The sequence below is a fragment of the Mumia spirodelae genome (assembly GCF_050632745.1).
Lineage (GTDB): Bacteria > Actinomycetota > Actinomycetes > Propionibacteriales > Nocardioidaceae > Mumia.
The window spans coordinates 331,578-385,155 of the sequence record NZ_JBODSD010000005.1 but is presented as its reverse complement, the minus strand read 5'-3'; the positions used below and the strand labels follow the sequence as shown (position 1 = coordinate 385,155).

General features: G+C 72.1%; 54 protein-coding genes and 1 pseudogene (1 of these 55 running past the window's edge). 27 read left to right on the top strand and 28 right to left on the bottom strand.

All coding sequences use genetic code 11. From position 1 onward, the window contains the following. Positions 1-557, bottom strand: the 5' end (the start) of a protein-coding gene (locus ACQSSQ_RS21990) for an endonuclease/exonuclease/phosphatase family protein (RefSeq protein ID WP_431329283.1). Its footprint begins 568 nt before the window's first position; only the first 557 of its 1,125 coding nucleotides appear in the window; its start codon is at positions 555-557; its stop codon lies beyond the left edge, outside the window. Between the two features lie 64 nt (positions 558-621). Continuing rightward, a complete protein-coding gene (locus ACQSSQ_RS21985; RefSeq protein ID WP_431329282.1) occupies positions 622-1,695 on the bottom strand; it encodes a LacI family DNA-binding transcriptional regulator in 1,074 nt (357 codons plus the stop codon). A gap of 201 nt (positions 1,696-1,896) precedes the next feature. On the opposite strand from ACQSSQ_RS21985, the gene ACQSSQ_RS21980 reads away from it, so the two are divergent. The 6 genes from ACQSSQ_RS21980 (at position 1,897) to ACQSSQ_RS21955 (ending at position 8,727) form a co-directional block, all read left to right on the top strand. Beyond that, the gene (locus ACQSSQ_RS21980) at positions 1,897-3,111 is read left to right on the top strand and encodes a CaiB/BaiF CoA transferase family protein (RefSeq protein ID WP_431329281.1); all 1,215 of its coding nucleotides are present in this window, start codon (positions 1,897-1,899) and stop codon (positions 3,109-3,111) included. 64 nt (positions 3,112-3,175) lie between these two features. After that, positions 3,176-4,537: an MFS transporter gene (locus ACQSSQ_RS21975; protein WP_431329280.1), complete on the top strand. Its 1,362-nt coding sequence runs from the start codon at positions 3,176-3,178 to the stop codon at positions 4,535-4,537. Continuing rightward, a complete protein-coding gene (locus tag ACQSSQ_RS21970) occupies positions 4,534-4,977 on the top strand; it encodes a MaoC family dehydratase (RefSeq protein WP_431329279.1) in 444 nt (147 codons plus the stop codon). The genes ACQSSQ_RS21975 and ACQSSQ_RS21970 overlap by 4 nt, the downstream gene beginning before the upstream one ends. Continuing rightward, positions 4,974-6,392 (top strand): aldehyde dehydrogenase (NADP(+)), encoded by a 1,419-nt coding sequence (locus tag ACQSSQ_RS21965; protein WP_431329278.1) that lies wholly within the window; start codon positions 4,974-4,976, stop codon positions 6,390-6,392. The genes ACQSSQ_RS21970 and ACQSSQ_RS21965 overlap by 4 nt, the downstream gene beginning before the upstream one ends. After that, on the top strand, positions 6,389-7,540 hold the full coding sequence (locus ACQSSQ_RS21960; protein WP_431329277.1) for an extracellular solute-binding protein: 1,152 nt from the start codon (positions 6,389-6,391) through the stop codon (positions 7,538-7,540). Before ACQSSQ_RS21965 ends, ACQSSQ_RS21960 begins: the two co-directional genes overlap by 4 nt. Continuing rightward, positions 7,537-8,727: a fumarylacetoacetate hydrolase family protein gene (locus ACQSSQ_RS21955; RefSeq protein ID WP_431329276.1), complete on the top strand. Its 1,191-nt coding sequence runs from the start codon at positions 7,537-7,539 to the stop codon at positions 8,725-8,727. Before ACQSSQ_RS21960 ends, ACQSSQ_RS21955 begins: the two co-directional genes overlap by 4 nt. Before the next feature lie 24 nt (positions 8,728-8,751). On the opposite strand, the gene ACQSSQ_RS21950 is transcribed toward ACQSSQ_RS21955, so the two are convergent. Further along, positions 8,752-9,129: a winged helix-turn-helix transcriptional regulator gene (locus ACQSSQ_RS21950; RefSeq protein WP_431329275.1), complete on the bottom strand. Its 378-nt coding sequence runs from the start codon at positions 9,127-9,129 to the stop codon at positions 8,752-8,754. Positions 9,130-9,244: 115 nt separating this feature from the next. Between ACQSSQ_RS21950 and ACQSSQ_RS21945 the strand changes: the two genes are divergently transcribed. Continuing rightward, positions 9,245-10,117 carry an SDR family oxidoreductase gene (locus tag ACQSSQ_RS21945; RefSeq protein WP_431329274.1) on the top strand — a complete coding sequence of 291 codons (873 nt, stop codon included), beginning with the start codon at positions 9,245-9,247 and terminating at the stop codon, positions 10,115-10,117. Between the two features lie 76 nt (positions 10,118-10,193). Here ACQSSQ_RS21945 and gdhA read toward each other — a convergent pair whose 3' ends face one another. The 6 genes from gdhA to ACQSSQ_RS21915 form a co-directional block, all read right to left on the bottom strand. Continuing rightward, entirely contained in the window at positions 10,194-11,543 is a 1,350-nt protein-coding gene (gene gdhA / locus ACQSSQ_RS21940) for an NADP-specific glutamate dehydrogenase (protein ID WP_431329273.1), read from the bottom strand. Positions 11,544-11,611: 68 nt separating this feature from the next. Beyond that, on the bottom strand, positions 11,612-12,601 hold the full coding sequence (locus tag ACQSSQ_RS21935; protein ID WP_431329272.1) for an endonuclease/exonuclease/phosphatase family protein: 990 nt from the start codon (positions 12,599-12,601) through the stop codon (positions 11,612-11,614). Between the two features lie 79 nt (positions 12,602-12,680). Further along, complete coding sequence (locus ACQSSQ_RS21930; RefSeq protein ID WP_431329271.1) at positions 12,681-14,189, bottom strand: acyl-CoA synthetase; 1,509 nt, start codon at positions 14,187-14,189, stop codon at positions 12,681-12,683. A gap of 20 nt (positions 14,190-14,209) precedes the next feature. After that, positions 14,210-14,665, bottom strand: a complete 456-nt coding sequence (locus ACQSSQ_RS21925) for a MaoC family dehydratase (protein WP_431329270.1) — start codon at positions 14,663-14,665, stop codon at positions 14,210-14,212. Next, entirely contained in the window at positions 14,662-15,579 is a 918-nt protein-coding gene (locus ACQSSQ_RS21920; RefSeq protein ID WP_431329269.1) for an amidohydrolase family protein, read from the bottom strand. The genes ACQSSQ_RS21925 and ACQSSQ_RS21920 overlap by 4 nt, the downstream gene beginning before the upstream one ends. Continuing rightward, a complete protein-coding gene (locus ACQSSQ_RS21915) occupies positions 15,576-16,511 on the bottom strand; it encodes an SDR family oxidoreductase (RefSeq protein ID WP_431329268.1) in 936 nt (311 codons plus the stop codon). The genes ACQSSQ_RS21920 and ACQSSQ_RS21915 overlap by 4 nt, the downstream gene beginning before the upstream one ends. A 79-nt stretch (positions 16,512-16,590) precedes the next feature. On the opposite strand from ACQSSQ_RS21915, the gene ACQSSQ_RS21910 reads away from it, so the two are divergent. Then, positions 16,591-17,436: a PaaX family transcriptional regulator gene (locus tag ACQSSQ_RS21910; protein WP_431329267.1), complete on the top strand. Its 846-nt coding sequence runs from the start codon at positions 16,591-16,593 to the stop codon at positions 17,434-17,436. Between the two features lie 3 nt (positions 17,437-17,439). On the opposite strand, the gene ACQSSQ_RS21905 is transcribed toward ACQSSQ_RS21910, so the two are convergent. After that, positions 17,440-17,901, bottom strand: coding sequence for a MarR family winged helix-turn-helix transcriptional regulator (locus ACQSSQ_RS21905; RefSeq protein WP_431329266.1), 462 nt, complete (start codon positions 17,899-17,901; stop codon positions 17,440-17,442). Between the two features lie 96 nt (positions 17,902-17,997). Here ACQSSQ_RS21905 and ACQSSQ_RS21900 point away from each other — a divergent pair, with 96 nt between their 5' ends. Together ACQSSQ_RS21900 and ACQSSQ_RS21895 are read left to right on the top strand one after the other, a co-directional pair. Beyond that, positions 17,998-18,963, top strand: a complete 966-nt coding sequence (locus tag ACQSSQ_RS21900) for an ABC transporter substrate-binding protein (RefSeq protein WP_431329265.1) — start codon at positions 17,998-18,000, stop codon at positions 18,961-18,963. Next, positions 18,963-20,726, top strand: coding sequence for a tannase/feruloyl esterase family alpha/beta hydrolase (locus ACQSSQ_RS21895; RefSeq protein WP_431329264.1), 1,764 nt, complete (start codon positions 18,963-18,965; stop codon positions 20,724-20,726). Before ACQSSQ_RS21900 ends, ACQSSQ_RS21895 begins: the two co-directional genes overlap by 1 nt. Here the strand turns inward: ACQSSQ_RS21895 and mug are convergent. Continuing rightward, positions 20,720-21,295 carry a G/U mismatch-specific DNA glycosylase gene (gene mug / locus ACQSSQ_RS21890; RefSeq protein ID WP_431329263.1) on the bottom strand — a complete coding sequence of 192 codons (576 nt, stop codon included), beginning with the start codon at positions 21,293-21,295 and terminating at the stop codon, positions 20,720-20,722. The genes ACQSSQ_RS21895 and mug overlap by 7 nt on opposite strands. Positions 21,296-21,339: 44 nt before the next feature. Between mug and ACQSSQ_RS21885 the strand changes: the two genes are divergently transcribed. Next, a complete protein-coding gene (locus ACQSSQ_RS21885; RefSeq protein ID WP_431329262.1) occupies positions 21,340-21,696 on the top strand; it encodes a hypothetical protein in 357 nt (118 codons plus the stop codon). A gap of 19 nt (positions 21,697-21,715) precedes the next feature. On the opposite strand, the gene ACQSSQ_RS21880 is transcribed toward ACQSSQ_RS21885, so the two are convergent. Then, entirely contained in the window at positions 21,716-22,459 is a 744-nt protein-coding gene (locus ACQSSQ_RS21880) for a maleate cis-trans isomerase family protein (RefSeq protein WP_431329261.1), read from the bottom strand. A 46-nt stretch (positions 22,460-22,505) separates the two neighbouring features. Here ACQSSQ_RS21880 and lhgO point away from each other — a divergent pair, with 46 nt between their 5' ends. Continuing rightward, positions 22,506-23,705 (top strand): L-2-hydroxyglutarate oxidase, encoded by a 1,200-nt coding sequence (lhgO, locus tag ACQSSQ_RS21875; protein WP_431329260.1) that lies wholly within the window; start codon positions 22,506-22,508, stop codon positions 23,703-23,705. Positions 23,706-23,720: 15 nt separating this feature from the next. Here the strand turns inward: lhgO and ACQSSQ_RS21870 are convergent, their stop codons facing one another. After that, entirely contained in the window at positions 23,721-24,365 is a 645-nt protein-coding gene (locus ACQSSQ_RS21870; RefSeq protein ID WP_431329259.1) for a TetR/AcrR family transcriptional regulator, read from the bottom strand. 105 nt (positions 24,366-24,470) lie between these two features. Between ACQSSQ_RS21870 and ACQSSQ_RS21865 the strand changes: the two genes are divergently transcribed. After that, positions 24,471-25,913, top strand: coding sequence for an MFS transporter (locus ACQSSQ_RS21865; RefSeq protein ID WP_431329258.1), 1,443 nt, complete (start codon positions 24,471-24,473; stop codon positions 25,911-25,913). Then, a pseudogene (locus tag ACQSSQ_RS21860) lies at positions 25,891-26,607 on the top strand (phosphatase PAP2 family protein); the annotation flags it as partial. The gene ACQSSQ_RS21865 and the pseudogene ACQSSQ_RS21860, both read left to right, overlap by 23 nt. Positions 26,608-26,641: 34 nt before the next feature. On the opposite strand, the gene ACQSSQ_RS21855 reads toward ACQSSQ_RS21860, so the two are convergent. Both ACQSSQ_RS21855 and ACQSSQ_RS21850 read right to left on the bottom strand, forming a co-directional pair. Next, positions 26,642-27,853 carry an oxygenase MpaB family protein gene (locus tag ACQSSQ_RS21855; RefSeq protein ID WP_431329257.1) on the bottom strand — a complete coding sequence of 404 codons (1,212 nt, stop codon included), beginning with the start codon at positions 27,851-27,853 and terminating at the stop codon, positions 26,642-26,644. 51 nt (positions 27,854-27,904) lie between these two features. Beyond that, positions 27,905-29,275, bottom strand: coding sequence for a pyridoxal phosphate-dependent decarboxylase family protein (locus ACQSSQ_RS21850; protein ID WP_431329256.1), 1,371 nt, complete (start codon positions 29,273-29,275; stop codon positions 27,905-27,907). Between the two features lie 109 nt (positions 29,276-29,384). Here ACQSSQ_RS21850 and ACQSSQ_RS21845 point away from each other — a divergent pair, with 109 nt between their 5' ends. From ACQSSQ_RS21845 to ACQSSQ_RS21835, 3 genes are read left to right on the top strand one after another with little or no spacing between them, the layout of a single operon-like run. Beyond that, a complete protein-coding gene (locus ACQSSQ_RS21845) occupies positions 29,385-30,044 on the top strand; it encodes a TetR/AcrR family transcriptional regulator (RefSeq protein ID WP_431329255.1) in 660 nt (219 codons plus the stop codon). 10 nt (positions 30,045-30,054) lie between these two features. Next, on the top strand, positions 30,055-30,714 hold the full coding sequence (locus tag ACQSSQ_RS21840; protein ID WP_431329254.1) for a nitroreductase: 660 nt from the start codon (positions 30,055-30,057) through the stop codon (positions 30,712-30,714). Between the two features lie 20 nt (positions 30,715-30,734). Then, positions 30,735-32,336: an FAD-dependent monooxygenase gene (locus tag ACQSSQ_RS21835; RefSeq protein WP_431329253.1), complete on the top strand. Its 1,602-nt coding sequence runs from the start codon at positions 30,735-30,737 to the stop codon at positions 32,334-32,336. On the opposite strand, the gene ACQSSQ_RS21830 is transcribed toward ACQSSQ_RS21835, so the two are convergent. Next, positions 32,296-32,601, bottom strand: a complete 306-nt coding sequence (locus tag ACQSSQ_RS21830) for a putative quinol monooxygenase (RefSeq protein WP_431329252.1) — start codon at positions 32,599-32,601, stop codon at positions 32,296-32,298. The two genes, ACQSSQ_RS21835 and ACQSSQ_RS21830, sit on opposite strands and share 41 nt — an antisense overlap. Before the next feature lie 186 nt (positions 32,602-32,787). Between ACQSSQ_RS21830 and ACQSSQ_RS21825 the strand changes: the two genes are divergently transcribed. From ACQSSQ_RS21825 to ACQSSQ_RS21815, 3 genes are all read left to right on the top strand, one after another. Then, a complete protein-coding gene (locus ACQSSQ_RS21825) occupies positions 32,788-33,249 on the top strand; it encodes a GNAT family N-acetyltransferase (RefSeq protein WP_431329251.1) in 462 nt (153 codons plus the stop codon). A gap of 72 nt (positions 33,250-33,321) precedes the next feature. Then, positions 33,322-33,819: a VOC family protein gene (locus ACQSSQ_RS21820; RefSeq protein WP_431329250.1), complete on the top strand. Its 498-nt coding sequence runs from the start codon at positions 33,322-33,324 to the stop codon at positions 33,817-33,819. Positions 33,820-33,963: 144 nt separating this feature from the next. After that, positions 33,964-34,947: a hypothetical protein gene (locus ACQSSQ_RS21815; protein WP_431329249.1), complete on the top strand. Its 984-nt coding sequence runs from the start codon at positions 33,964-33,966 to the stop codon at positions 34,945-34,947. A 40-nt stretch (positions 34,948-34,987) separates the two neighbouring features. Here ACQSSQ_RS21815 and ACQSSQ_RS21810 read toward each other — a convergent pair whose 3' ends face one another. Genes ACQSSQ_RS21810 through ACQSSQ_RS21790 form a run of 5 tightly spaced genes read right to left on the bottom strand, consistent with a single transcriptional unit; the run spans position 34,988 to position 39,794 of the window. Further along, the gene (locus ACQSSQ_RS21810) at positions 34,988-35,971 is read right to left on the bottom strand and encodes a phosphotriesterase family protein (protein WP_431329248.1); all 984 of its coding nucleotides are present in this window, start codon (positions 35,969-35,971) and stop codon (positions 34,988-34,990) included. Further along, a complete protein-coding gene (locus tag ACQSSQ_RS21805) occupies positions 35,968-36,990 on the bottom strand; it encodes a DctP family TRAP transporter solute-binding subunit (protein WP_431329247.1) in 1,023 nt (340 codons plus the stop codon). The genes ACQSSQ_RS21810 and ACQSSQ_RS21805 overlap by 4 nt, the downstream gene beginning before the upstream one ends. A 1-nt stretch (position 36,991) precedes the next feature. Further along, on the bottom strand, positions 36,992-37,945 hold the full coding sequence (locus ACQSSQ_RS21800) for a shikimate dehydrogenase (protein ID WP_431329246.1): 954 nt from the start codon (positions 37,943-37,945) through the stop codon (positions 36,992-36,994). Beyond that, positions 37,942-39,216 carry a TRAP transporter large permease gene (locus ACQSSQ_RS21795; protein WP_431329245.1) on the bottom strand — a complete coding sequence of 425 codons (1,275 nt, stop codon included), beginning with the start codon at positions 39,214-39,216 and terminating at the stop codon, positions 37,942-37,944. The genes ACQSSQ_RS21800 and ACQSSQ_RS21795 overlap by 4 nt, the downstream gene beginning before the upstream one ends. After that, the gene (locus tag ACQSSQ_RS21790; RefSeq protein WP_431329244.1) at positions 39,213-39,794 is read right to left on the bottom strand and encodes a TRAP transporter small permease; all 582 of its coding nucleotides are present in this window, start codon (positions 39,792-39,794) and stop codon (positions 39,213-39,215) included. The genes ACQSSQ_RS21795 and ACQSSQ_RS21790 overlap by 4 nt, the downstream gene beginning before the upstream one ends. A gap of 79 nt (positions 39,795-39,873) precedes the next feature. On the opposite strand from ACQSSQ_RS21790, the gene ACQSSQ_RS21785 reads away from it, so the two are divergent. Then, the gene (locus tag ACQSSQ_RS21785; protein ID WP_431329243.1) at positions 39,874-40,869 is read left to right on the top strand and encodes a LacI family DNA-binding transcriptional regulator; all 996 of its coding nucleotides are present in this window, start codon (positions 39,874-39,876) and stop codon (positions 40,867-40,869) included. A gap of 4 nt (positions 40,870-40,873) precedes the next feature. Here the strand turns inward: ACQSSQ_RS21785 and ACQSSQ_RS21780 are convergent, their stop codons facing one another. Both ACQSSQ_RS21780 and ACQSSQ_RS21775 read right to left on the bottom strand, forming a co-directional pair. Next, positions 40,874-41,071 carry a substrate-binding domain-containing protein gene (locus tag ACQSSQ_RS21780; protein ID WP_431329242.1) on the bottom strand — a complete coding sequence of 66 codons (198 nt, stop codon included), beginning with the start codon at positions 41,069-41,071 and terminating at the stop codon, positions 40,874-40,876. After that, positions 41,020-41,853 carry a LacI family DNA-binding transcriptional regulator gene (locus ACQSSQ_RS21775; RefSeq protein WP_431329241.1) on the bottom strand — a complete coding sequence of 278 codons (834 nt, stop codon included), beginning with the start codon at positions 41,851-41,853 and terminating at the stop codon, positions 41,020-41,022. Before ACQSSQ_RS21775 ends, ACQSSQ_RS21780 begins: the two co-directional genes overlap by 52 nt. Before the next feature lie 165 nt (positions 41,854-42,018). Between ACQSSQ_RS21775 and ACQSSQ_RS21770 the strand changes: the two genes are divergently transcribed. Further along, positions 42,019-43,962, top strand: a complete 1,944-nt coding sequence (locus ACQSSQ_RS21770) for an alpha/beta hydrolase family protein (protein WP_431329240.1) — start codon at positions 42,019-42,021, stop codon at positions 43,960-43,962. A 28-nt stretch (positions 43,963-43,990) separates the two neighbouring features. On the opposite strand, the gene ACQSSQ_RS21765 is transcribed toward ACQSSQ_RS21770, so the two are convergent. Next, positions 43,991-45,796 (bottom strand): sugar phosphate isomerase/epimerase and 4-hydroxyphenylpyruvate domain-containing protein, encoded by a 1,806-nt coding sequence (locus ACQSSQ_RS21765; RefSeq protein WP_431329239.1) that lies wholly within the window; start codon positions 45,794-45,796, stop codon positions 43,991-43,993. 85 nt (positions 45,797-45,881) lie between these two features. On the opposite strand from ACQSSQ_RS21765, the gene ACQSSQ_RS21760 reads away from it, so the two are divergent. The 3 genes from ACQSSQ_RS21760 (at position 45,882) to ACQSSQ_RS21750 (ending at position 48,863) form a co-directional block, all read left to right on the top strand. Continuing rightward, positions 45,882-46,523 carry a TetR family transcriptional regulator gene (locus ACQSSQ_RS21760; protein WP_431329238.1) on the top strand — a complete coding sequence of 214 codons (642 nt, stop codon included), beginning with the start codon at positions 45,882-45,884 and terminating at the stop codon, positions 46,521-46,523. 115 nt (positions 46,524-46,638) lie between these two features. Next, a complete protein-coding gene (locus ACQSSQ_RS21755) occupies positions 46,639-47,496 on the top strand; it encodes a shikimate dehydrogenase (RefSeq protein ID WP_431329237.1) in 858 nt (285 codons plus the stop codon). A gap of 32 nt (positions 47,497-47,528) precedes the next feature. Further along, a complete protein-coding gene (locus ACQSSQ_RS21750; protein WP_431329236.1) occupies positions 47,529-48,863 on the top strand; it encodes an MFS transporter in 1,335 nt (444 codons plus the stop codon). A 52-nt stretch (positions 48,864-48,915) separates the two neighbouring features. Here the strand turns inward: ACQSSQ_RS21750 and ACQSSQ_RS21745 are convergent, their stop codons facing one another. Together ACQSSQ_RS21745 and ACQSSQ_RS21740 are read right to left on the bottom strand one after the other, a co-directional pair. After that, the gene (locus ACQSSQ_RS21745) at positions 48,916-49,491 is read right to left on the bottom strand and encodes a hypothetical protein (RefSeq protein WP_431329235.1); all 576 of its coding nucleotides are present in this window, start codon (positions 49,489-49,491) and stop codon (positions 48,916-48,918) included. A 9-nt stretch (positions 49,492-49,500) separates the two neighbouring features. Continuing rightward, the gene (locus ACQSSQ_RS21740) at positions 49,501-49,926 is read right to left on the bottom strand and encodes a GNAT family N-acetyltransferase (protein WP_431329234.1); all 426 of its coding nucleotides are present in this window, start codon (positions 49,924-49,926) and stop codon (positions 49,501-49,503) included. A gap of 60 nt (positions 49,927-49,986) precedes the next feature. Here ACQSSQ_RS21740 and ACQSSQ_RS21735 point away from each other — a divergent pair, with 60 nt between their 5' ends. After that, entirely contained in the window at positions 49,987-50,631 is a 645-nt protein-coding gene (locus tag ACQSSQ_RS21735; protein WP_431329233.1) for an RsmD family RNA methyltransferase, read from the top strand. Here ACQSSQ_RS21735 and ACQSSQ_RS21730 read toward each other — a convergent pair. Continuing rightward, positions 50,628-51,038 carry a MerR family transcriptional regulator gene (locus tag ACQSSQ_RS21730; protein WP_431329232.1) on the bottom strand — a complete coding sequence of 137 codons (411 nt, stop codon included), beginning with the start codon at positions 51,036-51,038 and terminating at the stop codon, positions 50,628-50,630. The genes ACQSSQ_RS21735 and ACQSSQ_RS21730 overlap by 4 nt on opposite strands. A 206-nt stretch (positions 51,039-51,244) precedes the next feature. Here ACQSSQ_RS21730 and ACQSSQ_RS21725 point away from each other — a divergent pair, with 206 nt between their 5' ends. Beyond that, the gene (locus ACQSSQ_RS21725; RefSeq protein WP_431329231.1) at positions 51,245-52,066 is read left to right on the top strand and encodes an MBL fold metallo-hydrolase; all 822 of its coding nucleotides are present in this window, start codon (positions 51,245-51,247) and stop codon (positions 52,064-52,066) included. Between the two features lie 2 nt (positions 52,067-52,068). On the opposite strand, the gene ACQSSQ_RS21720 is transcribed toward ACQSSQ_RS21725, so the two are convergent. Then, entirely contained in the window at positions 52,069-53,556 is a 1,488-nt protein-coding gene (locus ACQSSQ_RS21720) for an MFS transporter (protein WP_431329230.1), read from the bottom strand. Positions 53,557-53,578 lie beyond the last annotated feature (22 nt).

The following is a 53,578-nucleotide window of genomic DNA, read 5'->3' as shown; positions in this document are numbered from 1 at the left end:
TGGACGAGACGGTAGTCGGCGTGCGCCATCAGTCCGACGTCGATGCCGCGCTCGTCGTTGCCCTCGACCACCATCACCTGCTCGTACGGCGTGCCGCCGACCGCAGGCAGCAGCGACTCGGAGAACAGGTGGAGTCCCGGACGGTCGTCGGCCTCGACGACGGTGACGACGTCGGCGTCCAGTGCGTCGAGGACGCGCGCGGTGTTCTCCGTCGCGCGCGCGTTCACCGGGACCGTCTTGAGCTCGACCCAGCCGACCCAGTCGGAGCGGCCCTTCGCGACCAGCTCGACGGGTCCGTTGCGAGGCCGGCGCAGCAGCTGGCCGCGCAGCTTGCGCAGCCGGACGTACGTCGCGTCGTCCGACCGCAGCAGACCGAGCGTGTCGAGTGCTTCGAGGATGTCGTCCTCGACCCCGGCGTAGCTGTCCCGGTCGAGCAGCGCCGCGAGCCGGGCGTGCGTCGCCAGGACCTTCTTGCGCGTGGCGGCGTCGCCCTGCTCCTCGGCCATGGCCTTCGGCCGGGCGAACAGGTTCTCCACGTTGAACGATGCGAGTCTCATGACGTTCTCCCCCCGAACGCCAGTCTGCGCCGGGGTCGGGTTCACGGCGCGGCGGCGTGCTCGCTCACGCGCTGGCCCGGAGCACGACCTCGTAGCCGACGTCGACCTGCGCCGGCGATGCCTCCGCGGTGGCGATCCGCTCGAGGAGGTGGGAGGCCGCGATCTCGCCGAGGCGTGCAGCCGGCACGGAGACCGTCGTGAGCGCGGGCGTGACCGCGGCCGCGAGCTCGAAGTCGCCGAAGCCGCTGATCGCGACGTCGTCGGGGACGCGCAGGCCCTCGCGCTCGGCGGCGAGCAGCGCACCGGCGGCGAGGATGTCGGTGGCGAACACGAGCAGGTCGGCGTCGGGGTGCGCCGACCGGGCCTCGGCGAGCAGGCGGGCTCCGGAGCCGAGGGTGAGCGGGAGCGCGGAGGCGTCGACGAACCGCGGCTCGGCGTCGCCGAAGGAGCGGCGGTGCTGCTCGGCGAACCCCTCGAAGCGCTGGCGGCTGCGGTCGTCCCCCTCGCGCTGGGAGCCGACGAACACCGGTCGCCGGTAGCCGCGCTCGACGAGGGCGCGCGTCAGGTCGGCCATGGCGTCGCGGTTGGAGAACCCGACGAGCGCGTCGATGGGGCTCGACGTCCACTCCCAGGTCTCCACGACCGGCAGTCCTGAGGCCTGCAGCATGGCGACCGTGGCCTCGGTGTGCCGGACGCCGACCAGGAGCACGCCGTCGGGGCGGCGGCCGAGCAGGTTGCGGACGAGCTGCTCCTCGCGCACGGTGTCGTAGCCGTTGATGCCGAGCACCAGCTCGTAGCCGCTGGTCGACAGCACCTCGGTCGCCGCGTCGAGGGTCTCGGCGAAGATCGAGGTCGAGATCGACGGGATGATCGTCGCGACGAGCTTGCTCGAGTTGGAGGCGAGCCCGCGTGCCGTGAGGTTGGGGACGTAGCCCGACTCCCGCACGGCGCTCTCCACCCGCGCGCGGGTCTCGTCGGAGACCTCGGTGGGCGTACGTAGCGTCCGCGAGACCGTCTGCGAGGAGACCCCGGCCAGCCGCGCGACGTCGGTGAGGGTGACCGTCTGGGTCGCTGACCGGCGGCGTCGCCGCGGGCGCGCAGGTGTGGCCCCTGGTGCGCCCGGTGCGGGTTCGGCCACGTCGTCCCCTTCCACGCCGCCCCGGCCAGGTGCCGGGGGATCGCCCGACGAGCCTAGTGGGGCAGCGGCCCGGTGCCGGACGCCTCTCCGACGATTGTCCGACATGGGTTGTGTTAGCGCTACCGTTAGCGCTAACATCCCTGTGTCGCGCATCACCTCGTGGTGCGGCTCACACGTTCCGTCGCAGTTGGGAGAGCTCGTATGAAGGTGCTGGAAGGCATTCGTGTCCTGGACGTCTCGATCGCGATGGCAGGGCCGTTCGCCGCCCAGAAGCTCGCCGACCTCGGTGCCGACGTGGTCAAGGTCGAGCCGCTCGGGGGAGAGTGGCAGCGTCACGTCTCGGCCGGCGGCGCCCGTGGCAACGAGGTCAACGCCTCGTTCCTCTCGCTCAACCGCAACAAGCGCTCCGTGTCGCTCAACCTCAAGCACGACGAAGGCCGCGCGGCGCTCCTCGAGCTCGTCAGGACCGCGGACGTGTTCCTCCAGAACTACCGCCCCGGTGTCGCAGCACGGCTCGGCGTCGACTACGACACGCTGCGCGCGATCAAGCCCGACCTCGTCTACGTCTCGATGTCCGGCTACGGCGAGACCGGGCCGTACAGCGCGAAGCCCGGGCAGGACGTCCTCCTCCAGGCGCTCAGCGGAGGCCTGCACAGCGCCCGCCGCGACGGCGAGGCCCCGCGCCCCGCGCCGTTCTTCCTGGTCGACGCGTTCGCCGCCTACTCCGCCTTCGAGGGCACGATGGCCGCGCTCTTCCACCGCCAGCGCACCGGTGAGGGACAGCGCGTCGACGTCAACATGCTCGACGCGATCATCGCCGCGCAGATGCAGGAGCTCAGCGTCTTCACCGTCGGCGGCGTTCCGCAGGAGTCGAGCGACGAGATCCACGCCCACAGCTACATCCGCGCGCCGTACGGGATCTACCCGACCCGCGACGGCTACCTCGCGATCTCCTTCGCCGAGACCGACGTGCTCGCCCGCGTGTTCGGCGACGACCGCCTCGAGGCGTACGAGTCCGAGCGCGACGGCTTCACCCACCGCGACGCGATCTCCCGGCTCGTGACCGAGAACCTCGCCCGCGAGACCACCGAGCACTGGCTCGACGCCCTCGGAGCCGAGGGCGTCTGGGTCGGTCCGGTCCACGACTACGCGTCCCTGGTCCACGATCCCCAGGTCGCGCACAACGGCTCGTTCGTCGAGTACGAGCACCCCACGGAAGGGCGGGTCACGACCCCCGGCTTCGCCTTCCGGCTGGGTTCGCAGACGCAGGAGGTCTATCGCCCTGCGCCGCTGAACGGCCAGCACACCCATGAGGTCCTGCGGGAGATCGGGCTCTCCGACGAGGACATCGAGGCGCTCGAGCGCGGCGGCGCCGCCCACCGCGACCCGCGTGGGACCCCCGTCGCCAGCGCCTGATCCCGGCAAACCGAAGGGCCGTCCTTCCGCAGGGCGCGCCCGCACCACATCCTGGAGGGTAATGATGACAACCACGAGCCCCACGCCACCGACGCGTGAGCAGGCCCGCCGCGCGGCAGCAGCCTCGGCGGTGGGCAGCCTCGTCGAGTGGTACGACTTCGCGCTGTACGGCGCCGCGGCCGCGCTCGTCTTCAACACGTACTTCTTCGTCAACGAGAGCCCGACCGCCGGTCTCGTCGCGTCGTTCGCGACGTTCGCCGTCGGCTACTTCGCCCGCCCCTTCGGCGGCATCGTCTTCGGGCACCTCGGCGACAAGATCGGCCGCAAGCCGGTCATGATCGCCACGCTCACCCTGATGGGCATCTCGACCGCCCTGATCGGCCTCCTGCCGAGCTACGACGCGATCGGCGTCGCGGCGCCGGTCCTGCTGGTGCTCCTGCGCATCCTTCAGGGCCTCGGTGCCGGTGCCGAGTACGCGGGCGCGATCGTGCTCTCGTCGGAGTCGGCGCCGCCCGCGCACCGCGGCTTCTACGCGTCGTGGTCCGGCGCAGGCGTGTGGGTCGGCTCGGCGCTCGGCCTGGCCACGTTCCAGGTCTCGCTCTACCTCACCGGCGACGCGTTCCTCGTGTGGGGCTGGCGCATCCCGTTCCTGATGAGCCTCGTGATGCTGGCGATCAGCCTCTACATCCGTCGCAAGGTGCGCGAGACCTCCTCCTTCGAGGAGGCCAAGAACGACGAGCAGATCGAGGCCGTCCCGCTGGTCTCGCTGCTGCGCACCGACAAGGGCCGCCTCGCGGTCGCGCTCGGCTCCAACTTCATGCTGTCGGGCTTCTCCTACATCCCGCAGGTGTGGGTGCTCAGCCACCTGACGAACGACCTCGGGTACGCCGCGATGGCGGCCCTCGGCATCAACGCGACCCTGCTGCTGGCCGGCTCGGCAGCGATGCCGTTCTTCGGGCGGATCGGCGACCGGATCGGCCGCCGGAAGCTCTTCATGTTCGGTGCCGCCTTCGGCGCGGTGTGGGCATTCCCGATGTTCTGGCTCGTCGACAGCGGCAGCACACCGCTCGTGGTGCTCGCGCTGGTCGTCTGCTTCGTCGGCGCGGTGGCCACCTGCTACGCCTCGCAGGCCGCCTTCCTCGCCGAGCTGTTCCCGCCGGCCACCCGCTACTCGGGCGTCGCCTTCGCGCGTGAGGTGAGCGGCGCGCTCCTCGGCGGCACGGCGCCGCTGGTCGCGACCGCACTGATCGCGTGGGCGGACGCCTCGTGGCCGGTCGCCTGCTGGATGGTGGCCAACGCCGCCGTCGCGCTCGTCGCGGTCTACTTCTCCAAGAACTACCGCTCCGACGCCGACCAGGACGACGTGGACACCTTCGACCACGTCGCGCGGACGAGCGCCGCGGCGACCCCGGCCGCCGTCCGATGAGCGACCGCTGGTTCGAGGAGTACGAGGTCGGGCAGGTCGAGCCGGGAGGGTCGGCGGTCATCACCGCCGCCGACATCGCGCAGTTCGCCGACCTGACGCACGACCACCACCCGGCCCACACCGACCCGGAGTTCGCCGGGCCCCGGTTCGGCGGCGTGATCGCCCACGGCGTGCTGACCTTCGGCGTCGTCGTCGGGCTCACGGTGGAGGAGAACCGTCGTGCGGTCGCGTACGGGTACGACCGCGTGCGCTTCCCCTCGATCGTGCACGCCGGCGACAGCATCACAGCCACCTCGGAGGTGGTGGACCTGCGCGAGCACAAGCGGCCCGGGATCGGGCTGGTGACCAAGCGCTACACCGGCGTCAACCAGGACGGGGCGACCGTGGTCGTCTGCGAGCACGTGCTCGCCGTCGACCGTCGTCCCGACGACGAACGATGACAGGAGCACCTGTGGGCAACCCCGACCCCGCCGTCGACCGCGCCCTCGCGGCCGCCGAGTCCGCCCGACGGCCAGCGCGACGCGCGTCCGCGGGAGAGCGTGCGCACTGGCTGCGGGCCGTCGCCGACCGGCTCGACGCGTCGTCCGACCCGCTCGTGGCCCTCGCGCAGGAGGAGTCCCACCTCCCCGAGGCGCGGCTGCGCGGCGAGCTGGCGCGCACGACCTTCCAGCTGCGGCTCTTCGCCGAGCGCCTGGACGACGGCACGCTGCTCGACGACCGGGTCGACGTCGCCGACCCCGAGTGGGGGATGGGGCCACGGCCGGACCTGCGCCGGGCGCACGTGCCGATCGGCCCCGTCCTGGTCTTCGCGGCGAGCAACTTCCCGTTCGCGTTCTCGGTCGCGGGCGGCGACACCGCCAGCGCGCTCGCCGTCGGGTGCCCGGTCGTCGTCAAGGCCCATCCGGGACATCCGCGGCTGTCGCGCGCGACCGCCACGGTCGTGGTCGAGGCCCTCGCCGCGGCCGGTGCCCCCGACGGTCTCTTCGGGACCATCGAGGGCACCGAGGCGGGCGTGCTCGCCGTCCAGGACCCGCGAGTGAAGGCGGTCGGCTTCACCGGTTCCCTCGAGGGCGGGCGCGCCCTGTACGACCTCGCGAGCCGGCGCCCGGACCCGATCCCGTTCTACGGCGAGCTGGGCAGCACCAACCCGGTCGTCGTGACGCGCGACGGGTGGGAGACCCGGGCCGACGACGTCGTCGAGGGCTTCACCGCGTCCTTCACTCTGGGGTCCGGCCAGTTCTGCACGCAGCCTGGCGTCGTCCTGGTGCCCGACGCCGTGGGGTTCGCGGCGCGCCTCGAGATCCCTGCGGTCGGACCGATGCTCACCACCCGCATCGCCGACGGTTTCGCGGCGTCGCTGGACGCCGTGGCCGGTCGCGACGGCGTCGAGGTCGCCGCTCGCGGCACGGACGGCGCCGGGGTGCCCGCCGCGACCGTCCTGCGGACCACGGCCGAGCGCGTGCTCGCCGACCCGACGATCGTCACGACCGAGGTGTTCGGCCCGGCGTCGGTGCTCGTCGAGTATGCGAGCCTCGACGACGTCCGGGACGTCCTCGGGCTCTTCGGGGGAGTGCTCACCGCGACCGTGCAGGGCGGTGAGACCCCGGACGCGGACGCGCTCGAGGTGCTGGACCAGCTGTCCGAGCACGCCGGCCGGGTGATCTGGAACCAGTGGCCGACCGGTGTCGTCGTCTCCGACGCGCAGCAGCACGGCGGCCCCTGGCCCGCCACCACGGCGCCGACCACGACCTCGGTCGGCACGGCGGCCGCCGCACGGTTCGCCCGCCCGGTGGCGTTCCAGAACGTCCCGCCGGCCGGCCTTCCCGAAGCCGTGCGCGACGGCGGTAGGCGATGAGCTACCGGGGCCTGACCTGGGACCATCCGCGCGGACGCGACGCGCTCGTCGCCGCCCAGCGGTCCGCGCAGGCGCCGTCGTGCCCGATCGCGTGGGACGTCCAGCCGCTCGAGGGCTTCGAGTCGGCGCCGATCGCCGCGACCGCTGCGGCGTACGACCTCGTGGTCCTGGACCATCCCCACCTCGGGGAGGCGGTCGAGGCCGGCGCGCTCCGGCCCCTGGACGACCTCGTCGACGCCCCGACGCTCGCGCGGTGGCGCGAGAGCACGGTCGGTGCGTCGTTCGCCTCGTACGAGCGCGACGGTCGTTCCTGGGCCGTCCCCCTCGACGCGGCGGCCCAGGTGTCGGTGACCGCCGACCCGGGGATCCCCCTGCCGGCGACGTGGGAGGAGGCCCGCGCGCTGGCCCGCGAGGTCGAGACCGTCCTTCCCTCCGGTGGACCTCACCTGTTCCTGACCCTGTGCTCCATCGCGGTCGCCGAGGGCGAGCGTCCGGGAGAGGGAGAGGACTTTCTGCCCGACGACGCGGTCGCGTACGCGCTCGACCTGCTGCGTGCCTTCGCCCCGTCCACGCCCTGGGAGGACAGCGGCAACCCGATCGCCGTCCTGGAGGCGATGGCCTCGGGTCGCGGCCCGCGCTACTGCCCGCACGTGTACGGCTACGTCAACTATGCCGCTGCCGACCGTCCGCGCCCGCTCCGCTTCGGGGACGCCCCGTCCGGGACCGCGGGCCGGGGGTCGGTGCTCGGCGGCACCGGGATCGCGGTCAGTGCCCGCTGCGTGCCGGACGGTGCGCTGCGCGACCACCTCGCGTGGCTGATGGACGCCCGGACGCAGACCGCGTTCGTCCCCGCGCATGCCGGCCAGCCGGCCCGGACGGAGGCGTGGGAGGACGACGTGCTCGACGCGGCGTTCGGAGGGTTCTACCGGCGTACCCGTCGCACGCTCGACGACGCGTGGGTCCGACCGCGGCACGCGGGCGCGATCGCGTTCCAGAGCGCTGCGGCCGACGCCGTCCGCGCCGCGCTGTGGGGCGGGCGGGAAGCGTCCGCGCTCGCGCGCCGGCTCACCGACCTGCACCACGCCTCCCTCGCCGGCGACCACGCCGCGCCGGGGAGGACGTACGACCTCGAAGGAGCATCCTCGTGACCACCGCTGCCGTGGCCGTCTGGCCACCCGACCCCGACGACGCCCTCCCTGCCGACGCCGCCGACGCGACGCTCGTCGGGCGCGTGCTCGTGCCCGGCGTCGGTCCGTCGGTCGTCACCGTCCGCGACGGTGCCCTCGTCGACGTGACGGCTGCCTTCCCGACCGTGCGCGACCTGGCGGAGCACGACGACCCTGCCGCGGCGGTCCGTGCGGTGGACGGCCCGGTGGTCGGCTCGGTCGCCGACGTCCTCGGGGGCACGCCGCCCGAGGCGCGCACGGAGGGCGGCGCGCGCCTGCTCAGCCCGATCGACCTCCAGGCCGTCAAGGCGGCAGGGGTGACGTTCGCGGTGTCCATGCTGGAACGGGTCATCGAGGAGCGTGCCCGCGGCAACGCGTCCGAAGCGGAGCGGGTGCGCCAGCAGGTCGTGGAGCTGCTCGGCACCGACGTCATGAGTGCACGGCCCGGGTCGCCGGAGGCCGAGAAGGTCAAGGAGGTGCTCGTCGCCGAGGGGATGTGGAGCCAGTACCTCGAGGTCGGGCTGGGACCGGACGCCGAGATCTTCACCAAGACCTCGCCCATGGCCTCGGTCGGTACCGGGGTCGAGATCGGCGTCCACCCGCGGTCGAGCTGGAACAACCCCGAGCCCGAGGTGGTCCTGCTCGTGTCGTCGCGGGCTCGCGTCGTCGGGGCGACGCTCGGGAACGACGTCAACCTCCGCGACTTCGAGGGACGCTCGGCGCTGCTGCTCACCAAGGCGAAGGACAACAACGCCTCGACCGCGATCGGTCCGTTCGTCCGGCTCTTCGACGACGGGTTCGGCATGGACGACGTCCGCTCGGCCGAGGTGGCGCTGGACGTCACCGGCGAGGACGCGTTCGTGCTCGCGGGGTCGTCGTCGATGACGCTGATCAGCCGGGACCCGGAGGACCTCGTCGGCCAGCTGATGGGAGCCCACCACCAGTACCCGGACGGTGCGGTGCTCTTCCTCGGCACGATGTTCGCGCCGGTCGAGGACCGCGACACCCCCGGCGACGGGTTCACCCACCACGACGGCGACGTCGTACGGATCAGCGCCCCGCGGCTCGGGGCGCTCGTGAACCGGGTACGGACGAGCGACCGCTGCGAGCCGTGGACCTACGGGACCGCCGACCTGTTCCGCAGCCTGGCGTCCCGCGGCCTGCTCTGAGGTCGCGGCTCAGGCCGGCGCGGCTCAGGCCGGTGCGCTGAGCCCCCTCTCAGCGTGCTCGGCGACCCACGTCATCAGCGGCACCATGAGCGCGGTGAGCTCGGTCCCGCGCGGGGTCAGGCTGTAGTCGACGCGCGGCGGGATCACCGGGTGGGCGTCGCGGTGGACCAGCCCGTCGCGCTCCAGGGTCTTCAGCGTCTGCGCGAGCATCTTCTCGCTGATGCCCTGGGCGCGGCGGCGCAGCTCGCTCCAGCGCTGCGGACCCTCCGACAGCGCGACCAGGACGAGGACGCCCCACTTGCTGGTGACGTGGTCGAGGAGCACGCGGCTCGGGCAGTTCGCCGGGAAGACGCCGTCGGGGAACTGCGCTCGCAGCGTCGGGTTCGGGGTACTTACCTCCATATCAGTACCTTACTTAAAAGTGCGTACTCTCTTCTGGGAAGTGCGCGGGACGGCCGCTCGTTGACACGGACACAAGCTCCTCCGTGAGCGTCCCCCAGAGAAGAAGGCCTGATCCATGACCTACGTCATCACCGGTGCCACCGGCCACCTCGGAAGGCTCGTCGTCGAGTCCCTCCTAGCCCGCGGAGTCCCCGCAGGAGACGTCGTCGCCACCGGCCGTGCGGTCGACACGCTCGCCGACCTGGCCGACCGCGGCGTCCAGGTCCGGCACGCCGACTACGAGGACCCGGAGTCGCTGCGCGCGGCGTTCGCCGGCGCCGACCGCGTCCTCTTCGTCTCCGCGAGCGAGCCGGGTCGACGCATCCCCCAGCACCGCAACGTGATCGCGGCCGCGGAGGAGGCCGGTGTCGCGCTGCTCACCTACACGAGCATCCCGAACGCCGACGGCACGTCGATGCTCCTGGCGGCGGACCACCAGGAGACCGAGGCCCTGCTCGCCGCGTCGGGCCTGCCCTACGCGCTGCTGCGCAACGGCTGGTACCTCGAGAACTACACCGGCCAGCTCGCCTCCTACCTCGAGCACGGCGCCGTCCTCGGCAGCGCGGGGGAGGGACGCGTGAGTGCCGCCACCCGCGCCGACCTCGCCGACGCTGCGGCGGAGGTGCTGCTGCGTGACGACCAGGCAGGAGCCGTGTACGAGCTCGGTGGCGACGAGGCGTTCACGCTGGCCGAGCTCGCGGCCGTGGTCGGCGAGGCAGCCGGGCGCGAGGTCGCGTACCAGGACCTTCCCGTCGCGGACTACACCGCGGCGCTGGTGGCGGCCGGACTGCCGGAGGGGTACGCCGCGGTCCTCGCCGACTCCGACCGCGGGCTCGCGGCCGGAGACCTGCTCGTCACGACCGGCGACCTCACCCGGCTGATCGGACGCCCGACGACGACGCTGCGCGAGGCCGTACGTGCGGCGGTGCGCGAGCGCGCGTCGGTCTGAGCGGAGCGTTCCGGACGTACGGCGCGGGCTGCCCCGTCGGGCAGCCCGCGCCACGCGGTCGTCGGGCGGTGCTGCGTCAGACGACGCCGAGCGCGAGCATCGCGTCGGCCACGCGGACGAACCCCGCGATGTTGGCTCCGGCGACGTAGTTGCCGGGTGTGCCGAACTCGTCGGCGGTCTCGGCGCAGCGGTCGTGGATGCCGCGCATGATCTCGGCGAGCCGCTCCTCGGTGTGCTCGAACGTCCACGAGTCGCGGGACGCGTTCTGCTGCATCTCGAGCGCGCTCGTCGCGACGCCGCCGGCGTTGGCGGCCTTGCCGGGGGCGAAGCGGACCCCGGCCTCCTCGAAGACCTCGATCGCCTCGGGCGTCGACGGCATGTTGGCGCCCTCGGCGACGATCGTGCAGCCGTTCTTCGCCAGCGAGACCGCGTCTGCGCCGTTGAGCTCGTTCTGCGTCGCCGACGGCAGCGCGATGTCGCACGCCACGTCCCAGATCGAGCCCGAGTCGGTGGCCCGGACGCCGTTGCCGCGCAGCTCCGCGTACTCGGCGATCCGGCCGCGGCGGACCTCCTTGACCTCCTTCAGCAGGGCGAGGTCGATGCCGTCCTCGTCGACGACGTAGCCGCTGGAGTCGGAGCACGCGACGACGGTGCCGCCGAGCTCGTGGACCTTCTCGATCGCGTACGTCGCGACGTTGCCGGAGCCGGAGACGACGACGCGCTTGCCGTCGAAGGAGTCGCCCGCGGCCTTCAGCATCTCGGAGACGAAGAAGACGGTGCCGTAGCCGGTCGCCTCCTTGCGGACCTGCGAGCCGCCCCAGGTGAGGCCCTTGCCGGTGAGGACGCCGGACTCGTACTGGTTCGTGATCCGCTTGTACTGGCCGAAGAGGTAGCCGATCTCGCGGCCGCCGACGCCGATGTCGCCGGCGGGGACGTCGCGGTACTCCCCGATGTGGCGGTAGAGCTCGGTCATGAAGGACTGGCAGAAGCGCATCACCTCCGCGTCGCTGCGGCCCTTCGGGTCGAAGTCCGACCCGCCCTTGCCGCCGCCGATCGGCATACCGGTGAGGGCGTTCTTGAAGACCTGCTCGAAGCCGAGGAACTTCACGATGCCCAGGTAGACGCTGGGGTGGAAGCGCAGGCCGCCCTTGAACGGGCCGAGCGCGGAGTTGAACTCGACGCGGAAGCCGCGGTTGATCTGGACCCGGCCTGAGTCGTCGACCCACGGCACGCGGAAGATGATCTGGCGCTCCGGTTCGCAGATGCGGCGGATGACGGCGGCATCCACGTACTCGGGTCGCTTGGACACGACCGGCCCGAGACTCACGAGGACCTCGCGCACCGCCTGGTGGAACTCCGCCTCACCCGGGTTGCGTCGAAGGACCTCGTCGTAGACGCCCTGCAGCTTCTCGTCGACGCTCGCCACGTCGTACACCTCCTGTTGGTTTGCCCCAAAGGAGGTTAACCGGGCGATTTGACGCGCTTCTCACCGGCTCAGTACGGGATGCGCAGCGTCGCCCGGACCGGGTTGTGGTCGGAGGCGAACGGGACGCGGTAGAGCTTGCCCTTCAGACGGACGACCACCTTGAACGCCGAGACGCCGATGCCGGGCGAGACGTAGACGTGGTCGACGTGGTGGTGGGTGCGCCACGGACGGCGACGGAGCTGGTTGGCGCTGTTGTAGCTGCCGTACCTGCGGACCCGGGCCACGGCGAACGCGTCGCGGGCCCCGGCGAGCCGGCGCATCGCCCGGCGCGGCGCGTCGAAGGTGTACTTGTGCGCGCCCGAGGAGTTGTAGTCGCCGGCCCAGACGATCGGCCAGGTCGCGCCGTGGGCACGCCGCACGGCGAGGGTGTCGTTGATGAGGTTGCGGGTCTGGCGGTAGCGCTTGAGGTCCTTCGCGCGGCCCGGACCGTTGATGAGGTGGGCCGAGACCACGAGGAACTGCGCGCCCGTCGCCTTCTCGGTGAGGAGCTGGTAGCAGGCGTAGTCGGCGTCGGCCGAGTACGAGCGGTCGAGCCGGATGCGGCCCGAGACCGCGTGCGACCCCGAGAAGCGGGTGGGGTCGTAGAGGATGCGTGCCCGCGCGTCGCGGACGAGGGTGCCCTTGATCTTGGCGCACTGCGCGTTCGACCGGAACCGGTGCTTCACCTTCCGGTAGAGCGACGGGAAGTTGGTGTTGCCGTTGGACTCCTGCAGCCCGACCACGTCGAAGCCGCTGCGCAGGATCTGCGACGCCACCCGGTCGCGGCGCTTCGCCGTCCAGGGCAGCGGGTGACCGTCCCGGTGGACGTTGTACGACCCCACGCGGACCGTCGTCCGGCCGGTGACGCGGGCGGCCGCTGCGGGGGCGGTGGCCAGGGCGGAGCTGGTGGCGGCCTCGGCCGTGGCCGGTGCCGTCGGCGTGAGGCCCGGCGCGACGAGCCCCGCGACCACGGTCGCCGCGGCGGTCAGGACGAGGGAGAACCGGGAGATTTCCGTCATATCGCCATGCGATACCCAAACAGGCCCTGGCGCAAACCGTCGGCTGCGCCGCAGCTCCAGAGCGCCCTCCGCGGCCGGCCTAGGCGTCCAGGTCACGGAGAGCGTGCTTGCGCACCTTGCCGGAGCCCGTGCGGGGGAGGTCCTCGACCTCGTGGACATGGACCGGGACCTTGTACGACGCGAGCCGCGTCCGGAGGAACGCGCGCAGGTCGTCAGGATCGAGCGACGCGCCGGGGCGGGCGACGACGTACGCTGCGCCGACCTCACCCCAGCGTTCGTCCGGGACGCCGATCACCGCTGCCTCCGCGACTCCTGGGTGCTCGAACATCGCGGCCTCCACCTCCGCGGGGTACACGTTCTCCCCGCCCGAGATGTACATGTCCTTCACCCGGTCGACGATCGTGAGGTAGCCGTCGGCGTCGACGGTCGCGACGTCCCCGGTCCGCAGCCAGCCGTCCTCGGTGAACGCTGCCGCGGTGGCGTCCGGGCGGCCCCAGTAGCCGGGACTGACGTTGGGGCCGCGGACGAGGACCTCGCCCGGCACCCCGATGCCGACGTCCTCGAGGTCGGGCGACGCGACGCGGACGTCGACGAAGAAGCAGGGCGTCCCGGCGGTGCCGAGCCGGCTCACGCTCTGCTCGGGGCGCAGGAAGGTCGCCCCCGGTGCGGTCTCGGTCATGCCGTAGCCCTGGCAGAACACCAGCCCCCGGTCCTGGTACGCGCGGATCAGCGCCTCCGGGACAGGTGCGCCCCCGGACATCAGCGTCCGGAGGGAGGAGAGGTCCGCGGTCTCCCAGCGCGGCGAGCGGGTGAGCCCGGCGAACATGGCGCTCACCCCGAACATCCAGGTGACGCGCTCCTGCTCGACGAGGTCGAAGCAGGCCTCGACGTCCCACGACGGCATGATCACCGAGGTCCCACCCTTCAGGAAGGTCGGCAGGAACGTCTGGTCCAGCGCGGCGACGTGGAACAGCGGCGCGCTGACGAGCGTCACCTCGTCGCCCGCCACGTCGACGTCGATCAGCAGGTTGAGGGTGTTCCAGTGCAGGTTGTCGTGGGTGAGCACCGCTCCCTTCGGACGCCCGGTCGTCCCGGAGGTGTAGAGGACGAGTGCGGGGTCCGACGGTGCGACCGGGACGTCGATCGGGGGTGAGCCGCTCGGCGCGAGAACCTCCTCGTACGAGACGGCTCGGCCGTCGTGCGGGTCGCGCGCGATGCGCGTCCCCGCCCAGGCGAGGGAACTGGCGACCGCGGCGTTCTCCGGCGCGATCACCAGCACGGAGGCCCCGACGTCGTCCAGGGTGTAGTCGAGCTCGGGGGCCGCGAGGCGCCAGTTGAGGGGGACGAACACCCCGCCGAGGACGTGCGTGGCGAACATCGTCTCGACGAACGCAGGATGGTTCGGGCCGAGGTACGCGACGCGGGCGCCGGCCTCGACGCCACGCTCGCGCAGCCCGTGAGCGAGCCGGGTCACCCGGTCGTGGAGCACCGCGTACGTCGTGCGCTCGCCGCGGTGGACCAGCGCCACGGCGTCGGGCGTGGACCGCGCTCGACGCGCTGGCCAGGCACCGATCCCTCGGTTGTGCACGGCGGGCCTCCTCGGACGACTCAGGCGTACTGGCGGTAGATCGCCTCCGCGACGGCCGCGGGCTTGGACGATCCCTCGATCTCGACGGTGAAGTCGACCTTCATCTGGACGCCTCCGGAGACGTCCTCCACCGAGGCGACGCGCCCTGCCAGCCGGATCCTGGAGCCGACGGGGACGGGCGCGGGGAACCGCACCTTGTCGAGCCCGTAGTTCACGCCCATGGAGACACCCTTGATCTCCAGCAGCGCGTTGAACAAGGGGATGATCAGCGCGAGCGTGAGATAGCCGTGGGCGATGGTCCCGCCGAAGGGCCCGTCCGCCGCGCGCTCGGGGTCGACGTGGATCCACTGGTGGTCGTCGGTGGCGTCGGCGAACGTGTCGACGCGCGCCTGGCTGATCTCGAGCCAGTCGCTCGTGCCGAGGTCGGTGCCGGCCAGGGCCTTGATCTCGTCGATCCCGTGGACGGTGAGGGTCATCGTGCGTCCTTCGTCGTGTCGTCGGTGGGGGCTGGAGCAAGTCCCAGGAGGCGCGAGGCGTTCTCCTTCAGGATCTTGGGGCGGACCTCGGGCCGGATGTCGAGCTGCTCGAACGCGGCGAGCCACCGGTCGGGCGTGATCACCGGGTAGTCGGACCCGAACAGCACCTTGTCCTGCAGGAGCGTGTTGGCGTAGCGGACCAGCTGCGGCGGGAAGTACTTCGGGGACCACCCGGACAGGTCGATGTGGACGTACGGCTTGTGCGTCGCCACGGCGAGCGCCTCGTCCTGCCAGGGGAAGGACGGGTGGGCCAGGATGACGCGCAGCTCGGGGAAGTCGACCGCGACGTCGTCGACGAGCATCGGGTTCGAGTGCTTGAGCCGGATGCCCCCGCCGCCGGGGACGCCCGCGCCGATGCCGGTCTGGCCGGTGTGGAAGAGCGCGACCGCGCCCAGCTCCTCGATCACCTCGTACAACGGGTAGGCCAGGGGGTCGTTCGGCGAGAACCCCTGGATGCTCGGGTGGAACTTGAAGCCGCGTACGCCGTGCTCCTCGACCAGCCGCCGCGCCTCCGCAGCGCCGGCCCTGCCCTTCCACGGGTCGATGCTGGCGAACGGGATCAGCACGTCGGCGTGCCGCGCGCAGGCAGCGGCGACCTCCTCGTTGGAGATCGCGCGGTGGCCTGTCGCGTGCTCCGCGTCGACGGTGAACGTGATCGCGAGCATCCGGCGCTCGCGGTAGTAGGCCGCGGTCTCGTCGATCGTCGGCTGGCGGTGCGCCTCGGACGTGAAGTAGTCCGCCGAGGCAGCGAACAGCGCCGGGCTGAGCGAGCCGTGCCCCTCGGCGTCGATCTCCACGTGCGTGTGGACGTCGATGGCGGTGACCGCGTCGAGGTCGTACGACGGCCCGCTCATGCCTGGGGGGCCTTCGGAGCGGGGACCCCGTACGTCTCCGGCTCGGCACCGACTCCGGTGCTCCACGCTGCGGCGATCTCGTCGGCACTCCACCCGCCGTCGCGGAGGGCGACGCTCTTCTCCTGCGGGTGCGCCCACAGGGCGAGCCGGTCGCCGCCGATCCCGATCGCCTGGCCGGTGATCCCCCTCGCGGCGTCGGAGGCGAGGAAGACGACGAGCGAGGCGACGTCCTCGACGGTGCCCAGTCCCTCGTCCTTGCGCATCCATGCGGGCAGGTCGCCTCCCGTGCGCTCGGCCTCCTCGATGGCGGGGCCGAACGCGGGGATCGTCTTGGTCATCTCGGTGGCGGCGACCGGGACGACGGCGTTGACGTCGACGCCCGCCCGCGCCAGCTCCATCGCCCAGGTGCGGGCCATCGCGACGATGCCGGCCTTCGCGGCCGCGTAGTTCGTCTGCCCGACGTTGCCGCGCTGGCCGGCGGGGGAGGAGACCAAGACCAGGCTCCCGCCCTCGCCCTGCTCGCGCATCCGGCGGGCGGCGGCTCGAGCGCAGGTGAACGTGCCGCGCAGGTGCACGTCGATCACGGCGTCGAACTCGTCGTCGGACATCTTCCACAGCATGCGGTCGCGCAGGATGCCGGCGTTGGTCACCATGACGTCGAGGCGGCCGAACGTCTCCACGGCGGCGGCGACGAGCGCGTCCGCCGTCGCGGTGCTGCCGACGGCGGCCACGACACCGACCGCGCGACCCCCGGCGCGCTCGACGGCCGCGACGGCCTCGTCCACGAGGTTCTGCTCGACGTCGTTGACGACGACCGAGGCGCCGGCGGCGCCGAGCGCCTCGACGTAGGCGCGCCCGAGCCCGCGCCCGCTCCCGGTCACGACGACGGCTCGTCCGGACAGGTCCATGGGCTCGCCTCTCGTGGATGCCATGACCTCGGCAACGGTAGGCACATCGACGACGAGCGTCAAGAATGTGTCCGATCTCGCTCGGAGCGACTACCCTCGCGCTGTGACGACCACGGACGGTGACGCGCTGCCCGACGGACTGCGCCCGCAGTCGGTCATGTTCAGCTTCCTCGGGATCTACGTGCTCGGCTCGGGTGTGCTCGTCTCGACGGGCAGCGTGATCGACGTCATGTCACGCGTCGGAGTGTCGGAGGAGGCGAGCCGGACCACGCTCGCGCGGATGGCGCGACGCGGGCTGCTCGAGCGCCACCGGCGCGGACGCCAGGCCTACGTCGGGTTGACGCCACGCGCGGTCGACGTCCTCGAGGACGGTCGCCGGCGGGTGTGGGAGCGGGGGGCGGTGGACGTCGCCTGGGACGGAAGCTGGAGCCTCGTCGGGTTCTCCCTCCCCGAGGAGCGGCGCGCCGAGCGCAACGCGTTCCGTGCGCGTCTGGTCTGGGAGGGCTTCGGCATGCTGCAGCACGGGCTGTGGATCGCTCCGGGGCGCCGGGACCTCGACGTCGTCCTCGGCCCGCTCGCCGGCGACCGTCAGGTGACGACGATGACGTCGCGCTCGGCCGGCGTCACCGACGACCGCGAGCTGCTCGAGCGCGCGTTCGACCTCGACGGGATCGCGCGGCGCTACGCGTCCTTCGTCCGGCGGTGGGAGCGCGACGCGGTCGTGCCGGGTCTGTCGGACGACCTCGCGCGCCAGCTCGTCCTGCACACCGACTGGTTGCAGGTCGTGCGCGAGACCCCACGTCTTCCCGCGCCGCTGCTGCCGCAGCAGCCGGTCGCCGGGCAGGCCGAGCGGCTCTTCCGCACGCTCGCCGCGGCGTACGAGGCGTCGGCCGCGGTGGTCGCCGCCGAGCTGCTCGACGTGGTGGAGCCAACCGCCGCAGGCGAGTGAGCCTCAGCTGGCGTCGTCGGCGCCGGCGATCACCCGCGCGAGGAGGCCGCGCAGCGTCTCGCGCTCGCGCTCGTCGAGGTCGCGCAACACCTGGTCCATGGCGCGCCGAACACGCTCCCGGGCGTCGGCGTGCAGCGCCCGGCCGGCGTCCGTCGCGGCGATGACGCGTGCGCGCCGGTCGCTCGCGTGGGGGCGGCGCTCGACCAACCCCCGATCGGCGAGGTCGTCGACGAGGGGGACGATCTGGCTCGGGTTCAGGCTGAGGGCGTCGGCGACGTCGCGCTGGGTGATGCCGTCCGCCGTCGCCGCCATCGCGAGGACCGAGTAGGTCCGCGCCCGCAGGTCGAGCGCGGCCAGCGCCTCGTTGGCGCGACGGGACGTGCGCGCGCGGGCGATGGACAGGAGGAAGCCCACGTCCTCGCGCAGATCGCCCTGCGCGGTGGCTGTGCTGCGCTCGCTCGTCATCGGTCCTCCAACTCGATCAGAAAATGAATCATTGACAATCTTAACTAACCTTCGGCATCGTGTGACCTACGCCACACGGAGAAGGGTCAGTGCGCCATGAACAAGATCGGTGTCACCGCAGCAGTCTGCCTCGCCCTCGCCTTGACCGGCTGTGGAGGAGACGGCGGCGACGGGGACGACGGGGACGGGCCCCGCCAGGTCACCGTCGGGATGCTCCCCATCGTGCCGACCGCCGCGCTGTACGCCGGGATCGACCAAGGCTTCTTCGCCGACCACGACATCGAGCTCGAGATCGAGACCGGCCAGGGCGGTGCGGCGCTGCTCCCGGCCGTGATGTCGCAGGAGATCGACTTCGCGACCAGCAACCCGGTCTCGCTGCTCACGGCACGCGACAAGGGGCTCGACGTCGAAGCGGTCAGCCACTGGACGTCCGAGCACGAGGACGCGGCGGACTCGATCAACGCGGTCATCGCGGCCAAGGACTCGGGGATCACGAGCGCCAAGGACCTCGAGGGCAAGACCGTCGCGATCAACACGGTCCAGAGCATGGGCGACCTGACGATCCGCGAGGCGGTCCGCAAGGACGGCGGCGATCCCGACACGGTGGAGTTCATCGAGCTCGGCTTCCCCGACATGCCCGCCGCGCTGGCGAAGGGCAACGCCGACGCCGTCTGGGTGCCCGAGCCGTTCATGAGCGGGCTCCTCGCCGAGGGCAACCAGCTCGTCACCAACCCTTGCCTGGTCGCCGCCCCCGGCATGCCCACGCAGCTGATGTTCACCTCCGCCACCTTGGCGGAGAAGGACCCTGACCTCGTCGAGGACATGACGGCGGCGCTCGAGGAGACCCTGCAGTACGCGGAGGACAACCCGGACGCGGTGCGCGAGAAGATCCCCGAGGTCAACCCCAACATCAAGGCCGACACGGCCGCGAAGATCAAGCTGGAGGCCTTCGGCACCGACATGCGCGAGGCGCAGCTCGAGCAGATCGGCGCGCTGATGGAGGACGAGGGGTGGATCGAGAACGAGCCCGACGTCAGCGGCCTCCTGGGCAGCGGGGAGTGATGACCGTGACCCGCCACCAGCGCCGTACCCTCGCTGCGTCCCTCGCCGTGGTCGCCGCGTTCGCGCTCGTGCTGTCGACGGTCACGCCCGCAGCGGCCTCCGGGCGCGACCCGCGGCACGACGGTCACGCCCTCCCGCAGCTCGCGCCCGCCCGTCCCGGGACGCTCACGACCTGCGAGGCGCTGGCCGCCTTCGCGCACCCGCGCACCACGATCACCATGGTCGAGCGGGTTCCTGCCGGGACCCTCACGAACGCCGGAGCGCCGGTCGGTGAGCACTGCCTGGTGCGGGGCAGGATGAACGAGCGGACCAGCGACGTCGACGGTCAGACCTACGCGATCGGCTTCGAGGCACGGCTGCCGGTCCAGTGGGCCGGACGGTTCCTCTACCAGGCCAACGGAGGCATCGACGGCAACGTCGTGCCCGCCACGGGCAGCATCACCGGCGGCCAGCTGGAGAACGGTCTCCAGCTCGGCTTCGCAGTGCTGAGCTCGGACGCCGGGCACAGCGCGGCCCAGAACCCGCTCTTCGGACGCGACCCGCAGGCGCGCCTGGACTACGGCTACGCGGCCGTCGGCACCGTGACGCCGATGGCGAAGCGGCTGGTCGCGGCGGCGTACGGGCGTGGTCCCGACCGGTCGTACATCGCCGGCGGCTCGAACGGTGGTCGTCACACGATGGTCGCGTCCGCCCGCTACGCCGACCAGTACGACGGGTTCCTCGCCGTCGCTCCGGGGTTCAACCTGCCCAAGGCGGCCGTCGCCCAGCTGTGGGGCGCCCAGCAGTGGGCGACGATCGCGACCACGACCGCCGACCTCGAGACCGCGCTGCCGGTCGAGGAGCGCGAGGTGGTCGCCGCGGCGATCCTGCGGCGCTGCGACCGGCTCGACGGACTGGCCGACGGTCTGGTCCAGGACAGCGCCCGCTGCCAGCGCGTGCTCGACCTGCGTCGCGACGTGCCGACCTGCGCCGACGGTCGCGACGGCACGTGCCTGACCCGAGAGCAGAAGCGCGTCGTGCAGCGGGTCTTCGACGGCGCCCGCGACAGCCGGGGCCGCGCGCTCTACCGCTCGTTCCCGTTCGATCCCGGGATCGTCCAGCCGGGCTGGGCGGCCTGGAAGTTCCGCAACTCCGTGCAGCTGGACCCGGCGGCCGTCGGGTTCATCTTCTCCACGCCGCCGGCCGACGTCGGGATCCTGGCGGACCTGCGTGCCTACGCGCTCGCCTACGACGTCGACACGGAAGCACCGAAGATCTTCGCCAGCGACGACGTCTATGCCGAGAGTGCGATGTCGTTAATGACGCCACCTGACCCCACCGACCTCGGTACGCTGCGCGACCGGGGAGCGAAGATGATCGTGGTCCACGGAGCGGCCGACGGCGTCTTCTCGCCCGACGACACGGCGTCGTGGTACGAGGGGCTCGAGCGGGCGAACCGTCAGAGGGCGGACCGCTTCGTCCGCTACTTCGAGGTCCCGGGCATGGGACACGTCCGCGGAGGACCCGCCACCGACCAGCTCGACGGCCTCGCCGCGATCGTGGCCTGGGTCGAGCACGGTGACGCTCCTGACCGGATCATCGCCTCCGCCCGTGGCCAGGGCAATCCCGGCGGCGTCAACCCCGACGTTCCGGCCGACTGGGCACCTGACCGCACGCGGCCGCTCTGCCCGTACCCGGCGATCGCGCGCTACACGCGAGGCGATCCCGAGGACGCGTCCAGCTTCGTCTGCCGGGGCCGAGGCGTCGCCACCCGCGGTCACTGAGGCCCGTCGACCTCCGCGCGCAGGCGCGCGAACTCCTCGGCGAGCCGGGGGAGCGTGAAGTGGGCGTTGAGCCCGCTGGGGTTCGGCAGCACCCACGTCCGTGCCCCGCCGATGCGGCGGTCCTGCGGCCCGATCGCCGCGGCGGGCTCCGCGTACGCCGCGCGGTAGCCGGTGATGCCGAGGACCGCGACCCAGCTGGCGCCCGCCCGTGCGGTGCGGTCCTCCAGCGCGCGTCCGCCCTCGGCCAGCTCCTCGCGCGTGAGCTCCGCCGCGCGAGCGGTCGTCCGGGCCACGAGGTTGGTGATGCCCAGACCTCGGTCGAGCAGGGCATCCCGCTCCCACGGCTCCAGGCGGCGGTCGGTGAAGCCTGACAGGTGCAGCGCCGGCCAGAAGCGGTTGCCCGGGCGGGCGAAGTGCAGCCCTGTCGCGCCGGAGTAGAGCCCCGGGTTCAGCCCGCAGAACAGCACGCGCAGCCTCGGGCGCACCCAGTCCGGGATCGTGCGGCCCTCGGCGGCCGCGATCTCCGCCGGGGTCGGCCTCGGGGGCCGTCCTGAGCGGTCTGCGTCCATCGTGCCGTTCTCCCGTGTGCCCGCGTTCTCGGTAGCGTGCCGCCATGGCATACCTGGCGGTCAACTATCCCGCGCCGATCCCGGTCGGTCACGTCGTCGAGGTCACCGAGTACGAGGACACCCGGCCCGAGAAGAAGCGTCGTGGCTTCGACATGGGCGAGGCCTTCCGTCACCCCGCGCTGCAGGATCTCGACACCGGGATCCGCTACCTCAACCACGTGCACGTGAGTCGTGGGGGCAACGGCGGGAACTCCTTCACGCCCAACAAGTACCCGCTGCAGCCGCGTACGGACCTCTCGGTCGCACGCGTGTGGCGGGCGCGCGTCGCCGCCTGCACGCTCGTCAACGTCGAGGGCCTGGACACCCAGCACACGATGCTCGAGCTGACCGCGGAGGAGTGATCCGCGCTGCCCGCACGCGTCAGTGGTCCCGAAGGAGCACGCCCGATCCCTCGACCCGGTCCTCGATGCCGTGCTGGCGCAGCGCGTGCCAGAGCGTGGCGGCGTTGATCGCGACGACCGGCTTGGCGAGCTCGGCCTCCAGCGCCTCCGACAGCCCGACGAACGACAGGTTCGTGCCGACCTGGACGATCGCCTCGACGTCCGGCCCGTCGAGCTGCGCGACCACCTCGCGCAGCCGCTGCTCGCCGACGCGAGCGATGTCGGTCGCCGTGGCGCAGCGCAGCCCGGTGATCGCGGCGACGTCGAAGCCGGCCTCGGTGAAGAACCGGCCCACCTCCACGTCGGCGACCGGTTGGTACGGCGAGAAGACCGCGATCCTCCGGACCTCGAGCTCCTCGAGCGCCGCCCGGCACGCACTGGCACCCGTGGTGACCGGCAGCCCCGTGGCCTCGCGCAAGCGACGCTCGAACGCCGCGTTGCCCGCGACGCCGCCCCAGAACGTCTCGGCCGACATCCCCATCACCAGCCGGTCGGGCTCGGCCGTGAGCGCGTCGCGCACCGCGGCGTCGATCGAGGCGCGGATCTGCACGAGGAGCGCCTCGAAGCCGACGTCGCCGTCCATCGACGGGTCGGCGATGTGCATCGACCCGGCACGGAACGCGACGCCCTCGACACCGGCTCGCCAGTAGTCGTGCTCGACGACGGTGTTGGTGCTCGGCACGATGACGCCGAAGACGGCGCGTGGTCCTACGACGTTCGTCACGGCGGGAGACTACCGTTCCGATCAGCGCAGGAAGGAGCGTGACCCGTTGAGCCAGCGCACGATCGGGATCGTCGGCGGAGGCATCGTCGGCCTGGCCGTCGGCCGCGAGATCGCCCGTCGGCACCCCGACGACCGGGTCGTGGTCCTCGAGAAGGAGGACCGTCTCGGCGCCCACCAGACGGGGCACAACTCCGGGGTCGTGCACGCGGGGATCTACTACCGGCCGGGGAGCCTGAAGGCACGGCTGTGCACCCGGGGCCGGAGCCTGCTGAAGGAGTTCTGCGCCGAGCACGGCATCGCGTACGACGAGTGCGGCAAGCTGGTCGTCGCCGTCGACCCGTCCGAGATGGGGCGCTTCGACGCGCTCGAGAAGACCGCCCGCGAGAACGGCGTGCCGGGGCTGACCCGCGTGGATGCTGCGGGGATCGCCGAGCTCGAGCCGTACGCCACCGGCATCGCCGCGCTGCACTCGCCGGCGACCGCGATCACCGACTACGGCGGCGTCACCCGGGCGCTGGCCGACGACATCGTCGCCGCCGGCGGCACCGTCCACCTCTCGACGGAGGTCACCGGGATCGCACGCCGCGCCGGCGCGGTGTCCGTGACCGCCGGGTCGCAGACCCACCGCGTCGACCGGCTGGTGATCTGCGCGGGGCTGCAGAGCGACCGCGTTTCGCGGCTGGCCGGGGGAGCGGCGGGGCCGCGCATCGTCCCCTTCCGTGGCGAGTACATGGCGGTCGTCGGGGCCAAGCGCGAGTACGTGCGCGGCATGATCTACCCGGTGCCCGACCCGCGCTACCCCTTCCTCGGGGTCCACTTCACGCGTCGGGTCACCGGCGAGCTCGAGGTCGGGCCCAACGCGTTCCTCGCGCTGAGCCGGCAACGGTACGGCCGCGTCTCGATCACGCCGCGCGACCTCGGTGACACGCTCGCCTGGCCGGGCTTCTGGCGCTTCGCGGGGGAGCACTGGCAGACCGGGATCACCGAGGTCCGCGGCGTGCTGTCGAAGAGGGCGTACATGAAGGACGCCCGCCGCTACGTCCCGGCGATCGGGGCCGCCGACGTGAGGCGCAGCGGTCTCGGTCTGCGGGCGCAGGCCGTCGATCGCGACGGCTCGCTCGTGGACGACTTCGTCATCGACCAGCGCGACGGCGTCACGGCCGTCCGCAACGCGCCCTCGCCGGCCGCGACGTCGAGCCTGGCGATCGCCGAGCACGTCGTGGACCGGCTCGAGCTGGGCCGCTGACCGTCACGACAGGGCTCAGACCGGGGTCACCGGCGCCTGCAGCATCCCCGTGATCGCGTCGACGAGCGCGACGGTCGTCGCGCGGCGCTCGCGGTCCACCGGTGCTCCGTCGGCGACCGCCCGCTCACGCTCGGCGTTCATCTGGGTGAGGAGGTGCCGCATCATCGTCGCCCGCGCCCGCCAGACGTCCGGGGGGACCGCCTCGAGGTGGCGTCCGATCCCCGCGACGACGACGCGCACGCTCTCGTCGTCGGCGGTCTCGCGGTCGACGAGCGAGCGGAGCGCCGGGTCGGTCGAGAGCTGGGCGGTGAACCGGGCGTACCAGGTCTGGTCGCCGAGGTCGTCGAGGTGCTCCGCGACCGGCTCCACGAGGCACGCCACCCAGTCGCGCAGGTCCGCCGTGTCGTCCATGTCGTCGAGCATCCGGCGGCGGATCGTCGCGATCGCGGCGGAGTGCCGCTGGGCGATGGCGCGGACGAGATCCGTCTTCGTCCCGAAGTGGTAGCCGACCGCAGCGTTGTTGCCCTGCCCCGCTGCCTCGCTGATCTGGCGGTTGGAGACGTTGGCGATCCCGTGCTCGGCGAAGAGGCGCTCGGCGGTGGACAGGATGGCCTCCCGGGTCGCGGCTGCGCGGCTGTCGCGGGTCGTGGTTCTGGTCACATCCACCTCGTTCGTCGGGGCACGGTGCCACTCTAGCCGCTTGAATAAGTCAAGCAGTTGACTTAAAGTCGCTCCGTTAGCCGTACGCCCCCTCCGAGGAGCTCCATGTCCACCGCCACATCCACGCCCGACGCGGCGCGTCACGAGGTCCCGCCGCGGGCGAGCTCGACCATCGTGGCCGTGCTCGCGTTCTCGGGCATCGTCGTCGCCCTGATGCAGAGCATCGTGATCCCGCTGATCCCGGAGCTGCCTCGTCTGCTCGACGCCGACGCCTCCGACACCGCCTGGGCCGTCACGGCGACGCTGCTCGCCGCGGCGGTGGCGACGCCGACCGTCGGCCGCCTCGGTGACATGTACGGCAAGCGCCGGATGCTGCTCGTCAGCCTGGTGCTCCTGATCGCGGGCTCGGTCGTGGCGGCGCTGAGCACCACGCTCGTGCTTCTGATCGTCGGTCGGGTCCTCCAGGGGCTCGCGTCCGGCGTCATCCCGCTGGGGATCAGCATCATGCGCGACGAGCTGCCGGCCGAGAGGCTCGGGAGCGCGGTCGCGCTGATGAGCGCCTCGCTCGGCGTGGGAGGCGCGCTGGGCCTGCCCGCAGCGGCTCTCCTCGCGGACCACTTCGACTGGCACGTCCTCTTCTGGGTCGCCGCAGGGCTCGGTGTCGTCGCGCTCGCGCTGGTCGTCTTCCTCGTTCCCGCGGCGGACCTGAGCAGCGGAGGACGGTTCGACCCGGTCGGCGCCCTCGGGCTCTCGGTCGCGCTCATCTGCGGACTCCTCGCGATCTCCAAGGGGGGCACCTGGGGCTGGGACTCCGGGCGCACGCTCGGCCTCGGTGCAGCGTCGGTCGTCGTCCTCGTCGCCTGGGGGTTCTGGGAGCTCCGCACCTCCGAGCCGCTGGTCGACCTGCGCACCTCGGTGCGCCGCCAGGTGCTGCTGACCAACGGCGCGTCGGTGATGTTCGGGTTCGCGATGTTCGCGATGTCGCTCGTGATGCCGCAGATCATCCAGCTCCCGAAGGAGACGGGCTTCGGCTTCGGGGGCTCCATGCTCGACGTCGGTCTGGTCATGGCGCCGTCCGGTCTGGTGATGATGGCGGCCGCACCGCTGTCTGCGCGGATCTCGCGGGCCTCGGGTCCGAAGGTCTCGCTGATGATCGGTGCCTTCGTCGTGGGGTGCGGCTACCTGACCAACATCGTCCTGATGAGCGCGGTCTGGGAGCTGGTGCTCGTCTCGTGCATCATCGGCGCGGGCACCGGTCTTGCGTACGGGGCGATGCCCGCGCTCATCATGAGCGCGGTCCCGTCGAACGAGACGGCCGCCGCGAACAGCCTCAACACGCTGATGCGCTCGATCGGCACGTCGATCGCCAGCGCGGTGGCGGGGGTCATCCTCGCCGAGCTGACGCTCGACCTCGGCGGTTATGCCGTGGCGTCGCAGGACGCCCTCCGCCTCGTGATGGGCATCGGTGCGGCAGCCGCGTTCGTGGCGCTCGTGATCGGCGCGTTCCTCCCGCGCCGCGAGGCGGGTGCCCCGGTGGCGCACCACTGATCCTGTGAGGGGCGGCGACCGCGTGACGCGGACGATCAGGCGACACCGGGCGCAGGGGCTCCGAGAGCTCGCGCTCGTGGCGGTCCTGTACGTCGGCTACTCCGTCACGCGGCTCGCCGCCGGCGACGACGTCCACGCCGCGAGGGAGGTGGCGACGCAGATCGTGCAGGTCGAGGGCTGGTTCGGCCTCGACCTCGAGCACCCTCTCGCGACGTGGACGAGCGCCCACGAGGTCGCGGCGGTCGCGGCGTCGGGCTTCTACGCCTTCGCGCACTACGTCGTGACCGCGGCCGTGCTGCTGTACGTCTGGTTCCGGCACCGCGCGCTCTACCCGTGGGCGCGCAACGTGCTCGTGATCGCGACGGTCGCCGCGCTCGTGGTCTACCTGCTGATGCCCACCGCCCCGCCGCGCTTCATGGCCGGCTATCCCGACGTCCTCGTCGAGACGGCGCCGTGGGGCTGGTGGGGCAGCACGCCCGGTCCGTCGGGGAGCGGCGGAGTCACCAACGAGCTCGCGGCGATGCCGTCGATGCACGTCGGCTGGGCGGTGTGGGTCGCGGTGACGCTGCGCCGCTGCTGGCCGGGACCCGCGGGGCGCGCGGTGTGGGCGTACCCCGTCCTCACGGCGCTGGTCGTGGTCGCGACCGCGAACCACTGGCTGGCCGACGCCGTGGTCGGCGCCGTCTTCGTCGTGGTGGCGGCCGTGGCGACCGAGCGTGCCGCCGACCTCAGCGCAGCGTCCCCAGCTCCTGCTCCCCGTCGCCTCCGTAGTAGTCGCGCAGCAGCGCGTCGGCGACGCGGTCGCCCCACGCCTGGAGCCGGCGCCGACCGGTCTCGCCCCGGCCTAGCAGGCGGTAGCGGACGGTGTTCTCCGCGAACGTCGCAGCCGTCGCCCACGGCGGACGCACCGGCAGGCCGAGCTCGTGCATGCTGCGCACGCCGAGGAACGCGGTGAGCATCGACAGCGTCCGCTCCCGGCGGAACGCCCCCTGCGGCAGGTCGCCCAGGGTCTGCGTGATCGCCTGCGCAAGCTGCGGGCCCGCGTCGGAGATGTCGGCCTGGGCACGGACGAGGTGGTAGTTGAGGCGGTGACGCTCGCGCTCGTCGTCGACGAGCCACGCGTCGTCGACGCCCATCAGCCACCCGACGTACTTCCACAGGTGCATGACCGCGCGTGACTCGTCGCGGGTGACCGGGACGCCGAGCGCCCGCACGCCGATCAGGAGGACGCCGTCGAAGAGCCCGAGCGTGGCGGCCTGGTCGGTCTGGTTGATCGGCAGACCCCAGCGCGCGACGTCCCAGTCCCGCTCGAAGGCGTGGTTCACGAGGGCGTGCATGGCGCGCACGTGGACCGTGAGACGCCAGCCCTCGCCGTACGGGAGGAGGGCGTCGGGCTGGGCGAGGGCGACGGCCCACTTCTGCGTCTCCGCGAGACGGCGTCGGGTCATCTCCCCGGTGAGGCCGCCGGTGGCGACGAGGAGGTCGGTCGGTCCGCCGAAGCGGTAGCCGCCGATGAGCGACAGCTGCAGGAGCACGTCCGCCGCGTTGCGCCCGAACCGGCGCTGGACCCGGCCCGCCTCGGCGATGAGATCGAGGTTGACCCAGTCCGGCGTGGCCTCGACCGCGGCGAAGAAGTCGGCCAGCGCAGGGGACTCGGCCGGGGCCGTCGGGTCGGCCAGGCGCACGGCAAACTCGCGCATCGCGACCCGCCCGGGCTCACCTGCTCGCATCCGCATCGCGTCGGCGAGGCGGTGCCCGACCTCGTCGCGCTCGAGGAAGCCGGCACCGATCCGCTCCATGAGGTCCTCGTCGACCTCGGTGACGCGCCCGAACAGGCGCAACGGCTTCGCGATGCGGGCCCCGCGCTCCTCGGCCTCCCGGAACCGGCTCGGGACGGCGGGCGTGCGGGGCGTGGGCGGGGTGCTGTCGAGCGTCGTCATACCGCCATCCTGACGCGAGTCTTTGCTCGCATACCACTCGCGTCAGGAGGGTCACGCCAGTGACGCGACGACCCTCGCCACCGCGTCGACGGTCCGGTCCACGTCCTCCTCGGTGGTGGCCCAGCTCGACACCGAGCACCGCAGGACGGCGCGGCCCTGCCACACGGCCGGCGTCAGCACCGCGGTGCCGTCGGCCAGGATGCGGCGGCCGGCCTCCGTCGTACGGCGGTCGTCGTCGAGGCGGAGCATCACCTGCGTGTACGCCACGTCGTTCGCCACGGTGACCCCGGGCACCTCGGCGAGGCGTGCGGCGAACCGTGCCGCGCGGGCGGCGAGCGTGTCGACGAGGTCGGCGAGCCCGCTGCGGCCGAGGCTGCGCAGTGCGGCCCAGACGGTGAAGCCCCGCGCCCGTCGGGAGAACTCCGGGACGAGGTCCATCGGGTCCTCGCTCGAGCCGGTGATGTAGTCGGCGGCGATCGCGAACGCCTCGACGAGGTCGGTACGGCGGCGGACGAGCGCGACCCCGCAGTCGTACGGGACGTTGAGCGTCTTGTGCGCGTCGGTGGCCCACGAGTCGGCACCGTCGATCCCGGCCGTGAGGTGCGCGAGCCCGGGGCTGGCGGCCGCCCAGAGACCGAAGGCGCCGTCGACGTGGACCCACGCTCCCGCGGCCTTCGCGATCGGGATCAGCGCCTCGAAAGGATCGAACGCACCGGTGTGGACCTCGCCCGCCTGGAGCGACACGATCGCCGGCCCGGCGGTGGAGGAGAGCGCGGTCTCCAGCGCCCCGGGCCGCATCCGCCCGTCCGCGTCGGCGTCGACGAGCACGAACGCGTCGCGGCCGAGCCCGAGGTAGCGCGCGGCGAGGTCGAGGGTGTCGTGACGGTGCTCGCCCACGACCAGCCGGATCGGTGGGGATCCGGCGAGCCCCCGCTGCGCGACGTCCCAGCCGACGTCGGCGAGCACGCGGTGCCGGGCGGCGGCCAGCCCGGTGAAGTTCGCCATCAGCCCGCCGGTGACGAACCCGGCGGCGGTGTCCTCGGGCAGTCCGAGCGCCTCGGCGATCCAGCCGCCCGCCGTGCGCTCCGCCGCGGCGGCGGCCGGGGTGAGGGAGGTGAGGGCGCCGTTCTGGTCCCACACGGAGGTGAGCCAGTCGGCGCCGAGCGCGGCGGGCAGCTCCCCGCCGATCACGAACCCGAAGAACCGTCCGCCGGCGATCGCCGCGAGGCCGGGATCTGCCAGCCGGGCCAGGGCGTCGACGACGCTCGACGCGTCCTCGCCCTGCTCGGGAAGCGGTCCGCCGAGCGCGTCGAGCATCTCCTCGTACGAGGCCGTCGGCCACACCGGACGGGACCCCAGACCGTCGAGGAAGTCCCGAGCGCGCGCGTGCGCGGTGTCGAGTGCGCTGGTCCGGTCGTCCATGAGTCCCCCCTGGTACGGCGCGGCGTGGGCGCCGAACTCAGGCTAACGACGGCCCGGGCCGACGCGGGGGCGGTTTCATGCGAGTCATCGCTCGCCTACGATGCGATGCATGGCGCCTCCCGGTCCTCCGTCGTACGGGTCGGGCGACGTCGTGCTCGAGCCGCGCAAGCGTCCCCGCCAGGCTCGTTCGCGGGCGACCGTCGAGCGCATCCTCGCCTCCGGGCGCGCGGTGCTGCTCCGGGACGGGTACGACGCGTTCTCGACCAACCGCGTGGCCGAGGCGGCCGGGATCAGCCCCGGGTCGCTGTACCAGTACTTCCCGAACAAGCACGCGATCGTCGCCGCCATCGTCGAGCGCTACTCCGACGAGGTCTCCGACAAGGTCGCGGCGGCACTGGCCGACCGGCTCGGCGAGGTCGGTCCGGGGATGGTGCGCGCGTGCGCGGACGCCCTGCTCACGGCGCTCGAGGAGAACGCGGCCCTCCTGCGCGTGGTCTTCGAGGAGCTGCCGGCCCGGCAGAACGCCGCGCGCCGCACGACGCTCGAACGACGGGTGCAGGATCTCGTCGCGGCGTACCTCGCCGCCGCAGGCGCGGGTACGCCCTCGGTGCGGCAGCCGGCCGTCGTCGCGTGGGTGCTCGTGCTGGCGCTGGAGAACCTGGCCGTCCGCTGGGTGCTCGACGCGCCGCCGATCCCGCGCGACGTGCTGCTCGACGAGCTGGTGCGGCTCTGCCTCGGCTACCTGAGCGACCCACAGTCCCGACCTTGAGGAGACCCCGATGCAGCTGTCCGACGTCCTCGCCGACCGGTGGAGCTGTCGCGCGTTCCGCGGCGACGCCGTGCCGGAGGCGACGCTCCGCGAGGTCCTCGCGCTCGCCCAGCGGACGCCGTCGTGGTGCAACACGCAGCCGTGGCACGTGCACGTGGTGAGCGGGGAGGCGACCGCGCGGTTCGCGGAGAGCCTGACCGCGCACGTCCGGGCCAACCCGCCGTCGTCGGACCTCCCGATGCCGCAGGAGTACACCGGGGTCTACCAGCAACGACGGCGCGAGTCCGGCTTCGCGCTCTACGAGAGCCTCGGGATCGAGCGCTCCGACCTGCACGCGCGGGGCCAGCAGATGCTCAAGAACTACGCGTTCTTCGGAGCGCCCCACGTCGCGGTCGTCACGACGGACAGGGCGCAGGGCGTCTACGGGGCGATCGACTGCGGCGGGTACGTCACGAACCTCGTCAACGCCGCGCACGCCCACGGCGTCGCCACCGTGCCGCAGGCGGCGATCGCGATGTTCTCCGACCACGTCCGCGCGTTCCTCGGTCTGCCCGACGACCGGCTCGTGGTGTGCGCGGTGGCGCTGGGTTTCGCCGACCAGGACCACCCGGTCAACGCGTTCCGGACCACGCGCGCCACCGTCGACGAGGTTGTCACCTTCGTGGACTGAATCGGCTCTAGGCTCGCCCCATGAGCGGAGCCGAGCCGCACGCCGACGTCGACGTCCTCGTGGTGGGTGCCGGGCCGACGGGACTCACGCTCGCGCTCGAGCTCCGCGCCCACGGCGTCGACGTCGCGATCATCGACGCCGCACAGGACGCCGTGCACGAGTCGCGTGCGCTGGCCGTGCAGGCGCGCACGCTCGAGGTGCTCGACCGTCACCGCGTCGCGGACGGCCTCGTCGCCGCCGGGGACCACGCGACGGGCGTTGCCGTGCACGGGCGGGGGAGGACCGCGTCGATCCGGCTCTTCGACACGGGCCTGACGGAGACGGCGTACCCGTTCGTGCTCTTCCTCTCCCAGGCGGAGACGGAGCGGCTCCTCCTCGAGCGCCTGGCGCTGGACGGGCTGCGCGTCCAGCGCGCGAGCACGCTCGCCGACCTCGAGCAGGACGCGGCGGGCGTGACGTGCACGGTCCGGCGGGAGGAGACGACGACGCGCATCCGCGCGCGGTACGTCGTCGGCTGCGACGGCGCCCACAGCGCGGTGCGCGCCGCGTCCGGGGCGACGTTCCGCGGCGAGACCTATCCGCAGACGTTCGTCCTCGCCGACCTCGAGGCCGACGGCCTCGAGCCGGGCAGGCTCCACGTCTTCCTCGGCCCGACCGGCATGCTGTTCTTCTTCCCGCTGGGCCGCCCGGCGACGTGGCGAGCCCTCACCGTGAAGCCTGCCGGCCTGCAGGGCAGCACGACGCTGGCCGACCTCCAGGGCGTCGTCGCGGCCCACACCGACGGGCGGGTCGTCGTGCGCGACCCGGTATGGATGACCGACTTCTCGATCTCCGAGCGCTGTGTCGACCACCTGCGGCTCGGGAAGGTGCTGCTCGCGGGCGACGCGGCCCACATCCACAGCCCGGCCGGAGGGCAGGGCATGAACACCGGCATCCAGGACGCCGTCAACCTCGGCTGGAAGCTCGCCCTCGTCTGCCGGGGAGCCGCCGACGAGGACCTGCTCGACTCGTACGAGGCCGAGCGCCTGCCCGTCGCGCGCGCCGTCCTGGAGTCGACGGGCCGCATCTTCCGCCTCGCGACGTCGTCGAGCTCCCTCGTCCGGTTCCTGCGGCCGCGGGTCGCCACGGCGGTGCTGCCGGTCCTCGCCCGCGTGCCGGCCTTGCGACGAGCCGGGTTCCGCGTCGTCTCCGAGCTCGACGTCGGCTACCGCCGAGGCCCGCTCTCGGTCGAGGCACGCGCGGGCCGGGTGCGTGGGGCGCGCGCGGGTGACCGCGTCCCGGACGGCCCCGTGGTGGTCGACGGGCAGCCCGGCACGCTGCACCGCAGCCTGGCGCCGACGGCGTTCACGCTCGCGCTGTGCGGCCCCGTCGACCGCTGGTCGCAGTCGCAGGTGCGGTCCCTCGAGGACCGGTGGCCCGGGGTCGTGCGGGCGCGCCGTGTGGTGCCGTCCGAGCGCCTGGCGCGCCGCCTCGGGCTCGGTGCGCAGGGGAGCGGGCTGCTCGTCCGTCCCGACGGCTACCTCGGCTACCGCACCGACGGCTCCGACCTGAGCGGTGTCGAGTGCTACCTGCGGGCGGTCCTCAGGCCGTCCGCTGCTCCCCGACCGGTTCGAGGAAGATGATCTCCGGCGGTCCGGCCACGAGGTCGGCGACCGCTGCACCGAACTCCGTGAACGCGTCCGACGCTCCGTGCTCGCGCAGCGCGTCGCCCGACGCGTACTCCTCGAGCAGCACGTACTCCGTCTCGCTCTTGCGGCGGCGCTGGAGGTCGTAGCGCTCGCAGCCGTCCTGCGCCAGCATGGCCGGGCGCGCTGCGGCCACGGCGGCCTCGAAGGCCTCGCCGGACCCTTCCTTGACCGTGAACGTCGCGACGACGTTGATCGTCATGGGGACTCCTCACCCGGGACCCTCATGGTCCCCTCGTCGGTAGGGGAACCCTAGTCGGCGCCGCTGACCTGCGACGTACGGCGGGCCCGACGTCGCCGCGGGGATCTCCGGCGACCCGGTGCGCCTGGTGTCGTAGGCCTCCGGCGGTGTTACGAGCCGGAAACAACGTCGTACGACCATGGGTGCGTGACGATCCTGATCGACCGTGCCGACTTCGACGACCCTCGGCTCGCCCCCTTCCTCCAGGCCCACCTCGACGATCTCGCCCCCACGGCACCTGCCGAGAGCAGGCACGCGCTGGACCTGACGGCGCTGCAGAAGCCGGGCGTACGCCTGTGGGTCGTCCGCGACGCCGACGCGATCATCGGCACGGCGGCGCTCGCCGCGCTCGAGCCCGGTCACGAGGAGCTCAAGAGCATGCGGACCGATCCCGGGTACCGCGGTCGCGGGGTGGCTCGCGGGCTTGTCACGCACCTCCTGGCCGACGCCCGGGAGCGGGGGATCGGCCGCATCTCGCTGGAGACCGGGACGATGGCGTTCTTCGCCCCGGCCCGCGCGCTGTACGCGTCGTGCGGGTTCGTCCCGTGCGCGCCGTTCGGCTCGTACGGCGAGGACCCGAACAGCACGTTCATGACCCGCGAGGTGTGAGGCGCAGCCGAGCGGAGCGACGACGGCCGAATCCGGACAGGAACTGACCGGAAGCGCTCGTAGTGTCGGGCTATGAGCACGTCACCGATCCCTTCCGACTACGGGTCCGTCACGCCGTACGTCTCCGTGCGTGGCGCGGCGGACTTCGTCGACTTCATGGTGGCCGCCTTCGGGGCCATCGAACGTGGGCGCTTCGCCCTCCCGGACGGCACTCTCGGCCACGCCGAGGTCCTGATCGGGGACAGCGTCGTGATGGCGTTCGACGCCAGGCCCGAGTGGCCGGACTGCCCGGCGCTCCTCAGCGTCTTCGTCGAGGACGTCGACACCACCTTCGCCGCCGCGCTCGACGCCGGGGCCCGCGTGGTGACCCCCCTGGCGACGAGCGCCTTCGGCGACCGTGGCGGGCGGGTGTGCGATCCGTTCGGCAACGTCTGGTGGCTCGCGACCCACCTCGAGGACGTGTCGCCCGAGGAGATCGGCGCGCGGCTGGCGGAGCCGGCGTACCAGGAGCAGATGCAGACCGCGATGGAGACGTACGACGCGGAGATGCGGTCCCGTACGGCGTCGTAGGCGCCTCAGATCGAGTCGAGGATGGCGGCGCGCCGCTGCGCGTACTCGTCTGCGGTGACGAGGCCCTGACGGCGAGGGCGTTGCCGACGACATCGGCGATGCGCTTACGGCGGCCCTTGATGTTGCGGCGGGCCACCTCGTGCCATGATCACGAAGGTGACGCTCGAGGCGGTGGCGGCGGAGCTGTACGCGGTGCTGCCCGGCGACTTCGTCGGAGCGCGCACGGCGTACGCGAAGGAGGCGCGCGCCTCGGGCGACGCAGCGCTGGCGCGACGCATCAAGGTGCTGAAGAAGCCGACGAAGGCCGCGTGGGCGACCAACCTGCTCGTCCGTGGCGACCGCGAGCAGGTCGATGCGCTGCTCTCCCTCGGCGCCGAGCTGCGCGACGCGCAGGAGCGTCTCGCCGGCGACGAGCTCCGCGCCCTGTCGTCCCGTCGCCGCGCGCTGGTCGGTGGGCTCGTGACGACGGCACGCCGCCTCGCGGAGGAGGCCGGAGACCCGCTCGGGGACCCGGGCGCCGAGGAGGTCGCGCAGACGCTGAACGCCGCACTCACCGACGCCGCGGCCGCCGCGGCCCTCGACACGGGCCTGCTGGTGGACACCCTGGCCGCCACCGGGTTCGAGCCGGTCGACCTCGACGGCAAGGTCGCGGTCCCGGAAGCGGTGGGCGAGGTGCAGACGCGTCCGCGGCTGCGCGCGGTGCCGTCGCCTCCGACGGAGCCGGCCGAGCCGAAGAAGCCGGCCGCGAAGAAGCCAGCGGAGAAGTCCGCCCCGAAGAAGCCGGCCGCGAAGAAGCCAGCGAAGAAGAAGCCCGAGCCGAAGAAGGCACCGCCGAAGGACGACAGGTCGGCCGCCGAGGCCAAGGCCGAGCGCCGGCGCAAGGCCGCCGAGGCAGACCTCGCGGCCGCGCGCGCCGCGGTCGAGGAGGCCGAGGAGCGTACGGCGTCGGCCCGGGCCGTCGTCGCCGACCTCGACCAGCGTCGTACGGCGCTCCTCGACCAGCTCGCGGCACTCGACCGCGAGATCGCGGCAGCGCAGCGCGACGTCAAGGCGGCGCGTCAGGCGCGGGCGGCGGCCGAGCGGGCGGAGGCGAAGGCGCAGCGCGCGGTCGATCGCGCTGCGCCGTAGATCCGTGCCAGCAGCTGACACGGATCTACGGCACGGACGCTCAGGGACAGGCAGGGGTCAGGAGCCGCGCGGGATTCTCGACCAGCATCCGGTGCAGGTCCTCCTCGCTCGCGCCGCCCTCGCGCAGCAGCGGGACGATCCGCCGGTGGAGGTTCTCCATGTGCCAGTTCGGGACGTGCGCGGCGCGCCAGCTCGGGGGCGTGACACGACTGAAGAACGCGGCGTCGTGCGACAGCACCATCCGGTCGGCGTAGCCGAGCTCGAGCAGCGCCAGCACCGTGCGTACCCGCTGCTCGTCGGGAAGCACGTGCTCCATCCCGAAGCGGTCCATGCCCAGCGTGGCTCCGGTGTCGGCGAGCTCGCGGAGGTACGCGAGATCCTCCGAGTCGCCGCAGTGCCCCACCACCACGCGCTCCGGCGCGACGCCGTGCTCGACGAGGAACGCCAGCTGCTCACGGCCGTTCTGCGACGGTGCGTGCGTGTGCGTGGTGATCGGCACGCCGGTCTGCTGGTGTGCGACCGCGGCGGCCGTGATCACCCGTGTGACGTCCGGGGTCAGGCCGGGACGGTCGGTCACGACCTTGAGCATGCCCGCACGCACCCCGGTGCCGGCGATGCCGGTCTCGATGTCGTCGACGAACATCGCGACGAGCGGGTCCGGGCCGTCGATCAGGAGGCCCGGCCCGTGGGTGTGGAAGTACGGGGGCAGGACGTCGGCGGTGTAGTAGCCGGTCGACGCGACCAGCCGCACCCGTGAGCGGGCGGCGACCGTCGCCACCCGCGCCACGTCGCGGCCGAGCCCGAGGACGGTGAGGTCCACCACCGTCCGTACGCCCAGGTCCCAGAGGCGGTCGAGGCCCGCGACCGCCGTCTCGACGGCCGCGGCCTCGTCCCACTCCGGATGAGGGAAGTTCAGGTCCAGCTCGGGATGTCCGACGAAGACGTGCTCGTGGATCAGCGTGACCCCGAGGTCCGACGCCGGAACGGCTCCCGTGAAGGTCTGGACTTCCCCCGCCTCGGTCATCCAGCCGTCCCCCGGATCGCCTCGTACACCGCGAGCTGCTCGTCGTTGAAGTTGTCGCGCAGGTAGGCATCGGCCTTCTCACGAAATGCGTCGACGTCGACGTCGTCGACGACCTCCAGCGACCCGCTCTCGGCCCAGGCGTCGAGGGTCTTCTGCTCGTCCTCCTCGACGCAGCCCGGCACCTCGTCGACCGCCTTGTCCACGGCCGCCTGCAGCGCCTCCTGCTGCTCGTCGGAGAGCTCGTCCCAGACCTTGCCGATGATCACCAGGTTGGAGTTGGCCTGGTGCGAGGACATGCTGATGTAGTCCTGCACCTCGTCGAGGCTGATCGCCTCGATGTTGACGATCGGGTTCTCCTGACCGTCCACCGTGCCCTGCTGGAGGGCGAGGAAGAGCTCCTCGTACGCGACCTCCGTCGCGTTCGCGCCGAGCGCCTTGGCGTTCATGAGGAACTGCGGCGACGCCGGGAAGCGCATCCGCAGACCCTCGAGGTCCGCCGGCTCGCGGATCGGGTCGTTGGCGGTGAAGTGACGCATGCCGGCGGACCAGGCGCCGAGCGTCTCGACGCCGGTCGCCTCCTTGAAGCCGTCGAGGACCTCGTCGGAGGCGTCGTCGTCGAAGAAGCGGGCCAGGTGCTCGGCGTCGTCGAACGCGTACGCCGCGTCGAGCACGGAGATCGGCTCGTACACGGCCCCGAGCGCCGAGGCTCCCTGGATGTCCATGTCGATGTCGCCCGAGACGACCGAGCTGATCCGGTCGGCGTCGCCGCCGAGCGTGCTGTTGGGGTGGATCGTGACGGTCAGGCCGACGTCGGCGTTCGCCACCTCGTCCGCGATCACCTGGGCACCGCAGCGGTGCTGCGGCTGGTTCTCGGTGTAGCTGTGCGCGAGCTTGAGCTCACGCTCGGTGGACTCGCCACCGCCTCCCTCGTCGTCGCCTCCGCACGCCGTGAGGGCGAGCAGCGGGACGACGGCGCAGGCGGCGAGCGTCGCGGTACGTCGGAGCTTTCGAGCGGACATTTCAGTGGTTCCTTTCTCCGGAGGACTCCCGAGACCGATGGGTGGTGGGGGTGGTGTCCGTGTCGTGCGACGAGCCGGTCTCGGCCGAGACCATCTCGTCGAAGTCGCGGAACATCTCCTCGCGGTGAGCTGTCCTCCCTGTGAGGAGCTCGAACGTGTCGGCGGCCTGGTGGACCGCCATCCCGGCACCGCTGAGGGTGGGGCAACCGTGTGCTCGCGCGGTACGGAGCAGCTCGGTGACCAGGGGTCGGTAGACGATGTCGGCGACCCAGCGTCGTGGGTCGAGCAGGTGTTCCGGGACCGGCGTCCCGGGATGGTGGGCCATGCCGATGGGGGTGGCGTTGACCAGCCCGCTCGCGTCGGCGAGGGCGTCGCCGAGGCCGTCGGGGCCGCCCACGGTGACCCGGACGTCGGGAGCCGTGCGTGCGAGGGAGTCCCGCAGCGCCTCGGCGCGCCCACGGTCGGGGTCGACGAGGTGCAGCCGGCCCGCGCCGAGGTCGACCAGCGCGTCCGCCACCGCCGTACCGGCGCCGCCCGCGCCGAGGAGCACCACGGTCCCGAGGTCCGCCCCGGGCAGGCCCTCGCGGAACGCGCGGCCGAACCCGGAGACGTCGGTGTTGTGGGCGCGGGTGACCCCGTCGCGGACGAGGACGGTGTTCAGCGCGCCGATTCGCTCGACCTCGGGGGCGCGCTCGTCGACGAGCGACAGCATCGTCCGCTTGATCGGGTGGGTGACGTTGAGGCCGTCGAAGCCCAGCTCGACCGCGGCCGAGAGCAGGCCTTGGAGGTGGTCGACCCCTAGCCGGTCGCCGTCGAGATCGACGGTCTTGTAGACGTAGCGCAGCCCGTGCCGCTGCGCCTCGCGCTCGTGCATCTCCGGGGTGAGCGACGGCTTGACGCCCTGCCCGAGGAGCCCGACCAGGACCGAGCGGTCGATGCCGCCGGCCGCGCTCACAGTCCCAGCTCCTTCGGGAGGTAGAGGATCGCGTCCGGCCAGAAGATGATCGCGAAGCAGAGCGCGAGCAGCGGCACCATGAACGGGAGCGAGCCCCAGAACACCTCCGCCATCCGAGCCTTCGCGATCGCCTGGAGGACGAAGATCACCGTGCCGACCGGCGGCGTGAGCAGGCCGATCATCTGCGACAGGATCATGAGGACGCCGAGCGCGATCGGGTCCACGTCGTACGCCGCGCTGATCGGCAGCAGGATCGGCACGGTCAGCGTCAGCACGGCGATCGCGTCGAGCGCCGTGCCGAGGACCAGCGAGAGCAGCAGCACGAGCAGCAGGAACACCGTGGCGTTGTCGGTGAAGTCGAGGACCCACGTGGAGATGTGCTGCGGGACCTGCTCCAGGGCGAAGATGTAGCCGAGCAGGTTGGCCGAGGCGACGATGAGCATGATCGCGCCGGTGGTGAGGACGGCCTCGGTGAGGACCTTGGGCATGTCCCGCAGGCGCAGGGTGCGGTAGGCGAAGCCGAGGATCAGCATGTACGCCGCACCGACCGCCGCGGCCTCGGTCGGGGTGAACAGGCCGCCCAGGATGCCGCCGAGGATGACGACCGGAGCGCCGAGGGGCGCGATGACCCGCTTGCCGGTGTCACGCACCCGGGTCCAGCTGAACTCCGTGCGCTGGACGTTGGGGTCGCGCCGGACCCACAGGAACACGACGAGGCACAGGCCCGCCGCCATCAGCAGCGCCGGCACGACGGATGCGGCGAACAGCGCGCCGGTCGAGATCGCGGCGAGCCCGGCGTAGATCACCGCGGGGATGCTCGGCGGCATGACGGGAGCGATGAGGGACGCGGACCCGACGACGCCGAGCGCGAACTTCTTGGAGTAGCCGCTGCGCAGCATCGCCGGGATCTGCAGCTTGCCGAGCGCGGCGGCGTCGGCCACGGCGCTGCCGCTCATCCAGGAGAACCCGACGCTGACGCCGACGCTCACGTAGCCGAGGCTGCCGCGGACCCGGCCGAGCAGCGCGAGGGCGAAGTCGAAGAGCCGGTCGGCGATGCCCGCGTGGTTCGCGAGGCACCCGAGAAGGATGAACAGGGGGACCGCGAGGAGGGGGAAGCTCGCGGTGGACTGGGCCACCAGCCGCAGGGCCAGACCGAGCGACTGGTCGTTGGTGAGGAGGTAGAGGAGCGACGGGCCGATGAAGGAGAACGCGATAGGCACGCGCAGCACCAGCAGGAGCGTGATGAGGAGGCAGAGGACGAGGAGGCTCATGCGACCGGCGCCTCCACGTCGGACCACTCGTCCTCCTGCGGCACGCCGACCACGGCGTACTGCACGGCGGCGATCGTGGCGCGCACGGCGGTGCTGACGAACCCGATCATCGAGATCGCGTAGAACCACGACATCGGCATCCGCATCGCCGGCGACTTCAAGATCGCCTGCTCCTGCACGAGCGACCAGGACGCGACCGTCAGAACCACGCCGATGGTGGCCACGACGAGGCAGGAGAAGACGCGGACGAAGCGACGCACCAGCTCGTTGTCGATGGCGTCGACCATCTCGATCGCGATGTGGGAGTCGCTCGTGACCAGCACGCCGGCGACCACGAACGTCAGCCACACGAGGCAGAAGCGCGCCAGCTCACCGGTCCACGGCCACCCCTCGAACGGCAGGTAGCGCTGGAGCGCCTGCACGAGGACGAGGAAGAAGATCAGCAGCAGCGCCGCGATGCCGATCGCGAGCTCGATCGCGGTGAGCGTGCGAACGGTCCGCGACAGCCAGCGGGGCGGGGCGTCGAAGAACGCGTGCACACGGCCCCAGCCTTGTGGCGGTGGTGTGGCGTGGGTCATAGCAGGGGAACCTAGAGAGATCGGCAACCGCGCGGCAAGCGGTTGCCATCCGGTTGCCAGATCGTGTTCCCTGTGTGACATGGCCCACCCGACGATCTACGACGTCGCCGCTGCCGCAGGAGTGGCGACGTCGACCGTCTCGCGCGCGTTCTCCACCCCCAACCGCGTCAGCGCCCGGACGCGAGAGCACGTCCTCGCCGTCGCGGCGGAGCTCGGCTACCGGCCGAACCCGCACGCGCGAGCCCTGTTCTCCGGACGGCACCACACGGTCGCGATGGTGGTCTCCGACATCACCAACCCGCACTACTTCGAGCTGATCCGCGGGGCCGAGCTGCGTGCGAAGGCGTCGGAGTACACGCTCGTGCTCGTCAACGCCGAGGAGTCGCCGCGGATCGAGTACGACCAGATCCAGCGCCTGGTCAGCTCGGTCGACGGCTTCGTGCTCGCGGCGAGCCGGCTGCCCGACGAGAACCTCGAGCAGATCTCCGCGCAGCGTCCGGTGGTCCTCATGAACCGCGAGCTGGGAGGGATCCCGAGCGTGGTGCTCGACCACGTGCAGGGATGTCGCCAGATCGTCGAGCACCTGGTCTCGCTCGGCCACCGGCACCTCGTCTACCTCGCCGGTCCGCGCAACTCCTGGATGGCCGCGACCCGGTGGTCCGCGCTGCGGACGGCGGCCGAGGGGCTCGGCATCCGGGCGGAACGCGTCGGCCCGTTCACCCCGAAGGTGTCGCAGGGCGGTGCGGCGGCCGACGGCGCCCTGACGACGAGCGCCACCGCGGTCGTCGCGCACAACGACCTGCTCGCCATCGGTGTCGTGCAGCGCCTCGCCCAGCGTGGGGTACGGGTCCCGGACGACGTCAGCGTCGTCGGGTTCGACGACATCTTCGCCTCCGACCTGTGCACGCCGAGCCTGACGACCCTCGGCGGCGCTCACGTCGAGGTGGGCCGCGCCGCGGTCGAGATCCTGCTCGACATGGCGACGCCCCAAGGGAGGGCGCGGACACCCCCGCGCGTCGTGCTGCCCACGGAGCTGGTGCTGCGGGGATCGACCGGGCACGCGACCACGCGTTAGCCGCTCATCCCGTCGACTCGCGGATCCGGAGCTCGGACGGGATCACCGCCCGGAGAGGGGGCCGGTGCGGCTCCTGGTCGAGGTCGAGGCTGTCCAGCAGGATCTCGACGCCGGCCCGCCCCACGTCGAGGTGGGAGCCGCCGAGCGTGGTCAGCGGCGGGTGGCAGAGCTCGGCGGCGAAGATGTCGTCGAACCCGACCACGCTGACGTCGGGGGCACGTGGACGCCCCGCTGCGTCAGGCGGCGCATCACGCCGATCGCGAGCAGGTCGTTGTGCGCGACGATCGCGGTCGCGCTCGTCGTGAGGGCGGCGTCGGCGGCGGCCCCGCCCTGGGACGCCGTGGGCACGAACGGGCCACGGCGGTGGAGCGTGAGGTCGAGCGCGTCCGCCGTCGTGCGCAGTGCCGTCCAGCGGTGGTTGGCCATCCACGACCGCGGCGGCCCCGCGAGGTAGACGAGCTCGCGGTGACCCAGCGACGCGAGGTGCTCGACGATCTGTCGGCAGCCTTCGGCGTGGTCGAGCGACGCGCTCGGTGCTCCGGCGAGCTCCCGGTTGAGGAGCGTGACCGGACGGACCGCCGCGATCTGCGCGAGGTTCTCGTCGGGCAGCCGGCTGGCCGCGAGGACGAAGCCGTCGACGGAGCGGGACAGCTGCTGGATCTGGTCGTACTCCGTGCGCGGCGTCTCCTCGGCGTTGACGAGCACGAGCGTGTACGACGACGCCTTCGCGCGCAGCTCCGCGCCGCGGATCAGCTCGAAGTAGTGCGGGTTGGTGATGTCGGAGACCACCATCGCGATCGTCCGCGTGCGGTTGGCCGGGCGGCGGCGCCGCCGGCTGCTGCGGTATCCCATGCCGGCGGCGGCCGCGAGCACCTTCTGGCGGGTGGCGTCGCTGATCCGCCCGGGGTCGGAGAACGTGCGCGAGACGGTCGAGGGAGCGACGCCGGCGGCCTCGGCGACGTCGTAGATCGTGGGCCTCCGCATGGCGACATTGAGACACCGTGCGCGTGGTCGCGGCAATGAGTTGCCGCCGGTTGCCAACGGGACGACGGGAGTGCTGTGCAACTCCGCGGCAACTTTTTGACGCGCCGCGACGGGCCCGGCGAGCGTGCTGTGACCTGCATCACTGCGACCGAGAGGTGTCCTCACATGCCCGTGAATCGACGACAGGTGCTCAAGGGGGCGGCAGCCGGGGCGCTCGGCGCCGCGGTGGCGCAAGGGGCGGCGGCGACCGCCTCACCCGCGGCAGCGACGGCCCCCGGAGCGCTCACCGGCCGGCCCCGACCGGCGGCACCGCCGCTGGGGGAGCCCGGCTCGCTGGACGACCGACCCTTCCCCGCCTACGACTACAGCCGCGCCAACAAGCTCCCGCGCGAGATGACCGGCTACTGGCAGAAGTCGTTCCTGGTCGGCGAGGAGGTCCGGACCGCGAAGATCTACCTCTCGCCCGAGACGCCGATCCGCTCGTACTACACGGTGATCGCCGTGCCCGACGGCGTCGACACCGAGGACTTCCTCCAGCGATCCGGCTGGGTCGACGTGGCCTTCCGGCAGGAGGAGGGGCTCTTCGTCCTCGAACCCGGCGCCGGCGGTTGGCGGAGCGCCGAGGAGGAGGCGGCGTACGTCGCGGCCGCGATGGCGTTCTACCAGTCCAACCGCTACTTCTCCATCTTCGGCCTGCACTACCTCGTCGGGTACGGCGACGGCGGTCCGGCGCTCGAGGCGTGGGCGGTGGCCAACCCCCTGCGCGTGATCAGCCAGGCGTACGTGGGGTCGCGCGGCCTGGGCGCGGCATACCTCGACAGCTACGCGGACCGCGAGTTCGACGGCCGGACCGACAACTACGTCCCGGTCGAGTTCCCCGAGGGGTTCGACCTGATCTCGTACGAGGAGACCGTCCTGCCGACCTGGTACGTCGACCCGCGCCGGTCCTTCGGCGACAGCCTCGCGTACTGGCAGCGCGCCAACGACACCGACCGGAGCGGATCCCGCGACCGCAGCCTCGGCGTCGTCTACGGGCAGCGCCGCCGGTCCGACCGCTGGATGACCTCGCACGCAGGTCCGCTGTCGCAGGTCGCGGTCGACGAGCGCCGTGCCGACGCGTGGGACCGCGCGACGACGTCCCGCCTCGTGGCGTTCCTGACGTTCTACACGCGCTACGAGAACTTCTTCGCCTACGGCAACCAGCTGTACGAGCGGGGCCACCTCGACGACCTCGGCATCGAGGTGCGGACGATGATGGTCGAGGGCTACGTCCGCGAGTACCTCGTCCACGTCCCGAGGTCGGCGCGCCGGCGCTGGGGTCGTTCGGCGCCGGTCGTCTTCGTCTGGCCGGGCAACAGCCAGACCGACAAGGTGTTCCTGGACGCGACCCAGTGGTGGAAGGTGGCCGAGGAGCAGGGCTGCATCCTGGTCGTCGTCTGCGAGCAGTACAGCAACACGTCGGTCTCGGTCAGCCACTCCGCGTCGAACACGTTCTACCGCCAGCTGCGCGAGGTGGTGCTCCGTGAGTACGCCGTCGATCCGACGCGGTTCTACTCGACCGGGCAGTCGGCCGGCAGCATGCTGACGCAGAGCTTCGCGATCGGGGCGCCGGCCTCATTCGCTGCGGTGGCGTCGACCTCGGGCGCCGCGGCGCCGAACGCGTCGGGGACCGTCCGCATCGACGGGGTCGACCACCCGGCGAGCAACGCGGCGATCCCGAACTACCTCGTCTACGGCTACGGCGACCTGGCCAACCTCGAGGGCGACCTCTTCGACGACACGGTCAACACGCTCGACCAGTGGGCCGCCTACCACCTCGCCGCGAACGGTCTGGCCCTCGGCGACGTGGATCCCGAGGGCGAGCGCAGCGGCTGGGAGGACCGCTTCGAGACGTGGACCTGGACGCAGCGCCACGGCCGTACGGACGTCCCGGTCCTCAAGGTGACCCGGAACCACTACCGCTCGCACAACACGATGGCCGAGGAGACCCCGCTGCTGTGGGAGTACCTCGAGCACTTCAGCGCGGAGGTCGACCGCAGCGGGAACGTGACGCGCTACTACAGCCCGTCGGCGTTCCGCAGGCGCGGCGACCGGATCCGCCTCGGCTGAGACAGCACCGGGTCCGCCGGTCGCCCTCTCAGCGACCGGCGGGCTCGGCCGCGGTGGCGCGCTGGGCGGCGAGGCGTACGGGGGCGTCCGCGGCGGCGCCGTACCCGTCGTACGCCTCGCGGCGCTCGACGAACTCGAGGAAGACGTCGCCGAGGGTGCGGGTGTAGAAGTGCACGAACCCGCCGTCGGCGTCCTCGTCGTACAGCAGGTCGAGGTGCTGCAGCTGCGCGACGAATGCCTCGTCGAGCACGAACCGCGCCCGGAGGTCGTCGTAGTAGTTGTCCGGCACCGGCAGGAACGACAGTCCGCGCTCGCGGGCGGAGCGGGCCAGCCCGACGACGTCGTCGGAGGTGAAGGCGACGTGCTGGGTACGCCGGTCCTCGGCCTGCGGCTCGACGTTGAGGGGCAGGCGCACGCGGCCGTCCGGGGTGCGCATCACCTGGCTGCGGACCAGTCCGCGCGGGCTCGCCACCTCGCGGGCCGGCTCGGACTCGAGGCCCAGCACGCTCTGGTAGAAGAGCACGGCCTCGTCGAAGTCCTGCCAGCGCTGCGTGATGTTCACGTGGTCGATCGAGCGCGCGACGTCGGTCCGCTCCGGGTCGCCGTAGCTGAACTCGTCGAGCCACCGCGGGTCGGGACCGTTGTCGTTGAAGAGGATCTGCATGCCGTCGGGTGCCGCGGTCGCCGGCAGGTCCTGCTCGCCCGCGTGGGTCTGCCGGAACACCGGGGGCGCGGCGAGCTCGCGGGCACGGGCGAGCGCGGCGGCGGCGTCGGCGACCTCGAGCCCGAACGCCGCAAGGTGCGCCGGTCGGTCGCTGCCGCGCTGCTCGTTGAGGATCACGCGCGCCCGCCCGGACGACCAGAGGCGGACGGGCTTGGTCCGGTGCCGCCCACGGAACGTGAACCCCAGCTGCTCCAGCACGAGGTCGATCTCGTCCAGACCCGATCCGCGCAGCTCGACGAAGTCGAATGCCTGCGGGGGAGTGACCTCGGTCAGGTGCTGCGTGGTCTCCGCCACGCCAGGGCGGCGCACCTGGTCCTCGAGCCACACCAGCGAGCGGTGCGCGTGCGCGGCGGTCCGGCGGACGTCGGTCTGCCGGAAGACGTCGTTGAACACCTCGAGCGAGAGCGGGCCTGTGTAGCCGGCGGCCAGCACGTGGCCGAGGAAGCCGGTGAGGTCGAAGCTGCCCTCCCCGGGGAAGAGGCGGTGGTGGCGGCTCCAGGACAGGACGTCCATGTCGAGCGCGGGGGCGTCCGCGAGCTGAAGGTAGAAGATCTTGTCGCCCGGGATCTTCTCGATGTCGCGGGGGTCGTGGCCGCGCGACAGGATGTGGAACGAGTCGAGGCACACCCCGACGTTCGGGTGGTCGGCGCGCTCGACGATCCGCCAGGCGCGCCGGTAGTCGTCGACGAACGTGCCCCAGGCCAGCGCCTCGAACGCGACCCGCACCCCGTACGACGCGGCGAGCTCGCCGAGCGCGCGCAGCTGTGCCGCGGAGACCTCGTCGGAGTCGATCGTCGCGGTGCCGACGTTGCTGCACACGAGGACGAGGTCCATCCCGAGGCGCTGCATGAGCTGGAACTTCGTCTCGGCGCGCCGCAGGTTGTCCGCGAAGGTGGCGTCGTCGACGCCCTCGAAGTCGCGGAACGGCTGGTAGAGGTCGAGCGAGAGCCCGAGCCGGTCGGCGAGCGTCCGGATCTCCTCCGGGGACTCGTACGCGGTGACGAGGTCCGGTTCGAAGATCTCGACGCCGTCGAAGCCGGCCTCGGCGCAGGCGTGGAGCTTGGGGACGAGGCTTCCGCTCAGGCAGACCGTGGCGATCGACGTACGCACGCCTGTGAACGTACCATTGAGTACATTGCGTGGCTAGAGGGCTGATCGCGCATGGAGCGGGCCCCGGCTCGATAGGGTGGTGCCCGTGGCTGACCAGGTCCCGAAGCGGCGAGACGCCGAGCGTACGAAGGCCGAGATCCTCGAGGTCGCCACGCAGGCGTTCGCCGAGGACGGCTACTCCGGGGCGCGGGTCGACGAGATCGCGGAGCGCACCCGGACGACGAAGCGGATGATCTACTACTACTTCGGCGGCAAGGAGCAGCTGTACCTCGCGGTCCTCGAGGAGGCGTACCGCGGGATCCGCGGGGCGGAGGAGCGGCTCGAGGTCGGAGACCTGGGTCCCGTGGACGCGATCCGGCGCCTGGCCGAGCTGACCTACGACCACCACGTGGAGCACCAGGACTTCATGCGCCTGGTCGCGATCGAGAACATCCACCGCGGCGAGGGCATCCGCAAGCTCGAGGTGCTCCGCGACCTGGGCAAGCCGGCGATGGAGGTCCTCGAGACGATCCTCAAGCGCGGCATCGCCGACGGGGTCTTCCGCGAGGACGTCGACGCCCTCGACGTGCACCTGCTGATCAGCTCGTACTGCGTCTTCCAGGTCGCCAACCAGTACACGTTCGGCTATCTCTTCGACGTCGACCTGCTCGACGGCAGCACGCGGCCGCGGTTGCGCTCGCTGATCGGCGACGTCGTCGTCGCGTGGCTCTCGACGCCCGTGCGCTGACTTCCGCTTCGCACCCCATCCTTGCCATCCGGCGGGGAGGCGTGATCTACTTCACGAACGTACCAGTTAGTTCATTAGTCGTTCGTGTCGTCGCACCACACCGGAAGAAGGGGTCATGCGCCCGTACCTCGTCGGACTCGTCGGAGCCGGAGTCGCCCCGTCGCTCACCCCGTCCATGCACATGGCGGAGGCGAAGGAGCTCGGTCTCGACTACGTCTACCGGACGGTCGACCTCGACCTGCTCGGCATCGCGCCGACCGAGATCGGACGCCTCGTCGCTGCGGCGAAGGAGCTCGGGTTCGACGCGCTGAACGTCACGCACCCGTGCAAGCAGCTCGTGATCGAGCACCTCGACCGGCTCTCGCCCGAGGCGGCCGCGCTGGGCGCCGTGAACACGGTCGTGTTCGAGGGCGGGGAGGCCGTCGGGCACAACACGGACACCTCCGGGTTCGCGAGCGCGCTGACCCAGGGCCTGCCGGACGCCGACCTCGACGACGTCGTGCTGCTCGGTGCCGGGGGAGCGGGTGCCGCCGTCGGCGACGCGCTGCTGCGCCTGGGCGCCGAGCACCTCACGGTCGTCGACCTCGACGACGCGCGGGCGACCACGCTCGCGCACGACCTCGCCACGCGGCACGACGCGCGGGTCGAGGCCGGCACGGGCGACAAGATCTCGACGCTGCTCGCCGCAGCGACGGGGCTGGTGCACTGCACGCCGACCGGCATGGCCGCACATCCCGGCTCACCGGTCGACGTCGACCTGCTCGACCCGAGCACCTGGGTCGCCGACATCGTCTACCGACCCCTCGAGACGGCATTGGTCCGAGCGGCGCGCGGCGCGGGCTGCGCCGTCCTCGACGGAGGCCTCATGGCGGTCTACCAGGCCGTCGACGCCTTCCGCCTCGTCACCGGCACAGAACCGGACGCCGAGCGGATGAACCGTCACTTCCGTGCTCTCGTCGCCGACGCGAGCTGACTTCCGTACCTTGGCAGGAGAAGGAGACACCGATGACCACGGTTGACGTGGGACCCGAGGAACAGCATCGCAAGACGCCGGTGAAGGCGGCCGCCGCCAGCTTCATGGGCAGCGCGGTCGAGTACTACGACTTCTTCGTCTTCGGCTCGGCGGCCGCACTGATCTTCCCGACGGTCTTCTTCCCGTCGGACAACAAGGCCTCGCTGGTCATGTCGTTCGCGACGTTCGGCTTCGCCTACGTCGCACGCCCCTTCGGCGCCGTGATCCTCGGCCACTTCGGCGACCGGATCGGCCGCCAGCGCGTGCTGATGTTCACGCTGCTCCTCATGGGCGCGTCGACCTTCGTGATCGGGTGCCTCCCGACGTACGACCAGATCGGCTGGGCCGCCCCGGCACTCCTCGTGCTGTGCAGGCTCGCCCAGGGGCTGTCCGCCGCGGGCGAGCAGGCGGGTGCCAGCTCCCTGACGCTGGAGCACGCGCCGGACGATCGGCGCTCGTTCTTCACCTCGTGGACGCTCACCGGCACGCAGGGCGGCCAGATCCTGGCGGCGCTGATCTTCATCCCGGTCGTCGCGCTCCCCGACGACATCAAGTACTCGTGGGGCTGGCGCGTCCCGTTCTGGCTGAGCGCCGCCGTCGTCGTGGTCGCCTACTTCATCCGTCGCTCCCTGCACGAGCCGCCGGCCTTCGAGGACGCGAAGGCGAGCGGCCAGATCGAGCGGATCCCCTTCGTCGCTCTGGTCCGCGACCACGGCTGGGACGTCGTGCGCGTCATCTGCTGCGCGTTCATCGCGGCCGTCTCGACGGTGTTCGGCAACCTCGCCATCGCCTACGGCAAGGAGGTCGGGCTCAACGAGTCGATCACCCTGTGGCTGGTGGTCGTCGCGAACCTCGTCGCGCTGGTCACCCAGCCGCTCTTCGGACGGCTCGCCGACCGGATCGGCCGCAAGCCGGTGTTCGTCTACGGGGCGATCTCGAGCGCGGTCCTCATGCCGTTCTACATGCGGTCGATGAGCGGTGACAGCGAGCTGCTGGTCTTCGTGCTCGCCGTCGCGACGTTCTCCTTCGGGTACGCCGCCGCGAACGCCGTGTGGCCGTCCTTCTACGGCGAGATGTTCAGCGCGAAGGTCCGGTTCTCCGGGATGGCGATCGGCACCCAGCTCGGGTTCCTCATGGCCGGCTTCGCTCCGTCCATCGTCACCGGGCTGGGCGGCGTGCAGGAGGGCGGCTGGACCGTGATCGCGATGTTCACCGCGGTGATCTGCGCCATCGCCACCGTCTCGGCGCTGACCGCCCGCGAGACGAAGGACGTCCCGACGGAGCGCCTCGGGCTGCGCGACGACGAGCGCGTGCCGGCAGCCGTCTGACGCGTCGCGAGCGACGGCGCCGTGCCCCGGGAGTCCCGAGGGCACGGCGTCGTCATCCGTCCTCGTCGTCCCCGGTCCCGAGGCGGAGCTCGCTCCGGACCGTGTCGAGACCGCGGAGGTTCTCCAACGCCGAGGGCCCGCCCGCGTGGATGACCTCGACGACGGCGCCCATCGGGTCGGTGACGGCGCGCTCGGCGTCCTCCGCGGTGTCGTGCGGCCAGGACCTCGCGTACGCCTCGCGACCCTCGCGGACGAGGACGTCGCCGTCGGCCACGCGGAACTCCCAGGTCCCGGTGAGGGTCAGGACCGCCGCGTCCGTGTCGCCGACCTCGTCGTCGAGGTCCCCGTCATCCTCCTCGTCGATCTCGTCGACCTCGTCGAGCGGCAGTCCGAGCGGGATCGAGCCGCACCAGTCGAGCTCCGCGTCCTCGAAGGCCTGGCCGTGTCGCCTCAGGGCGTCCGTCGAGTCGACGTACGAGGCGAGCTCCGCGTGTCGCCCCGAGCGCGAAGACGTCAGAGCGACGTGTGCTCGGAGCGCGTCGATGAACTCCTCGGCGCGCCGCTGGTAGGCAGTGCGCGCCTCGCGCGTCCACTGCGTGTCACCCGTCCCGCTCTGGCCGTCGTCCATGGTCGGAGACTAGACCGACGTGGAGGTCTCGGGGCCGTCATCGTCCAGGCGGAGGAGCCCCGCGCTCGTGTCACGGAACCCGCACGCGGCGTAGAACGCGGCGAGGTGCGGCTCGAAGTCGACGTGGAGCCAGGTGACGCCGACGGAGGCGACGTCGCCGCGCAGCCGTCCGACGAGCGCGAGCCCGATCCCGCGCCGCTGGTACGCCGGGTCGACCACCGTGTCGAGCACGAAGGCATGCGCGCCCCCGTCCCCGACCGCGTGCACGAAGCCCACGAGCTCGTCCCCGTCGACGGCGCCGACCCATGCGACGCTGTGGCGCTCGAGCCGCGCACGCCACGGCGACGTATGCGTGTCCCGTGAGCCGAACGCCCGTGCGTGCAGCGCGCTGAGCGCGGCGTCGTCGACGGCGAAGCGTGACCGGATCTCGACCATCCGAGCAGGATGTCAGACGTGGCGATCGGTGCCGCGCTCCTCGCGCCCGCAGAATGAGGTGTGCCCCTACGCCTCGTGGAGACCATCCCCTTCGGCCACCTGACGATCGCCTACGACAGCTCCGTGCTGACCCCGCGGCCGTGGACGGTGCGCCAGGCCGAGCTCGCCGTGGAGGCTGCCGAGCGGTCGCCCCAGGGCCCCGTGCTCGAGCTGTTCTCCGGCGCCGGTCAGATCGGGCTCCTCGCGGCCTCGCAGATGCGTCGCCCGCTCGTCCAGGTCGACGTGAACCCCGACGCCTGCGCCTTCGCCCGCGCGAACGCGCAGGCGGCGGAGCTGGAGGTCGACGTCGACGTACGCTGTGGCGCTCCGGAGACGGTGCTCGGTGAGGACGAGCAGTTCGCGGTCATCATCGCGGACCCGCCGTGGGTCCCGAGCGACGACATCCACCGCTTTCCCGACGATCCGCCGCTCGCGATCGACGGCGGGGCCGACGGGCTCGAGCTCGTCCGTCACAGCCTCGACCTGGTCCGTCGCCACCTCGTCGTGGGCGGTCACGCGGTGGTGCAGGTGGGTCCCGACGGGCAGGCGGACGTGCTGGCGGACGCGGTTCAGACCGTCCCGGGGCTCGTACGAGTCGCCGAGGAGCGGTTCGACCGAGGGTCGCTGGTCGTGATCCGGAGGGACGCGCGGCCCGACGGGAGCTAGCGCGCGACGGGCGTCGCCGTCGGGCGCGCCCGGGCGACCAGCCCGGAGCACTCGGCGCAGTCCGACACGACCGGGTGCGCGCAGGTGCCGACGTGAGCGAGGAACGTGTCCGCCAGCTCGAGGTCGGAGAGCTGCTCGGCGATGTGGGCGCGCTTGCCCGCGATGATCTCGAGGCGCTCTGCACGCTCGGCGGCGGCGAGGTCGCGGATCTCCGCGAGAGAGAGCCCCGCCCGCTGGCAGATCTGGATCATCCGGGCCTCGGACAGCGTCTGGTCGTCGTAGACGCGGTGCCCTGAGGGGAGCCGGGTGGGGCGGAGCAGGCCGACGTCCTCCCAGTGGCGCAGGACGTGCGTCGCGATGCCGAGGGCCGCCGCGGCGTCGCCGACCCGCATCTCCGTCTCGGGCATCGGGCTCACCTCTTTACTTCAGGTCGACCTGAAGTTATAGCGTCCCGTCATCGATGGTCAACCGATGACGGAAGGCGGTCACCCCGGTGTCCGATGACGTGCGCTCACCCAGTCTGGCCGCGTGCTGCGGCGCCGCAGCAGGGCTCCTGAAGGGGATGGTGCGTCCGCGGCGGCCCGACATGCGCTTCCTCCGGAGCCTGACCGACGTGGGCGTTCCGCCTGCCGCACGCACGGTCACGATCACCGCGCTGCGCCAGGTTCCCCGGCTGGTGCCGACGGCGATGATCGTCGAGGGGCGCCGGCACCCGCGCCGCATCCCCAACGCGCTCCAGTCGTTCGTGGTCACCCACCCCGAGGCGACGTTCCTCGTCGACCCGAGCCTGTGCCTCGACGCCGAGCGTCGCGCGATCGCGCAGCTGCCTGCCGTCCTGCGTGCCGTGATGAGCCCGCCCGGTCCTACGGTCCCGACGGTCACCGCTCTCGGTGAGCTCGATCCGGTGCCCGCGCTCGACTTCGCGCTGCCGACCCATGCGCACTGGGACCACGTCTGCGGCCTGCTCGACCTCCCCGATCTGCCGGTGCACCTCCATGCGCGAGAACACGGCTGGGTCATGGACGGTCCGGTCGCGCCGGTCGGAGGGGTGCGCGACGCGCTGCGGGGGCGTACGACGGTCGTGTACGACCTCGACGGGCCTCCCGTCCTCACCTTCGAGGCGAGCCACGACCTGTTCGGCGACGGGTCGGTCGTGCTCGTCGACCTCGCGGGCCACACCCCGGGAAGTGTCGGGGTGCTGCTGAGCACGGCGGGCGGCCGGGTGCTGCTCTCGGGTGACGCGGCGTGGCACGGCCACCAGGTCGAGGACCTCAGGCAGAAGTCCGCGTTCCCCGGCGGGCTGGCCGACGAGGACCGCGAGGAGACCTTCCGTACGCTGCACCGTCTGCACGCGGTCAAGGAACGCGTCGCGATCGTCCCCACGCACGATCCGGAGGCGGTCCGCCGGCTGGAGTTAGCCGCCGCCTCCCACTGACGTCAGCGGGGCTGCGGCGTCGCGGAGGTCGGCAGCGTGTGGAGCGGCGCTGCGGCGGAGGCGGCCGCGTCGTCGAGCGTGCCGCGCGCCTCGCGGTGCCGCTTCATCACCACGCCGAGCAGCACGCCTGCGAAGCTGAGCCCCGCCATCACCCAGGACGCGGCGGCGAGCCCGCTCGCGAGGGCCTCGCCGTTGGTGTGCCCCGCGTCCGTGCGGTTGACGATCACCGCGGCGTTGACCGTCGCGGCCACCGCGGTGAACACGGCTGCACCGACGTACCGCGCCATGTTGGACACGCCCGACGCTGCGCCCACGTCCTCGGGCGCGACGGCCGCCGTCGCCGCGGACGACGCCGGGCCGTTGGACATGCCCATGCCGACGGCGATCGCGATGAGCGGGAGCAGGAACGCGACGTAGCGCCAGTCCGCCTGCGTCAGGCCGACGACGGCGAAGCCCACGCCCGTGATGAGGAAGCCGAGCGAGACGACCTGACGGCCGCCGATCTTGCTCGCCATCTTCGGCACCAGCGGGGCGACGACCACGAGGCCGACCGTCGCCGGGAGCGTCGCGAGACCGGCCTGGAACGGGGTGAACCCGAGGGCGGCGGGGTTCTGGAAGTAGAGGCTGAGCAGGTACATCAGGGCGTTGATCGTGCCGGCGCCGATGAGGATGGCGATCGTCGCGCCGACCAGCGTGCGGTTGCGCAGGAGCGCGAGGTCCAGCAGCGGGACCCGGACCCGCTTCTCCACCGCGACGAACGCGAAGCCCGCGACCACCGCGACCGCGAAGCACCCGAGCGTCGCGACGCTGAACCAGCCCCAGTCGCTGCCCTTGCTCGTCGCGAGCAGGATCGGGCTCAGCGTGAGCGCGACGAGGACCGCTCCGCCGTAGTCGATGGAGCGCGAGCGCGACTCGTCGCGCGACTCCGCGACCGTCGCGAAGGTCAGCAGCATGCACGCGACCGCGACCCCGGCGTCGATCCAGAAGAGTCCCTGCCACCCGGTGACGTCGACGAGCACGCCCCCCAGCAACGGGCCCGCCGCCGCACCCACGGCCGCCGCCGCGCCCCACAGGGACACCGCACGGAGCTGGGCCTCGCCCTCGTTCGCGACCGACAGCAGGCTGAGCCCGCACGCCAGGATCGTGGCGCCGGCCGCGCCCTGGATCAGGCGGCCGACGATCACCATCTCGCCGGTGTTCGCCAACGCGATCAGGATGCAGGAGGCGACGAAGAGCAGCAGGCCGAGCTGGAAGATCCGCTTGCGGCCGAAGACGTCGCCGAGCGCGCCCGAGGTGACGATGACCGCGGCGCCGACCAGCGAGTAGCCGGTGACGGCCCACTGCAGCGTGTCGACCGAGGTGCCGGTGTCCTCGCTGATGGCCGGGAGCAGGATGCTCACCGCTGACGTGTTGGCGTTCACGACGAGGGTCGACAGGCAGGTCGCCGCGAGCACGCCGCCGGCCTTCGTGGTCGCTGCATCCGTGGTCACGAGCACAAACTAGTGGCGCGGG

What these genes read in the sequence shown, in the direction of transcription:
- ACQSSQ_RS21980 (WP_431329281.1), top strand. Translation starts at nt 1,897, where the DNA reads ATGAAGGTGCTGGAAGGCATTCGTGTCCTGGACGTCTCGATCGCGATG.
- ACQSSQ_RS21975 (WP_431329280.1), top strand. Translation starts at nt 3,176, where the DNA reads ATGACAACCACGAGCCCCACGCCACCGACGCGTGAGCAGGCCCGCCGC.
- ACQSSQ_RS21970 (WP_431329279.1), top strand. Translation starts at nt 4,534, where the DNA reads ATGAGCGACCGCTGGTTCGAGGAGTACGAGGTCGGGCAGGTCGAGCCG.
- ACQSSQ_RS21965 (WP_431329278.1), top strand. Translation starts at nt 4,974, where the DNA reads ATGACAGGAGCACCTGTGGGCAACCCCGACCCCGCCGTCGACCGCGCC.
- ACQSSQ_RS21960 (WP_431329277.1), top strand. Translation starts at nt 6,389, where the DNA reads ATGAGCTACCGGGGCCTGACCTGGGACCATCCGCGCGGACGCGACGCG.
- ACQSSQ_RS21950 (WP_431329275.1), bottom strand. Translation starts at nt 9,129, where the DNA reads ATGGAGGTAAGTACCCCGAACCCGACGCTGCGAGCGCAGTTCCCCGAC.
- ACQSSQ_RS21945 (WP_431329274.1), top strand. Translation starts at nt 9,245, where the DNA reads ATGACCTACGTCATCACCGGTGCCACCGGCCACCTCGGAAGGCTCGTC.
- ACQSSQ_RS21935 (WP_431329272.1), bottom strand. Translation starts at nt 12,601, where the DNA reads ATGACGGAAATCTCCCGGTTCTCCCTCGTCCTGACCGCCGCGGCGACC.
- ACQSSQ_RS21925 (WP_431329270.1), bottom strand. Translation starts at nt 14,665, where the DNA reads ATGACCCTCACCGTCCACGGGATCGACGAGATCAAGGCCCTGGCCGGC.
- ACQSSQ_RS21920 (WP_431329269.1), bottom strand. Translation starts at nt 15,579, where the DNA reads ATGAGCGGGCCGTCGTACGACCTCGACGCGGTCACCGCCATCGACGTC.
- ACQSSQ_RS21915 (WP_431329268.1), bottom strand. Translation starts at nt 16,511, where the DNA reads ATGGCATCCACGAGAGGCGAGCCCATGGACCTGTCCGGACGAGCCGTC.
- ACQSSQ_RS21905 (WP_431329266.1), bottom strand. Translation starts at nt 17,901, where the DNA reads ATGACGAGCGAGCGCAGCACAGCCACCGCGCAGGGCGATCTGCGCGAG.
- ACQSSQ_RS21900 (WP_431329265.1), top strand. Translation starts at nt 17,998, where the DNA reads ATGAACAAGATCGGTGTCACCGCAGCAGTCTGCCTCGCCCTCGCCTTG.
- ACQSSQ_RS21895 (WP_431329264.1), top strand. Translation starts at nt 18,963, where the DNA reads ATGACCGTGACCCGCCACCAGCGCCGTACCCTCGCTGCGTCCCTCGCC.
- mug (WP_431329263.1), bottom strand. Translation starts at nt 21,295, where the DNA reads ATGGACGCAGACCGCTCAGGACGGCCCCCGAGGCCGACCCCGGCGGAG.
- ACQSSQ_RS21885 (WP_431329262.1), top strand. Translation starts at nt 21,340, where the DNA reads ATGGCATACCTGGCGGTCAACTATCCCGCGCCGATCCCGGTCGGTCAC.
- ACQSSQ_RS21865 (WP_431329258.1), top strand. Translation starts at nt 24,471, where the DNA reads ATGTCCACCGCCACATCCACGCCCGACGCGGCGCGTCACGAGGTCCCG.
- ACQSSQ_RS21855 (WP_431329257.1), bottom strand. Translation starts at nt 27,853, where the DNA reads ATGACGACGCTCGACAGCACCCCGCCCACGCCCCGCACGCCCGCCGTC.
- ACQSSQ_RS21850 (WP_431329256.1), bottom strand. Translation starts at nt 29,275, where the DNA reads ATGGACGACCGGACCAGCGCACTCGACACCGCGCACGCGCGCGCTCGG.
- ACQSSQ_RS21845 (WP_431329255.1), top strand. Translation starts at nt 29,385, where the DNA reads ATGGCGCCTCCCGGTCCTCCGTCGTACGGGTCGGGCGACGTCGTGCTC.
- ACQSSQ_RS21840 (WP_431329254.1), top strand. Translation starts at nt 30,055, where the DNA reads ATGCAGCTGTCCGACGTCCTCGCCGACCGGTGGAGCTGTCGCGCGTTC.
- ACQSSQ_RS21835 (WP_431329253.1), top strand. Translation starts at nt 30,735, where the DNA reads ATGAGCGGAGCCGAGCCGCACGCCGACGTCGACGTCCTCGTGGTGGGT.
- ACQSSQ_RS21830 (WP_431329252.1), bottom strand. Translation starts at nt 32,601, where the DNA reads ATGACGATCAACGTCGTCGCGACGTTCACGGTCAAGGAAGGGTCCGGC.
- ACQSSQ_RS21820 (WP_431329250.1), top strand. Translation starts at nt 33,322, where the DNA reads ATGAGCACGTCACCGATCCCTTCCGACTACGGGTCCGTCACGCCGTAC.
- ACQSSQ_RS21815 (WP_431329249.1), top strand. Translation starts at nt 33,964, where the DNA reads ATGATCACGAAGGTGACGCTCGAGGCGGTGGCGGCGGAGCTGTACGCG.
- ACQSSQ_RS21810 (WP_431329248.1), bottom strand. Translation starts at nt 35,971, where the DNA reads ATGACCGAGGCGGGGGAAGTCCAGACCTTCACGGGAGCCGTTCCGGCG.
- ACQSSQ_RS21805 (WP_431329247.1), bottom strand. Translation starts at nt 36,990, where the DNA reads ATGTCCGCTCGAAAGCTCCGACGTACCGCGACGCTCGCCGCCTGCGCC.
- ACQSSQ_RS21795 (WP_431329245.1), bottom strand. Translation starts at nt 39,216, where the DNA reads ATGAGCCTCCTCGTCCTCTGCCTCCTCATCACGCTCCTGCTGGTGCTG.
- ACQSSQ_RS21790 (WP_431329244.1), bottom strand. Translation starts at nt 39,794, where the DNA reads ATGACCCACGCCACACCACCGCCACAAGGCTGGGGCCGTGTGCACGCG.
- ACQSSQ_RS21785 (WP_431329243.1), top strand. Translation starts at nt 39,874, where the DNA reads ATGGCCCACCCGACGATCTACGACGTCGCCGCTGCCGCAGGAGTGGCG.
- ACQSSQ_RS21775 (WP_431329241.1), bottom strand. Translation starts at nt 41,853, where the DNA reads ATGCGGAGGCCCACGATCTACGACGTCGCCGAGGCCGCCGGCGTCGCT.
- ACQSSQ_RS21770 (WP_431329240.1), top strand. Translation starts at nt 42,019, where the DNA reads ATGCCCGTGAATCGACGACAGGTGCTCAAGGGGGCGGCAGCCGGGGCG.
- ACQSSQ_RS21755 (WP_431329237.1), top strand. Translation starts at nt 46,639, where the DNA reads ATGCGCCCGTACCTCGTCGGACTCGTCGGAGCCGGAGTCGCCCCGTCG.
- ACQSSQ_RS21750 (WP_431329236.1), top strand. Translation starts at nt 47,529, where the DNA reads ATGACCACGGTTGACGTGGGACCCGAGGAACAGCATCGCAAGACGCCG.
- ACQSSQ_RS21745 (WP_431329235.1), bottom strand. Translation starts at nt 49,491, where the DNA reads ATGGACGACGGCCAGAGCGGGACGGGTGACACGCAGTGGACGCGCGAG.
- ACQSSQ_RS21740 (WP_431329234.1), bottom strand. Translation starts at nt 49,926, where the DNA reads ATGGTCGAGATCCGGTCACGCTTCGCCGTCGACGACGCCGCGCTCAGC.
- ACQSSQ_RS21730 (WP_431329232.1), bottom strand. Translation starts at nt 51,038, where the DNA reads ATGCCCGAGACGGAGATGCGGGTCGGCGACGCCGCGGCGGCCCTCGGC.